At 59.5% G+C, this 57,671-nt stretch carries 45 protein-coding genes (2 of these 45 cut by a window edge); 26 read left to right on the plus strand and 19 right to left on the minus strand.

Annotated elements, in window-relative coordinates; genetic code table 11:
* A protein-coding gene (locus M9Q49_RS03295; RefSeq protein ID WP_254507224.1) for a 3'-5' exonuclease crosses the window boundary here: on the minus strand, nt 1-156 show its beginning. Its footprint begins 396 nt before the window's first position; the window shows 156 of its 552 coding nt (coding positions 1-156); the start codon lies at nt 154-156; its stop codon lies beyond the left edge, outside the window.
* A gap of 29 nt (nt 157-185) precedes the next feature.
* Complete coding sequence (locus M9Q49_RS03300; RefSeq protein ID WP_254507225.1) at nt 186-1,184, minus strand: NAD-dependent epimerase/dehydratase family protein; 999 nt, start codon at nt 1,182-1,184, stop codon at nt 186-188.
* A gap of 300 nt (nt 1,185-1,484) precedes the next feature.
* On the opposite strand from M9Q49_RS03300, the gene M9Q49_RS03305 reads away from it, so the two are divergent.
* From M9Q49_RS03305 to M9Q49_RS03340, 8 genes are all read left to right on the plus strand, one after another.
* Nucleotides 1,485-2,768, plus strand: coding sequence for a PQQ-binding-like beta-propeller repeat protein (locus M9Q49_RS03305; RefSeq protein WP_254507226.1), 1,284 nt, complete (start codon nt 1,485-1,487; stop codon nt 2,766-2,768).
* A 58-nt stretch (nt 2,769-2,826) separates the two neighbouring features.
* Nucleotides 2,827-3,834, plus strand: a complete 1,008-nt coding sequence (locus M9Q49_RS03310) for an aldo/keto reductase (protein ID WP_254507227.1) — start codon at nt 2,827-2,829, stop codon at nt 3,832-3,834.
* A gap of 139 nt (nt 3,835-3,973) precedes the next feature.
* Entirely contained in the window at nt 3,974-4,768 is a 795-nt protein-coding gene (locus tag M9Q49_RS03315; protein ID WP_254507228.1) for a thymidylate synthase, read from the plus strand.
* Nucleotides 4,769-4,938: 170 nt separating this feature from the next.
* Entirely contained in the window at nt 4,939-5,499 is a 561-nt protein-coding gene (locus M9Q49_RS03320; protein ID WP_254507229.1) for a hypothetical protein, read from the plus strand.
* Nucleotides 5,500-6,351: 852 nt separating this feature from the next.
* A complete protein-coding gene (locus tag M9Q49_RS03325) occupies nt 6,352-7,278 on the plus strand; it encodes an ABC transporter ATP-binding protein (RefSeq protein WP_254507230.1) in 927 nt (308 codons plus the stop codon).
* A gap of 264 nt (nt 7,279-7,542) precedes the next feature.
* Nucleotides 7,543-9,417: an ABC transporter permease gene (locus M9Q49_RS03330; RefSeq protein WP_254507231.1), complete on the plus strand. Its 1,875-nt coding sequence runs from the start codon at nt 7,543-7,545 to the stop codon at nt 9,415-9,417.
* Nucleotides 9,414-11,324 (plus strand): hypothetical protein, encoded by a 1,911-nt coding sequence (locus M9Q49_RS03335; RefSeq protein ID WP_254507232.1) that lies wholly within the window; start codon nt 9,414-9,416, stop codon nt 11,322-11,324. The genes M9Q49_RS03330 and M9Q49_RS03335 overlap by 4 nt, the downstream gene beginning before the upstream one ends.
* 12 nt (nt 11,325-11,336) lie before the next feature.
* Nucleotides 11,337-12,260 (plus strand): cobalamin-binding protein, encoded by a 924-nt coding sequence (locus M9Q49_RS03340; RefSeq protein WP_254507233.1) that lies wholly within the window; start codon nt 11,337-11,339, stop codon nt 12,258-12,260.
* 203 nt (nt 12,261-12,463) lie between these two features.
* Here the strand turns inward: M9Q49_RS03340 and M9Q49_RS03345 are convergent, their stop codons facing one another.
* Nucleotides 12,464-13,627, minus strand: a complete 1,164-nt coding sequence (locus tag M9Q49_RS03345) for a L,D-transpeptidase (protein WP_254507234.1) — start codon at nt 13,625-13,627, stop codon at nt 12,464-12,466.
* Nucleotides 13,628-13,846: 219 nt separating this feature from the next.
* On the opposite strand from M9Q49_RS03345, the gene M9Q49_RS03350 reads away from it, so the two are divergent.
* Both M9Q49_RS03350 and M9Q49_RS03355 read left to right on the plus strand, forming a co-directional pair.
* Complete coding sequence (locus M9Q49_RS03350; RefSeq protein ID WP_254507235.1) at nt 13,847-14,833, plus strand: hypothetical protein; 987 nt, start codon at nt 13,847-13,849, stop codon at nt 14,831-14,833.
* Nucleotides 14,834-14,844: 11 nt separating this feature from the next.
* Nucleotides 14,845-15,801 carry an aldose 1-epimerase gene (locus M9Q49_RS03355; protein WP_254507236.1) on the plus strand — a complete coding sequence of 319 codons (957 nt, stop codon included), beginning with the start codon at nt 14,845-14,847 and terminating at the stop codon, nt 15,799-15,801.
* A gap of 47 nt (nt 15,802-15,848) precedes the next feature.
* Here M9Q49_RS03355 and proB read toward each other — a convergent pair whose 3' ends face one another.
* The 5 genes from proB to M9Q49_RS03380 form a co-directional block, all read right to left on the minus strand.
* The gene (gene proB / locus M9Q49_RS03360) at nt 15,849-17,006 is read right to left on the minus strand and encodes a glutamate 5-kinase (protein ID WP_254507237.1); all 1,158 of its coding nucleotides are present in this window, start codon (nt 17,004-17,006) and stop codon (nt 15,849-15,851) included.
* An 88-nt stretch (nt 17,007-17,094) separates the two neighbouring features.
* On the minus strand, nt 17,095-17,997 hold the full coding sequence (locus M9Q49_RS03365) for a diguanylate cyclase (RefSeq protein ID WP_254507238.1): 903 nt from the start codon (nt 17,995-17,997) through the stop codon (nt 17,095-17,097).
* A gap of 23 nt (nt 17,998-18,020) precedes the next feature.
* Nucleotides 18,021-19,361 (minus strand): serine/threonine-protein kinase, encoded by a 1,341-nt coding sequence (locus M9Q49_RS03370; protein ID WP_254507239.1) that lies wholly within the window; start codon nt 19,359-19,361, stop codon nt 18,021-18,023.
* 30 nt (nt 19,362-19,391) lie between these two features.
* Complete coding sequence (locus M9Q49_RS03375) at nt 19,392-20,903, minus strand: GGDEF domain-containing protein (protein WP_254507240.1); 1,512 nt, start codon at nt 20,901-20,903, stop codon at nt 19,392-19,394.
* Nucleotides 20,904-21,099: 196 nt separating this feature from the next.
* Nucleotides 21,100-22,470, minus strand: a complete 1,371-nt coding sequence (locus M9Q49_RS03380; protein ID WP_254507241.1) for a c-type cytochrome domain-containing protein — start codon at nt 22,468-22,470, stop codon at nt 21,100-21,102.
* 154 nt (nt 22,471-22,624) lie between these two features.
* On the opposite strand from M9Q49_RS03380, the gene M9Q49_RS03385 reads away from it, so the two are divergent.
* The 8 genes from M9Q49_RS03385 to M9Q49_RS03420 all read left to right on the plus strand — a co-directional run bounded on the left by M9Q49_RS03385 (nt 22,625) and on the right by M9Q49_RS03420 (nt 33,440).
* A complete protein-coding gene (locus tag M9Q49_RS03385) occupies nt 22,625-24,073 on the plus strand; it encodes a DUF1501 domain-containing protein (RefSeq protein WP_254507242.1) in 1,449 nt (482 codons plus the stop codon).
* Nucleotides 24,074-24,304: 231 nt separating this feature from the next.
* Nucleotides 24,305-26,629 carry a TonB-dependent receptor gene (locus M9Q49_RS03390; RefSeq protein ID WP_254507243.1) on the plus strand — a complete coding sequence of 775 codons (2,325 nt, stop codon included), beginning with the start codon at nt 24,305-24,307 and terminating at the stop codon, nt 26,627-26,629.
* Nucleotides 26,630-26,803: 174 nt separating this feature from the next.
* Nucleotides 26,804-28,081: an MFS transporter gene (locus M9Q49_RS03395; RefSeq protein WP_254507244.1), complete on the plus strand. Its 1,278-nt coding sequence runs from the start codon at nt 26,804-26,806 to the stop codon at nt 28,079-28,081.
* On the plus strand, nt 28,081-29,121 hold the full coding sequence (locus M9Q49_RS03400; RefSeq protein WP_254507245.1) for a VOC family protein: 1,041 nt from the start codon (nt 28,081-28,083) through the stop codon (nt 29,119-29,121). The genes M9Q49_RS03395 and M9Q49_RS03400 overlap by 1 nt, the downstream gene beginning before the upstream one ends.
* Before the next feature lie 21 nt (nt 29,122-29,142).
* The gene (locus M9Q49_RS03405; RefSeq protein ID WP_254507246.1) at nt 29,143-30,180 is read left to right on the plus strand and encodes an ArsI/CadI family heavy metal resistance metalloenzyme; all 1,038 of its coding nucleotides are present in this window, start codon (nt 29,143-29,145) and stop codon (nt 30,178-30,180) included.
* A 156-nt stretch (nt 30,181-30,336) separates the two neighbouring features.
* Nucleotides 30,337-31,122, plus strand: a complete 786-nt coding sequence (locus M9Q49_RS03410; protein WP_254507247.1) for a phytanoyl-CoA dioxygenase family protein — start codon at nt 30,337-30,339, stop codon at nt 31,120-31,122.
* A gap of 93 nt (nt 31,123-31,215) precedes the next feature.
* Complete coding sequence (locus tag M9Q49_RS03415) at nt 31,216-32,553, plus strand: MFS transporter (protein WP_254507248.1); 1,338 nt, start codon at nt 31,216-31,218, stop codon at nt 32,551-32,553.
* Nucleotides 32,553-33,440 (plus strand): ArsI/CadI family heavy metal resistance metalloenzyme, encoded by an 888-nt coding sequence (locus M9Q49_RS03420; protein WP_254507249.1) that lies wholly within the window; start codon nt 32,553-32,555, stop codon nt 33,438-33,440. Before M9Q49_RS03415 ends, M9Q49_RS03420 begins: the two co-directional genes overlap by 1 nt.
* On the opposite strand, the gene bla is transcribed toward M9Q49_RS03420, so the two are convergent.
* Nucleotides 33,437-35,107, minus strand: coding sequence for a subclass B3 metallo-beta-lactamase (gene bla, locus M9Q49_RS03425; RefSeq protein WP_254507250.1), 1,671 nt, complete (start codon nt 35,105-35,107; stop codon nt 33,437-33,439). The two genes, M9Q49_RS03420 and bla, sit on opposite strands and share 4 nt — an antisense overlap.
* Nucleotides 35,108-35,223: 116 nt before the next feature.
* Entirely contained in the window at nt 35,224-36,228 is a 1,005-nt protein-coding gene (locus tag M9Q49_RS03430; protein WP_254507251.1) for an SMP-30/gluconolactonase/LRE family protein, read from the minus strand.
* 378 nt (nt 36,229-36,606) lie between these two features.
* On the opposite strand from M9Q49_RS03430, the gene M9Q49_RS03435 reads away from it, so the two are divergent.
* The 3 genes from M9Q49_RS03435 to M9Q49_RS03445 are packed head-to-tail and all read left to right on the plus strand — an operon-like array spanning nt 36,607 to nt 38,327.
* Nucleotides 36,607-37,122 (plus strand): hypothetical protein, encoded by a 516-nt coding sequence (locus M9Q49_RS03435; protein ID WP_254507252.1) that lies wholly within the window; start codon nt 36,607-36,609, stop codon nt 37,120-37,122.
* A gap of 48 nt (nt 37,123-37,170) precedes the next feature.
* Entirely contained in the window at nt 37,171-37,581 is a 411-nt protein-coding gene (locus M9Q49_RS03440) for a phage holin family protein (RefSeq protein ID WP_254507253.1), read from the plus strand.
* On the plus strand, nt 37,560-38,327 hold the full coding sequence (locus M9Q49_RS03445) for a hypothetical protein (protein ID WP_254507254.1): 768 nt from the start codon (nt 37,560-37,562) through the stop codon (nt 38,325-38,327). Before M9Q49_RS03440 ends, M9Q49_RS03445 begins: the two co-directional genes overlap by 22 nt.
* A gap of 70 nt (nt 38,328-38,397) precedes the next feature.
* Here M9Q49_RS03445 and M9Q49_RS03450 read toward each other — a convergent pair whose 3' ends face one another.
* The 7 genes from M9Q49_RS03450 to M9Q49_RS03480 form a co-directional block, all read right to left on the minus strand.
* Nucleotides 38,398-42,240: a DUF7133 domain-containing protein gene (locus tag M9Q49_RS03450; protein WP_254507255.1), complete on the minus strand. Its 3,843-nt coding sequence runs from the start codon at nt 42,238-42,240 to the stop codon at nt 38,398-38,400.
* 479 nt (nt 42,241-42,719) lie between these two features.
* Nucleotides 42,720-43,787, minus strand: a complete 1,068-nt coding sequence (locus M9Q49_RS03455) for a CPBP family intramembrane glutamic endopeptidase (protein WP_254507256.1) — start codon at nt 43,785-43,787, stop codon at nt 42,720-42,722.
* 5 nt (nt 43,788-43,792) lie between these two features.
* Complete coding sequence (gene pgsA, locus M9Q49_RS03460) at nt 43,793-44,419, minus strand: CDP-diacylglycerol--glycerol-3-phosphate 3-phosphatidyltransferase (protein ID WP_254507257.1); 627 nt, start codon at nt 44,417-44,419, stop codon at nt 43,793-43,795.
* Nucleotides 44,420-44,425: 6 nt separating this feature from the next.
* On the minus strand, nt 44,426-45,463 hold the full coding sequence (locus M9Q49_RS03465; RefSeq protein ID WP_254507258.1) for a Gfo/Idh/MocA family protein: 1,038 nt from the start codon (nt 45,461-45,463) through the stop codon (nt 44,426-44,428).
* Nucleotides 45,464-45,659: 196 nt separating this feature from the next.
* Nucleotides 45,660-46,853, minus strand: a complete 1,194-nt coding sequence (locus M9Q49_RS35700) for a ribonuclease D (RefSeq protein ID WP_254507259.1) — start codon at nt 46,851-46,853, stop codon at nt 45,660-45,662.
* A 115-nt stretch (nt 46,854-46,968) separates the two neighbouring features.
* Nucleotides 46,969-49,290 carry an outer membrane protein assembly factor BamB family protein gene (locus M9Q49_RS03475; protein ID WP_254507260.1) on the minus strand — a complete coding sequence of 774 codons (2,322 nt, stop codon included), beginning with the start codon at nt 49,288-49,290 and terminating at the stop codon, nt 46,969-46,971.
* 3 nt (nt 49,291-49,293) lie between these two features.
* Nucleotides 49,294-49,485: a hypothetical protein gene (locus M9Q49_RS03480; RefSeq protein WP_254507261.1), complete on the minus strand. Its 192-nt coding sequence runs from the start codon at nt 49,483-49,485 to the stop codon at nt 49,294-49,296.
* 106 nt (nt 49,486-49,591) lie between these two features.
* Here M9Q49_RS03480 and M9Q49_RS03485 point away from each other — a divergent pair, with 106 nt between their 5' ends.
* Nucleotides 49,592-49,951 carry a DUF983 domain-containing protein gene (locus M9Q49_RS03485; protein ID WP_254507262.1) on the plus strand — a complete coding sequence of 120 codons (360 nt, stop codon included), beginning with the start codon at nt 49,592-49,594 and terminating at the stop codon, nt 49,949-49,951.
* An 82-nt stretch (nt 49,952-50,033) separates the two neighbouring features.
* Here M9Q49_RS03485 and M9Q49_RS03490 read toward each other — a convergent pair whose 3' ends face one another.
* Complete coding sequence (locus M9Q49_RS03490; protein ID WP_254507263.1) at nt 50,034-53,441, minus strand: PSD1 and planctomycete cytochrome C domain-containing protein; 3,408 nt, start codon at nt 53,439-53,441, stop codon at nt 50,034-50,036.
* Nucleotides 53,442-53,613: 172 nt separating this feature from the next.
* On the opposite strand from M9Q49_RS03490, the gene M9Q49_RS03495 reads away from it, so the two are divergent.
* The 4 genes from M9Q49_RS03495 to M9Q49_RS03510 all read left to right on the plus strand — a co-directional run bounded on the left by M9Q49_RS03495 (nt 53,614) and on the right by M9Q49_RS03510 (nt 57,069).
* Entirely contained in the window at nt 53,614-54,087 is a 474-nt protein-coding gene (locus M9Q49_RS03495) for a hypothetical protein (RefSeq protein ID WP_254507264.1), read from the plus strand.
* Between the two features lie 169 nt (nt 54,088-54,256).
* Entirely contained in the window at nt 54,257-55,045 is a 789-nt protein-coding gene (locus M9Q49_RS03500) for a hypothetical protein (RefSeq protein WP_254507265.1), read from the plus strand.
* A 117-nt stretch (nt 55,046-55,162) separates the two neighbouring features.
* Entirely contained in the window at nt 55,163-56,383 is a 1,221-nt protein-coding gene (locus tag M9Q49_RS03505; protein ID WP_254507266.1) for an ABC transporter permease, read from the plus strand.
* Between the two features lie 2 nt (nt 56,384-56,385).
* Nucleotides 56,386-57,069, plus strand: coding sequence for an ABC transporter ATP-binding protein (locus M9Q49_RS03510; RefSeq protein ID WP_254507267.1), 684 nt, complete (start codon nt 56,386-56,388; stop codon nt 57,067-57,069).
* Nucleotides 57,070-57,320: 251 nt separating this feature from the next.
* Here M9Q49_RS03510 and M9Q49_RS03515 read toward each other — a convergent pair whose 3' ends face one another.
* On the minus strand, nt 57,321-57,671 hold the 3' portion of the coding sequence (locus M9Q49_RS03515) for a hypothetical protein (RefSeq protein WP_254507268.1). Its footprint extends 84 nt past the window's final position; the window shows 351 of its 435 coding nt (coding positions 85-435); its start codon lies off the right edge, out of view; the stop codon is at nt 57,321-57,323.

Consider the following 57,671-nt stretch of genomic DNA (forward strand, 5'->3'; position numbering starts at 1 on the left):
GATGAGCAGGCTCCGCTTCTCGACTCGCTCGAGCTTCTTGGCATCGACCGGGCAGAGCCCGACCTCGATGATCTCGCTGCTCTGACCCGGCGGCGGATAACCCTGCCAGCAGGTCGATTCGACATCGATCACGAGAATTTGGTCGAGCAGCTTCATTCCAGATTTGTCCATTCCCTCCGGCGTGCTTAGCCCGGATACCAGATCTTGCGTGGATCGCTCGCGGGGCGTTGATAATCGTAAGCCGCGTCGATCAGCCGGCGGTAATCATACTGCGGCCGCCAGCCGAGCAGGAACTTGGCCTTCGCATTGTCGAGCCAGGTCGAGTAATACGGCGTGCCGACATCGACCGAGGGAATGCCCCGCGTCTGCTGCAAATGCTCGGCAACTTTTCGATAATCAACCGGCTCGTCGCAGCAGATGTTGAACGTCTGCTTCTCTGCTTTCGGATGATCGAGCGCCGCGAGAATCGCGCTGACCAGATCACTGACATGGACAAAGTTCCGCTGCACAGGTTCACCGGCCGGATCGAGCATCACCGGCACGCGACCTTCTTTCACGTACTGATCGGCTTTTTCGGCGCCGACCAGATCCCGCCACCGCGGCCCGCCGAAGACATCGTCGCCAAAGCTCAGCTGATATTTGAAATCGTCCTTCTCCATGATCCACGGCGCGCGAAGGCAGCAGGAGTTCAGATCGTATTGAATTTGAAACTGCTCGAGCATTACTTCCTCGAGCACCTTCGACAGCGCGTAACAACCTTTGTACGCGCTGTGCGTTTGCTCTTCGGTGACCGGCAGCGGATGGGGATACACAAAATGCCCCATGGCAGCATCGCCGCCGATCAGTACGAACTGTTGGAAGTCCGCACTCTGCCGGGCCGCTTCGAGCAACCAAAACAGCCCCTTCACGGTGACGTCCATCACGTCCTCGGGCGTTTCTTTGCACGTGGCGAGGTGCAGCACGTGCGTCACGCCTTGCATCGCCTTGTCGACAACAGCTCGATCGGCGATGGAACCGCGCACCGATTCCACGCGTGCGTGCGCCGGCAATTGGCGGTTGTGAGTCAGCGCGCGAATCCGCCAGTTTTGATGGGCGGGAGATTGCAGCAGCGTTTCGCAGAATTGCTGGCCCACTTTGCCAGTAGCGCCGGTGACGAGCAGGAGGGGAGAGGTGTTTGAAGGCATCGTCGATTCGATGGAATGAGGCCGATTGAGTGAAAATAGTCAGGCTAGTTGTATCTGTGTTCGTGCCTCTTAGCCACCGGCTTCAGTCGGTGGTGAGATGCCAACAACGTCTTCGGCTTTAGCCATTCACTCTGCTCACGGCTGTGACGTATTGCGATGGCTAAAGCCGATTTCTCTCGATATTGGAACCCACCGACTGAAGCCAGTGGCCAATAGGTAACAATATGCGCCTGTGGTAATTTGTTGCTAGAATGCTTCCCACACCCGCCTGCCATCTTCCCGCCTGTTGGAGCCCGCCAGATGTTGCTAAATCTTGCTCGTTGCCTTGCCATGGTCCTGGCGATCTGCGCGGTGAACATTTTGCACGCCGAAGATTGGCCGCAGTTTCGCGGCGGCAATGGCGATGGCATTTCCACCGAGTGCGGCTTGCCCAGCGAATGGGGCGCAGAGGTCGACGGCAAACAGCAGAACGTGGCTTGGAAACTCGAGATCCCCGGCAAGGGTTGGTCGTCGCCGGTGCTGTGGCACGGCAAGTTGTATCTGACTTCTGCCGTGCCGCGCGAAGGAGCAGAGGAAGGCAGCGGCGATTTGTCACTGCGGGCCATGTGCGTCGATGCCAAGACCGGCCTGATGTTGTGGGACAACGAAATCTTTGTGCAGGACGGTAAGACGGCGCCGAAGATTCACGCCAAGAACAGCCATGCCAGTCCCACGCCGCTGGTCGATAGCAACCGAGTCTTCGTCCACTTCGGCCATCAAGGCACGGCGTGCCTCGATCTTGATGGCAAGATTCTGTGGTCGACGCGCGAGCTGAGTTACGCGCCGGTTCACGGCAACGGCTGCACGCCGGTGCTGGTCGATGGCGGGATTGTCTTTAGTTGCGACGGCGGTAAGGATCCGTTCGTCGTCGCCCTCGAAGCCGACACCGGCAAGATCAAGTGGAAGTTTGCTCGCCCCGGCGAACCGAAAAAGACGTTTGCCTTTTGCACGCCGACCGTCATCAGCGTCAACGGCAAGCAGCAAGTCATCAGCGTTGGCGCCGGAATCGTCAACGCGCTCGATCCGAATACCGGCGAAGACATCTGGCATGTGAAGCACGGCGGTTATTCGGTCATTCCCAAGCCCCTGTTCGCGCACGGCTTGGTCTACATCAGCACCAGTTATGACAGCCCTATGGTGATGGCCATTCGTCCGGATGGCCGCGGCGACGTGACCGAGTCGCACGTCGAATGGACACTCAAGAAGGGCGCGCCCCACACGCCGTCGCTTCTAATCCTCGGCAAGGAACTGTACATGGTTTCCGACAGCGGAGTCGCAACCTGCGTCGACGCTCTGACCGGTGAACAGCATTGGCAAGAACGCATCGGCGGCAACTACTCGTCGTCGCTCGTTTATGCCGATGACAAGATTTACCTGCAAAGCGAAGCCGGCAAAGCCTACGTCCTCAAACCCGGCACCACGTTCGAGAAACCAATCGAAACCGGATTCACGACGGAACGCAACTTATCGTCCTACGCCGTTGGCGATGGCGCCCTATTCATTCGCACCGAGAAGAACTTGTACCGCGTGCAACAACCCAAATAGCTCTCGCATTTTTCTCTCGACTCTCGACTCTCGCCTCCCGTCCCTCGCCACCACTCCCATGCCCATTACCTACAAACAACTAGGCCGTTCCGGCATTCGCGTTTCCAATCTCTGTCTCGGCACGATGATGTTCGGCGGGCCAACCAGCGAAGCTGATTCCATCCGGATCATGCACAAGGGCATCGATCTGGGAATCAACTTCATCGACACGGCCAACATGTATTCGGCCGGTGGTTCGGAGACGGTCGTCGGCAAGGCAATCGCCGGCAAGCGCGATCGCGTGGTGCTCGCGACCAAGGGGCGCAACAAGACCGGCGAAGGACCCAACGATCATGGCGCGAGTCGCGTGCATCTGATGCGCGAGCTCGATGCGAGTTTGAAACGCCTGGGCACCGATTTCGTCGACCTTTATTACGTCCATACGCCCGACTACAGCACGCCCATCGACGAAACGATGCGGGCGCTCGACGACATGGTGAAGAGCGGCAAGGTGCATTATCTGGCCTGTTCGAACTTCCGCGCTTGGCGAGTGTGCGAAGCTCTGTGGGCCAGCGACAAGCACAACCTGCATCGCTTCGCCTGCGTGCAGCCCCTTTACAACCTGGTGAATCGTGACATCGAAGTCGAACTGCTGCCGCTCTGCAAGGAGCACGGCTTGGGTGTGGTGAGCTACAGCCCGCTGGCCCGCGGCATTCTCAGCGGCAAGTACAAACTGGGCGAAGCGTTCCCCGAAGGAAGCCGGGCTGCTCGCAACGACGTGCGGATGCGTCAAGCCGAGCTGCGCGATGATAGTTTGGAAGTCGCCGCGCAAATGAACGACTATTGTGCGAAGAAAGGTTGCGCGTTGTCGCACTTCGCGCTGGCGTGGTGCCTGGCCAATCCGATTTTAACTTCGATCATCCTCGGTCCGCGCACGATGGAACAATTCGACGACAACCTCGGTTGCTTGAATGTTGAGATCACGGCAGAGGACGAAAAGTTCGTCGACAGCCTCGTGCCGCCCGGCGAACATACCGGCAAGGGACATCAGGATCCGCTGTATCCGATCACGGGGCGGGGGAAGTAAAGTCGTCGATCGCTCCTGCGATCGATGAAAGAAGGCGAAAGTTAGTTCACCGAACTTGGTGCAGACGGTGACGTTCACTCATCGATCACCGGAGCGATCGACGACTGTCGCGACAGAGCGAGTCCGCTAAAATACCGCGATGCAGAACTATCTCGAACTATTGCGGTTGATTCTCGATCACGGCACGCCGAAAACCGACCGGACCGGCACCGGCACGCGGAGCATTTTCGGCCATCAGATGCGGTTCGATTTGTCGGCTGGCTTTCCGCTGGTTACCACGAAAAAGCTGCACCTGCGGTCGATCATTCACGAGTTGCTGTGGTTCCTGCAGGGGAATACGAACATCGCGTACCTGAAAGAAAACAAGGTTCGCATTTGGGACGAATGGGCCGACGAAAACGGCGAGCTCGGGCCTGTGTATGGCCATCAGTGGCGCAGCTGGCCAAAGGCCGATGGCGGCCAGATCGATCAGATTTCGCAAGTCATCGAGATGATCCGCCGCAGCCCCGATTCGCGCCGGCTGATCGTGAGCGCGTGGAACGTGGCCCAGATCGAACAAATGGCGCTCCCGCCGTGTCACTTGTTGTTCCAGTTCTACGTGGCCGATGGAAAGTTGAGTTGCCAGCTCTATCAGCGCTCGGCTGATGTCTTCCTCGGTGTGCCGTTTAATATCGCGTCGTACGCGCTGCTCACAATGATGGTCGCCCAAGTCACCGATTTGCAGCCCGGCGATTTCGTTCACACCTTCGGCGATGCACATCTCTACAACAACCACGTCGAACAAGCTCAGCTGCAACTATCGCGTGAGGCACGGCCGTTGCCGACGATGAAGCTCAATCCCGCCGTGAAGTCGATCTTTGATTTCAAGTTCGAGGATTTCACGCTGGAGAACTATGAGCCGCATCCGCATATCTCGGCGCCGGTGGCGGTTTGAGGCGTATGCAGAAGTGAGAAGGCAGAATGCAGAAGTAAAGACGGGAGAATCGTTACAACCTGCCTGCTCCAGGGCTGTCATGATTCACTTTGGCTACAGGCGCTAGGTATTTTTTACATCGCAATTAGTGTGGAAGTTGGCTCATCAAGCTCTCTTCTGGATTGATTGTCATGCGTCCGCTTATCACTTTTCTCGTTCTGGCCTTGCTCGCCAATGTTGCTACTGCGGCCGATTGGCTGACGGCGCCTTCGTATTACACGCATGATCGGTCGACCGGCGAACGCGTGACGCAGTATGCCGAGGTCGGGCCGTACTACTATTACTATCGGCCTGATTTTCAGCGCAGCAGTTATCGGCAGTTCCGCAGCACCATCCAAGCCGGCAACAGTGCGGACAACATGCACATTGTCGAAGAGTACGGCAATCCAGTGCGGCCGTACGAGGAATGGCGGTTTCCGTACCGGCCTTACTCGGTGCCGTATGACCAATGGGGCCCACCCTTCGGCGGGCTCGGCGGCGCTGGTTACGGCGGCGGCGTGTATGGTGGCTTTCCCGGTGGCGGTTTCCCCGGCGGTGGCTTTCCGCCGAATGGACCGATCGGGCCGTTCCCGGGTGGCGGCTTTGGCGCGGGTTGGGGCCGGCAGCAGAATTTCGCCCAACCGTGGGTTGATGGTTACTACCCGACTTATGACCGCAACGATCGGTCGCAGTATTACAACCCGTATCCGTAAGTGTTGGATAGCACAGATTGCTTTAGCAACCTGTGTCGCGCCAGCGATCAGAGGCATCGCGTGGCGGCGCGGCGGCTTTTGGCCTGGCGAAATCGATTGGGAATCGAGCGCCCGAAGAACGGCCGTGGGCGACGGGATGCCTCTTTTCGCTGACGCGACATCGATTGCTCGCGCAATCGATGCTCTCCACACAAGAAACAAAAAAGGCCGCCGGGAGCGGGAATTCCCATGCGGCCTTCAGGCGGGGATCAATTGTCTGTGCGCGGTTTGCAAATCTACCCAGATGCTCGCCGCTGCCTCGTTCGCTCGAATCACTGACGGTCGTTCATCCGGCAGTGAGTTTGTTCCATGCAGTATCTCCTCCTGAGATGTTTGGCTGGCGTTAGTGCGTGTGTTCCGAAGCCCGTTCGTTCCCTCAATCACCCCTGCGCCGGGGTTGTCTTTCGATGGAAGGGTATATTGCAAGGTAAGTGCCAAACCGGGCACGCAACCGGAAAACGGTCGCGAAACTGGCAAGTCGCGAACATGACAATCGATCGCAACCATTTCACGAGAAATGACTTATGGTCTTTTTCAGGCGAGCATCCGCCCTCGCCAAGTTTTCATCCGCTTACCGTTTTGCAATTCTTACCACCCCAGCCTTTGCCAAAATTACAAGAGCGGTTTGAACTTTCTTCCGCTAGCGAGCGTAATGGCTCCCAGGTTCTAGCGCCACTCTCGCTGTCACTTTAAGTACTGCAACTTGCTGGAGATAGCTGCTAGACTACTGGGCTTGCGGCCGGCGTGATTGCAGCTGCCAGCACGCGATTTTTGCAAAATCTCGAACTTTTCCCTTTCGCCTCGCATTTCACCATGACTGCTGCCTCCCCCGCTCCGGTTGCTCCAGCACGCCGACCCACCGATACCGAGGTGGTGATCGAAACTCGCACGCTGACCAAGGTTTACAAAGATTTCTGGGGCCGCTCAAAAGTCCGGGCGTTGAACTCGCTCGACCTGGAAATCCGCCGTGGCGAGATCTTCGGCCTGCTCGGGCCGAACGGTTCGGGGAAGTCGACCACCATCAAGTTGGTCCTCGGCTTGCTCTTCCCCACGGCTGGCAAAGCTCTGGTCTTCGGCAACGACGCCACCGAAGTGACCAAGAATGAGCGGATCGGCTACCTGCCGGAGGAGTCGTATCTCTACAAATTCCTCAACGCCGAAGAAACGCTCGACTTCTATGGCCGGTTGTTCAACATGCCAACCGACGTCCGCAAGCAGCGGATCGAAGAGCTGATCAACATGGTCGGCCTCGGCTGGGCTCGCCGTCGGCAGCTGCGGGAATATTCGAAGGGTATGACCCGCCGCATCGGTCTCGCCCAAGCCCTGATCAACGACCCGGAACTGCTGCTGCTCGACGAACCGACCTCGGGTTTGGATCCGATCGGCACCCGCGAGATGAAGGACCTCATCCTCAAGCTTCGCGACCAGGGCAAGACGATCGTCATGAGCAGCCACTTGTTGCCCGACGTGCAAGACGTGTGCGACCGCATCGGCATTTTGCATCAAGGCGAACTGAAAGAGCTCGGCCGCGTGAGCGAGCTCCTCACGGTGCAAGACGTGACGCAGATCCGCGCTCGCAACGTTAGCCCCGAATGCGAAGCCGAACTCCGTGCGGTTCTGGCCAAGCACAACACTGAGTTGCTCGCTGTCGAGCGGCCCACGCTGTCGCTGGAAGAGCTCTTCCTCGACATCGTTCGCGTCAGCGAAGCTCGCCCCGGCAAACGCGTGGGGAATACGTAGTCCACAACCAACAAAGATAATCGCCGGCCACCACCGAGCTTGTCTCGGTGGAGCCATGATTTTGCACCAACACACCGTCATTTACATTCCTCGCCCCCGCCGGCCTCGTGCCGGTGGAGCGAATGATTGAATCACCCGCTCCACCGACACAAGGTCGGCGGGGGCGAAATTCAAGATGGATCGTGGCTGGTGCAGAATCAGTTCACCACCGAGCAAGCTCGGTGGGGTCCGAATACCAACCAAAACGCACCTGCGAATTGACTCATGCTCTCCTTCGAAAACAAACTGATCACCTTTTACGAATGGCTCTTCCCGAGCGAGTTCATTCTGGCGCGCCCCGATACCTGGGGCTTTGCCCTCGGCGCGCTAGTGATCATCTTTTTGCTCGCCGTGCTCGGGCCGTTCTTTTGGTTTGTCATCGCCTCGTTCACGCGCGGTCCCAGCGAAGCCTTTTACCTCGTTTCTCGCTCGATTCTCACGTCGCTGCAGGAAGATGCGCCGGGCTTTTCCTTCCGCCGCACTTGGGCCATTGCTCGGTTGTCGCTGCAGGAGGCCATTCGTAATCGCGTGCTGATTGCGTTCTTCTTGTTCATCCTCGTTTTGCTCTTTGCCGGTCTGTTTTTGGATGTGCGGAACAACAACCCGGCGCGGTTGTATCTCAGCTTTGTGATTTCGACGACGAACTACCTGCTGCTGTTGATGACGGTGTTTCTCAGCACGTTCAGCATTCCCAACGACATCAAGAACCGCACGATCTACACCGTGGTGACCAAGCCGGTTCGTTCGGGCGAAATGGTGCTCGGCCGGATCATCGGCTTTATGGGAATCGGCAGCGTGCTGCTGATCGCGATGGGCATTGTCAGCTACGCGTTCGTCTATCGCGGGCTGATGCATTCGCACGAAGTGATGGCCGATAGTTTTCAAGCGGCCGGCGAAGACGTCGCCAAGAAAGTCACGCTCGAAAAGGGAGAGACTTCCGAAACGTATCACCACAAGCACGAAATCATCATTCCCAGCGAAGGGAAGCCTTACACCAACCTGGTGATGGGGCACACGCACGAAGTGACCGTCACCGGCACAGGCAAAGATCGCAAGGTCACGCTCGGCCCCGCCATCGGCATGTTGCAAGCCAAGGCGCCGATCTATGGCAAACTGCAGATCTTCGATCGCGCGGGAAATCCTGTCGAGGTCGGCATCAATGTCGGCGACGAGTGGACTTATCGCAGCTACATCGAAGGTGGTTTTAATACCAAGTCGAAAGCGGTTTGGACCTTCAGCGGCATTACCAAGGACCGCTATCCCAAAGTGCTGCCGCTGGAACTCAATTTGCAAGTCTTCCGCACGTATAAGGGAAATATCGAGCGCGGCGTGCTCGGCGAAATCGTCATTCGCAATCCCGATCCGCAAGCCAAGGTGAAGCAGAGCGGCCCGATCGTCTTTCAATCGGTCGAGTTCGCCTCCGATCCTCATCCGATCAGCAGCACCAACCTCTTCCCCGCGGGGCAGGCCGGCGGCGCGAAGAATCTGGACCTGTTTGATCTGGTCAGTCCCGAGGGAGAGATTCAAGTCGAGATCAAGTGCGCCGAGCCGTCGCAATACTTCGGCGTGGCTCAAGCCGACGTTTATCTGCGGCCGCAAGATGGCATTTTTGAATTCAACTTCAGCAAGGCTTACTTCAGCATCTGGATGCAGATGCTGCTGGTCACTTGCTTTGGCGTGATGTTCAGCACGTTCCTCAGCGGGCCGATCGCGCTGCTGGCGACGATCTCGGGCGTGGTGATGGGGCTCTGCGGTCAGTTCATTCGCGCGGTGGCCACGGGCGCCGAGCAAGGTGGCGGTCCGGTCGAGTCGTTCGTTCGTCTGGTGACGCAGCAAAATCAGACGACCGACCTCGAAGGGGTCAACTGGCTCACGCTCTCGATCATGAAGGGCTTCGATAGCACGCTGATGTTCTTTATGTACGGCCTGACGTACCTGCTGCCCGATCTGACCATGTTCGACTCGTCGCAGTTCGTCGCCAACGGCATCGATATTTATCCTGCCATCATGTTTCAGCAAATGACCTTGGCTGCGGTGTATGCCACCTGCGCGACCATTGGCGCGTATTACTTCCTGAGGTCGCGGGAGATCGCTGGATGATCAAGAATCAATCGCTCGTTCGCAAAATTGCCTATATCACGGCCATCGCACTGCTCCTCATTCCGCTCTCGCGTTTGAGCGAGCCGGCCACGCTCACGCGCGTCAAAGGCGGCAGCAACAAGGTTGTTGGTTCGCCCGGCGGCACGCTCTCGCGCATGCGCGCCGAAAACGGTCTCGCGCCCGCCGAACTCGGCGAGATCGATCCCGCCTCGGCCACTATGAAGTTTGCCACGCTCGGCATGCGGCCGCTCGCCGTCAGCTGGCTGTGGCACAAAGCCAACGAATACAAAAAGTTCAAAGACTGGGACAAGCTCGAAGCCACCGTCGAACAGATCATTCGTCTGCAACCCAACGATCTCGAGGTCTGGGATTTTCAGGCTCACAATCTGTCGTACAACGTCTCGGTTGAGTTCGACGACTATCGTTATCGCTACGCCTGGGTGAAGAACGGCATCGGCTTTCTCGTGCAGGGAACCGAATACAACCGCGATGAACCGGGCCTGCTCAATCAGATTGGTTGGTTCACGGGACAGAAGATCGGCCGTTCGGACGAAGCAAAACAATTCCGCCGGCTGTTCAAAGACGACAAGGAATTCCACAAGGAGTTCTTCAACGCCGGCGTCGACGTCGATCAGTTCGCAGCCAAAGGCGCCGACAGCAAGCCCGACAACTGGCTTGTTGCTCGTCTGTGGTACGACAAAGCGGTCGATGCCGCGCGCAACTCCGGTCGGCCGATCCGCGGCAAGACGCCGTTGCTGTTTTACAGCGGCGGTCCGATGTCGCTCATCAACGGCGCCGCAGCCATCGAAAAAGACGGCTACTTCGGCGAACGCGCTCTCACCGCCTGGGAAATGGCTGCCGAAACCTGGTACGGTGGCAATCGCGAAGCGACCGAGCTCCGCGACATCGTCTACGGCAACCGTAGCGTGCCGACTTCGGCCGGCTTCGACATTCGCTTGAACGACGCCGAAGAAGTTGGCGCCCGAATCAAAGCCAGCCGCGAAGAGCTCGATAAACTGGCTGTTGGCGTGCGCGAAAAAATCATCGCCGACAGGAAGGCGGCCCTGCCGGAGAATGTGCGCGCCGCGCTCGATGCTGCCGACGACAAACTCACGCCAGAGCAACAAGGCCTGCGCTACACAGGCAACCAGCAGTTGGCCGTGAAGGACATCGAAGTCGCTCGCCAAGCGAAAGGCGCTGATCGCGTTCGTGCGTTTCAGCTGGCCGATTTGCTTGAAGCCGAAGAAAAGCACCTGCAGTACATCAACATCTATCGCGGCATCGTCAACTTCGATTACTGGCGGCAACGCTGCAAAGCCGAGCGTGAGCCCCGCATGCTCTCCGCCCGCAAAGCCGTCTTCGATGCCGACACCGCCGCCGTGGGCGAAGACCTCGAGACCAATAAGAAGCGATATGAATCGGCTTGGGAAAAGTTCGCCGCTATTTTTGCTGACTATCCCGATCTGATGGCCAATCCGGAAACCGAAGAACTCGTCGAATCGGTCGAAATCTATCACGGCTTGCTCGGGCAACTCGACAAGCCGTTCCCGCGCGACTTCGTGCTGAACAATATGCTGGAAAAGCATCCCCGCGGCCGTAAGCTGCTGGAAAATGCCCGCCGCGTGAACGACGCGACGACCACCGAAGACGCGAAGCCCGAAGATAAGAAGCCCGAGGATGTGAAACCGGAAGACAAGAAGCCCGCCGAGCCAAAGCCGGACGACAAAAAGCCGGAAGAGCCCAAGGTGGAAGATAAAAAGCCCGAGGACAAGAAGCCGGAAGCGGACAAGGGCGACGCGAAGAAACCGGAAGAACCGAAGGCTGAAGAACCGAAAGCCGAAGAGAAGAAGCCGGAAGAAAAGAAAGACGACGAGAAGAAGCCGGAGTCGCCGAAGGCAGCCGGCTAACGAGCTACTTTCATGCGGATCGTTTCTCTCATCTCCAGCGCCACCGAAATGCTCTTCGCGCTCGGCTTGGGAGCGCAGGTCCTGGCGGTCAGTCATGAGTGCGACTGGCCGCCATCAGCCAATCAACTGCCTCGCGCCACTCGGTCGCGGATCGATAGCGCCCAGTCCAGCCAAGCCATCGACGAGCAGGTCAAGCAACTCCTCGCGCGAGGCGAACCGCTGTATGAAATCGACGAGCCGCTGCTGCGGCAACTTGCGCCCCATCTGATCATCACGCAAGCCCAGTGCGATGTTTGCGCGATCCGCCTCGCCGATGTCTTGCGATTGCAAAGCGAGGCCCCCGAGCTGCAGCACACTCGCGTCCTGCCGCTGAATCCGACTTCGCTGGAAGGCGTTCTCGCCGATATCGCCCGCATCGGCGTTGCGACGAACACAGAGTCTGCGGAGCTCATCGCCGGCTATCGGCAACGGATCGCCACCATCGTCGATCGAACTGCGTCGCTCACCGTAGCTCAGCGGCCACGCGTTCTCTGCATCGAATGGATCGAACCCTTGATGCCCGCCGGCAATTGGACGCCGCAACTCATCGAAATGGCCGGCGGCGTGAGCGGCCTGGCCGTGGCGGGCGAACATAGTCGCTACAGCACCTGGGAAGAAGTCGCGGCCTTTGCTCCGGAGATCATCCTCGTCGCGCCCTGTGGTTTCGATCTGCCGCGAACACTCAGCGAAGCAGAGCGTCTGCCGCGTGTTCCCGGCTGGCAACAGCTTCCCGCCGTTCAGCATCGCCGAGTCTTCGCCATTGATGGCAACGCGCTACTCAACCGCAGCGGGCCTCGTTTGGTGGAATCGCTGGAGTTGCTCGCTCACTTAATCCAGCCGCAGTTCTTCCCGAATGGTCCGAACCTGCCGCCCGGCTATTGGCAGCCGATTGGCTGACAGGAAGCCCGCAGCGTGAGCGAGGGATTGGCGAGTGCAACCGTCGATATCAGCAACGTGCGATAGCACCATTCGCGGCGGTTTCACTCGCGACGCTGCGCCAAAACCAGCTCTCGTGGTGCTGTCGCACGATGGTGATCTGAAGTCTTCGCGCCCAAACCTCGCTCACGCTGCGGGCTACCTTTTCAATTGCTACCTGGGCGTTACTTGATTACTACTTCTGACGATACGCTCAGGATGTTGTAGAGGTCCTGGGCATCTTGCGGGCTGAAGCTGAGGCAGCCAAGCGTGGTGTTGCTTGGGGCGCCGCTGCCGTGGAGGCAGGCGTTTTTGCCAAGATCGATCCAGCAGTTGCCGTAGGGATTCGAGGGATCACCGGCGGGGATCTGGCGGCCGTCGCGGCTGATATAGGCGCGGGCGGGGTCTTTTTGCGCAACGTGGTAAGTGCCGGCCAATGGCTTTTCATCGCCGATGCTAAACGGAAAACGACCGGCGTAGAGTTGGCCGACAAAGAGCGTGAGTTCACCGGTGGCCAGATGGACTTCGGCGCGGAAGGGGCCTGGAATGACTTTCAGTTCGGTGCCACGGACGAGCACCGAAGGATCGCGAACGGCTTGCGAGTTGATGTTTTGCAGCAACTGCACCGGCAGCTTGTAACTGGCGGCGACGTCGTAGAGCGATTGGCCGTTTTGCGAGACGCGGTAAGGTTCGGCGAGGTAATGATCGGGGCCGTAGATGACTTTGGCGGCGAGCGCGTCGACCCAGTTAAGAACGGCGCGGCGATCTTCGGCAGTGATGTGTGCGTTGGTCGCGAAGGGAGACAGTTCGGCGAGCGCGTCGCGATACTTGCCGTCCTTCATCTGCACTTCGACGTTCTTCCAAGCCTGGTTGAGCTTGTAGGCTTCGAGCTTTAGCGAAGTGGCCGGTTCGTGCTTCGGCGCATTCGGCAGCGTATAGGCGGAGCTGGTCTCGGGCGGAGTGTAGGACGACGGTGGCGGGCTGGTTGGCGGCGGAGCGGCAGGCAATTCTGACGTCGGTTCGACGGCAGCGGTCGCAGGCGGATTGAACGCAGGCACGGAGTACGTAGCCGGAATGTTGGCTGTCGGCGGCGCTTCGGCAGGGCTGGCGATCGGCTGCGTCATGTTCGGCTCGATCACGAGCGGCGGCGGCGAGTTGTGCGCGCTGGCGCCGGGCGAGGGCAGGGCAGGGGCCTGGCTGGCGGGGCCGAAGTCGATCGTCGGCGGCTGGATTTGCACATCGTGCGCATGGTCATGCGCGGACGGCTGCGGCGTGTTGAGCGTGACATACACGCCATAAAGCACACCGGCCAGCACGAGTATGACGCAAGTTGATTTGAGCGAGTTCACAATCGTCCTCCCTGACGACGCCGGCATCGGCAACCGTCGCTCCTGCGACGGCCAACTCGGCTGAGCCCTCCTGGCGCAGCGCAAGCCCGGCAATTCCGACTCACATTGGGCACGATAGCGGGAGTGAAAAAAAGAGGAAAGAGCAAAAAATTGGCCCGCTGCGCTATAAGAGAGTGTTGCGCTATAATGCGTCGCTTCCTCCTTTGAGAATGGGTCGTGATGGTTGCTTTGGAAATCCTGCTGCTGGCCGTTCACTTGATGTGCATGAACGTGGCCTGCGGCGCGCCGTTGGTGTCGCTTTGGCTGGAATGGAAAGACCGCCGCGGCGACGCGATCGCCCCGCAAGCAGCCCGCTACCTGGCAGCTTCGTCGGTGATAGCGTTGCTGGTGGGCATGGGATTGGGGTTGGTGCTGGGTTGGCTGCGCTGGACGCCCGAGTATGCGGAAGTCTGGCGGGTGAACCTGGCCAGCAAACTGGAGATGGGAATTTATGAGCTGATCGCCTCGGGGAGTCTGCTGGTGGTCTATTGGATCTGGCGGAGTTGGGCCGTGCTCCCTACGCGCCGCGGCTATCTTGGCCGCAGCATGCTTCTGTTCCTCGCCGCGTCGAATCTGCTGTATCACTTTCCGCCGATTCTGATCATTGCAGGCAAGTTGGCCGAACGGAGCTTTCCTGCCGACGTCGTGATCGTGGGCGATCTGAAAGGTGGCGCGTTCCGCCGGCTGGTGGCTGTCGATGAAATTCCCGCGCTCACCGCTCACTTCGCCTTGGCGTCGGTCGCGATGGCGGGAGTGATGTTGCTCGGTCTGGCGCTGCGGCGGCAGAAATCGGACGAAGATCCGCGCGGCATGAAACGAATCGCGGCTTGGGGCAGTTGGAGTGCACTGCTGGCGACGGGTTTGCAACTCGTCGTGGGTTTGTGGCTGCTCGCCACCACGCCGCAGGATTCGCAAGCGCTGCTAACGGGCTCGGCCGTGCTGCCGACCGCTTGTCTGGTGACCTCGCTGATCCTTGTCGCCTGGCTGCTGCGCGAGTTATCGACGATCGCGCTCGATGAACCAACGCGCGGCAGCATGATTCGCGCGATGATTGCCATGACGTTTGTTATTTTGCTGATGACCGCGGCCCGCAAGTTGTCGCGACCAGCGGTCGAACGCAAAGTGGTCGCCACTTCAACTCTCCCTTTCCTGCTGCCCAACGAATAATTGCAAACACCATGGAAAACATCACCCTTCACGATCCGGCCAGCGGTGCGACGGCGGAAGTCCTGGTTAGCCTTGGTTTCAACTGCCATCGTTTCTCGGTACCGCACCGCGGCCGGCAGGTCGATGTGCTGTGGCGGTCGCAATCGTTTTTGTCCGGCAGCGATCGCCCATCGCGCAGCGGCATTCCGATTTTGTTTCCGTTTCCGGGGCGCATTCGCGGCACGACATACACCTGGGAAGGGAAGACGTACACCATTCCTGCCGGCGATGCGTTTGGCAACGCGATTCACGGTTTCGTGCATACGAGGCCATGGCGGGTGATCGAAAAAGATCGCCGCCGCGTGGTCGGGCAATTTCAGGCGAGCGTCGATGATCCGAATATCCTCACGCAATGGCCTGGCGATTTTCGCCTGACCGCCAGCTATGACCTGAGCGGCGGCATGTTGCAACTGAACTACCTGATCGAGAACGCCGGCGACACGCCGCTGCCGTGTGGACTCGGTTTGCATCCGTATTTTCACGTGCCGTTCACCGACGGCAGCGCGGACCACTGCCTGGCCCTGCTCCCCGGCAACGAGCGCTGGGTGCTCGACGGCATGTTGCCGACTGGTGAACGTGCGGCGCTCGAACACGCGCAGGAATATCACGCCGGCGCGGCCTTCGGCGGTTTGCAACTCGACGATGTTTTCACGGATCTGCAGTTCGACGACGGTTGGTGCCGCGGCCATGTCTACGATCCGGCTGCCAAGCTCGCCGTGACGATCAGCTTTTCGTCGGTCTTCCGCGAGTGCGTGGTTTTCACACCGCCGCACCGCGAAGCCATTTGCATCGAACCTTACAGCTGCGTGCCAAATGCTGCAGAACTGACCGCGCGCGGTGTGGATGCAGGTTTGCGAGTGCTGCAGCCCGGCGAGTCGTTCGCCGCGTCGGTAGAGATCACGTTGAGCGAGATTGATCTGGGGGCATAGTCAATCCCGCCGGAACTGCGCGAAGTACCGCTCGCTCCGGCCTGCGGCTATTTCTTCACGATCGCGAGGTTGTCGCGATGGATCACTTCCTCATACGGCCGTTGGCCGAGGACTTGTGCGATCTTGGCCGACTTCAGGCCCTTCACTCGTTCCACTTCGGCCGATGAGTAGTTCGACAAGCCACGGGCGACGATGACTCCGTCAGCATCGACGAGCGCGATAACATCTCCCTTTTTGAATTCGCCTTGCGTACCCGTGATGCCGGCCGCGAGCAGACTGCGGCCTTGTTCGACGATCGCGCGGCGGGCGCCGGCGTCGAGCGAAATGCGGCCACGACTCTGCGCGCTGAATCCCAGCCAACGCTTGAACGGCGTGATGCCTTTGCCTTGCGCTTGAAAATAAGTGCCGAGGGGCTCGCCGGCGGCAAGTTGAGAGAGGACATCCATCCGCCGGCCGCTGGCGATGATCATGTTCTCGCCCGCCGTGGTCACGATGCGAGCGGCTTCGAGCTTGCTTGCCATGCCGCCCTTGCTCAGGCCGGTTTTTTTGTCGCGCACGTACGACAGGATCGTTTCGTCGATCGCGGGGACGGTGTTTACCAGCTTCGAGCTGGCCTTCGACGGATCGCCGTCGTACAGCCCTTCGATGTCGGAGAGGATGATCAGCAGCGGTGCGCGAATGAGGTTCGTCACCATCGCGGCCAAGCGGTCGTTGTCGCCAAAGGTGGTTTGCAGTTCTTCGACGCTGACCGTGTCGTTCTCATTGATGACCGGCACTGCGCCGAACTCTAGAATCGAAAGAATCGTGTTGCGGACGTTGAGATAACGAACGCGATCATCGACGTCCTCAGCCGTCAGCAGCACCTGGGCCGCATGGCTGCCGTGCTTGCTGAAGGTCTTGTCATAGGCCTGAATCAGCGGCACCTGGCCGACGGCGGCGACGGCTTGCAGCTTGGCGAGATCGGTTGGCCGGCCCGGCAGCTTCAAACGGCTGATGCCGGCGCCGACAGCGCCGCTGCTGACCAGCACTACGCGCCGCGGCTTGCCGCCTACGGTTTGCTTGCCGAGCTCGAGGATTTCTTCGGCCAGGCGGTCGATGCGCTCGTGGTTCAGCGTGCCATCGGTGGAAGTAAGAACGCGCGTGCCGACCTTCACGACAATCGTCGAAGCGGCGGCGAACAGTTGCTCGCGAAGTGGATCCGGCATGACAGGCCCTAAAAGATTTTTCCCAAGTGCAGCGGCACTTTAGCAAAAACCGGCCCGCGCCGGGAGGCGAGAGTGACGGCAAACAGGCCTAAAAACCGACGCGATTGCGACCGGCGCGTTTGGCCGCGTAAAGACATTTATCGGCCGCGGCGATCAAATCGTGCGAGCTGGGCAGCTCATTCCCCTGCATGCTGGCCACGCCGATGCTCACGGTGATCGGCAGCGAACCGGCGGCGGTGGCAAACGGTGTATTGGCGATGATCTGGCGGAACGACTCCGCGGCGGTGCGCGCCTGATCGAGCGTGGTCTCGGCAAACACGGCGATGAACTCTTCGCCGCCGTAGCGCGCAAAGATATCGTCCTGCCGCGAGTGGGCGAGCAAACGGCGGCTGAATTCCTTCAACACTTCGTCACCAATCAGATGGCCGAAGGTGTCGTTGACGGCTTTGAAATGATCGATGTCGAGAATCGCGATCGACAGCGGGCGATTGTGGCGACGGGCGCGATTCACTTCGCGTTCGAGAGCGTCGACCAGGTAGCGCTTGTTGTACGCCCCGGTCAGACCGTCGCGAACCATGCGGGTGTAAACGGTTTCGAGAAACTGAGCTTCGATGTCGTTCGCGCCAAGGACTTTGAAGATGTGATTGCCGAAGCGGAGCTGATCGCCGGCCGAGATAATTGCCGTCGTCACGCGGTGATCGTTGACGTACGAGCCGTTGGTACTGACGTGGTCGGTCAACTGCACGCCCTTCTCGGTGCGCTCGAGCGAGGCCTGTTGGCGCGAGATCGAAGGATCGTCGAGCCACAGGTCCGAGTGGCTGTCGCGGCCGATGATGAAGCGCTTGGCCGGCAGTTGAATCAAGCCAACGTTCGTGTTCGGCGGATAGATGTTGACCAGCGAGGCGGCCATGGTGCTGCGCGTCTGCGCGACAACATTGGCCATGGCCGTGTTGATGGTCGGTTCAAAGGGCGCGGTGCAAGCAGGGGACATCGAGAGCTCCAACTCTGACCGCGCTAGTAAAAGTAAATCCGAAAACCGGTGCAGTACAGAAACGCAACGACGGCCGCGAGTACGAGTACGCTGGCCAACCCCTTCGGCGAGATCTCGTACAGCGTTTTGCCAGGCGCACCGGTGAGCGGAGACGGTTGCTGACGACGTTCGAGCAAGCCGACCATGCAGCAGATGGTGCGAAGCACTACCCACGCGCCGTCGAAGATCACATCGGCGAGCCAGTCGATGGTGGATATCACTTGCGAAGGAGCTTGCTGCGGCGCGTACGCTGTTTCGCGCACTTGCTGGCCACCGGCGAGTTCTGCGAGTCGCGCACCAGCAGCGAATGGTTGCAGCGCGGTCACGATTTCAGCGGGACGGCTGTAGCGCTGATTCTTGTCCTTCTCCATCATCTTCTGGAGACAGGCGAGTACCGGCGCCGGTGTTTTCTTGCGTCGCAAACTGACGGCCGGCGGTTCGGAGTCGCTGTGGGCCAGCATCTTACTGACCGGTGTATCGTAGGCCGGGCCGGAAAACGGCGGCACGCCGGTTAACAGGCAATAAAGCGTGCAGCCGAGGCTGTAGATATCGGCGCGGATGTCGACATGGCGACTATCGCCCGCTTGCTCGGGCGCCATGAAGTCGAGCGTGCCCATCACGTGACCCGTTTCGGTCAGCGTCGCGTGGCCTTGCGAGAAGCGAGCGAGACCGAGGTCAAGCAGTTTTACCTGGCCAGTCGCGGAGAGCATCATGTTCGATGGCTTGATGTCGCGATGGACCATGCCTTGTTCGTGAGCATGCTGCAGCGCGGCCGCTGCCTGGCAGATGATGGCGCAGACATCGGCGATGCTCAGTTGATCGCGATCCTGCAGCACTTTCGCCAGGCTTTCGCCGGGAACGAATTCGGTGACGAGGAAGAGCGTGTTTCCCTCGAGGCCGCCGTCGCAAGCGCGGACGATGTTCGGATGATTCAACCGAGCCGAGGCGATGGCTTCGCGGCGAAAACGGGCGACGCAGTTTTCGTCTTCGTACAGATCTTCCTTGAGCAGCTTGATGGCGACATTCATGTCGAGCCAACGATGGCGAGCGCGGTAGACGCGGCCCATGGCGCCAGCGCCAAGGAATTCCTCGAACTGATATTCACGTAACGTGCGGCCGATCCAAGGATCGTTCGAGCCAACTCGCGGGCGTGTCATCGTCGGCGGCAGCGGAACTCGCTGCTGCACTGGCGACGCGGCAAGCGCGGCTACCGCAACTTCTTCTTTCGCGGGCAAAATCAGACACCGGGTGCCATCGGCCGTTGAATCGGGCGCCAGGTTGAGGGTTCCCGCAGGTAATTCGCGCAGGAGTTGATTGTCAGACACAAGTTTGCCCCATCTGCGAATCCGGCACGTTTAGCAAAGGACCTCTTCGACGAGGCTGATGCGGTTGCCGTCGTGCATCGAGATTTGATTGCCACCCAGGTTGGCCGCGGTGTTCTGCGCCGATTGAGCTCGCAGAATGAGCTTGGCGGCGTCATCGCCCGAGACGGCTTCGCATACACCAATGCTGAGCGTGAGCGGAGTGGGTTGACCCGCGAGCTTCGGCCGGGCCGATTGCAGCGAGTTCTTCAGCCGCTGCGCGACTTCGACAGCCAGCGGCAGATTGGCGCCATTCAGTGCCACTGCGAAGGCATCGTGATCGAACCGAGCAGCGTGATCCATGTTGCGATGAATGCCACGCAGGGCGAGGCTCACCGTCCGCAGTGCGAGCGATTCGCCGTCGTCACCACCCTTAGCTTGCCAGTCTTTCATCCGATCGATTTGGATGACGAGCAGGCTGAGCGGCTGCACTTCACGTTGCAAACCAGCGAGCCGCCGCTGCAGATCTTCGCGGAGAGCATCGCGAGTGCTCAAGCCCGTGGCCGGGTCGATCAGCGAGCCTGGTTGGCTGGTCGTGGTTTTCATTTCCGGAGCGCTGGGCGCCGGCGGAGTGTTATTAACGAACGGCACAAATGCCTTGCCATCGTGCACGTGACCGTTGTTGCGGCCACCACGCTTGCTGGCGTAGAGGGCTTCATCAGCCCGTTCCAGTACGGTTTCCATCGTGTCGCGAGCAGCAAATTCGGCGAGGCCGGCGCTGGCGTGCACTTGCAGTTGTTGACCGTCGTAGTTGATCGATTGGGCGCCGATGGCAGCGCGGCAACGTTCGGCCAATTGCACGACCGTCGTCGCTTGTTGCTTCGGGAAGACCACGGCAAATTCCTCGCCGCCGTATCGGCAGACGATGCCCGTCGAACCCGCGGCTTGCTTGAGCGCTGCCGCGACGTGCCGCAGCACTTCATCACCCGCTTTGTGGCCGTGTGTGTCGTTGAATTTCTTGAAGTGATCGACGTCGATCATCATGACGCAGGCAGGGTCACGTTCGAGCCGCAGCGCTGTCAGGCAGCGTTGCATTTCTTCGTCGAAGGCCCGGCGATTGGCGATGCCAGTGAGTGCATCGGTGCGAGCTTCGTTGACGTGCGATTCAATCAGGCGAGCCTGGCTTTCGAGTTTGCAGTGGGCCGAATCGAGTTGTTGTTGCATCCAGGCATTGGCTTCGACGAGGCGGTTGATGGCTTCCGTTACCGCGCTCACCTCGACATTGTCGCCGCTGGTCAGTTGTTCGTTGATCGCCTGCACGCGGAGATTGTGTTCACCGACCTGCGACGCCACCTTGGTAGTCAGGCCATGCACCTGGCTCAGAAGGTCCTTCGCGGCCTGACGATTGTTTTGTGCTTCTTGCTCGAGGCCATCGCGGTTGTTGACGTTGCGCTCAGGCTGTTCATTAACGTCGCCCTCGCGAGCTTTGCGAAAGCACCAACCAGCAGCAGCGCCCGCCGAGGCAGCGGTCAGGGCGATGGCAGTTTCCAGAATCAAAGTGGTCATGGGAGACAATCTAGCGTGAAGCAAAACGGGGCAGAGTTTGTCACAACCCGCACGGGGAGCGGGATGAAGAAGCGTAGATTGCTACCGGGTGGTGTCAAAACCTCCATGGCAACGTTTATCGAGCGTGCGAATTTTTCGCATTCCGGCTGTATCGATCAGGCCGGTCGTGCCGGCGCAGCGATCGATCAATCAATGATTATTTTTCGATTTCGGGAATCGGACGGAAATCGAACCAGTGATCGGCTGGAATTTTTCCCTGCTCCGGCCAGATGAGCTGCGGGACGTTGTAGACCGAGGCCATCCAGATTTGCGACTCGCGCGAGATCAAGCCGTCGCTGGCCGAGAGTTCGTAGCCGATCAGATAAGACGGTTCGGCACTTTTGAATTCCGGATCATTCACGGTCCCTTTGTAGAGATAGACCGAACCTGTGCGCTTGCCCTCCGCAGGAATCGGTTCGAGCGGATAGAGCAGGCTCCAGCGTTCGCCCGGAAGATCGGCACGCAGATGTAGGAAGGGAATGTCTTTGGTCTTGGCCAGTTGCTCGGGCTGCACCGCAGACAGGCCCGAACTCTCCATGATTTCGGGCGTGAACAGCGTGGGGCTGGAGTGCGGCGAACGCTCGAGTACAAAGTGCAATTGCGGCTGATCGGGAACTGGATCGCCCCAAGCCAAGTTCCGACCCTCGGCATCGGCGAGATGAATTTCGAATGTGGCCGTGCGATAGAAGCCGCCGTTGTAAAGTTCAGCCGAGCGTTCGTCGTTGCCGCGGTAATACGCGCCGCCGAGTCGGGGCGGGTGTTGCGGCCTGAGGGGGGCGTGATGCTTGGCGATGCCCATTTCCAGGCTGGTCGTAATTTTTTTGTTTTGCCGCCGCAATTCATCGGCTTGCTCGCGGGAGAATTGCACGGCAACGAAAAGCACGACTCCCAACAACGCGACCAGATACCAGGCGCGCGAAAGGTGCCGCAGCCAAGTTTGCAAACGCCTGCGCAGCGTCCTTTCCGGTACCGAAACCTTGCTGCGCGGCTGCTTCGCCCGCTCGACAATGATGATGCTGATCAGGATCGTCATCACGATGATGTAGGCGGGCAGATACCGACTGGTCGTGGTGTAGGCGATGCGATCGAGCCAAATGTCGAAGAGCGATTTGTCGGACAATTGCCAATCGGGCGGGGGCGGGGCCACCTCGGGCCAGTTGGCGCCTTGCGCGATCCAGCGTTCAAGCATGTCGATCTGCGGCTGCGTGAGTGGCGGTCCTTCGCTGGGCATTCGCTCGCCTTCGACGGTCGATTCGACGCGGCGGAGCAACTCATTTTTGCTGGCGGCGAGTTCGAGCAGTTTTCGGCCCGAGCCGCCGCCCCGCTCGGCAAATTTGCGTTGATCGAGTCGCAAGCCGCCAGCCGCCCGCTTTTCGCCGTGGCATTTCCAGCAGTGCTCGGAAAGGATCGGTTTGATGTCGCGCTCGAAATCAACGGCTGGCTGGGCGCAGCATCGCGCGGCGCCCGCACCGGCCAACCAGGCGGGGAGAACGAGCAAGCAGACAACAATTGCTGGAAAATGCCGCATCAACCGGATTTGTCCTGTGAGTCTTTTTCAGCGCGAGGGCTACAATGGATATCGGCAGCTGTCGTCGGGAATGCTGCGTTAGCATAAACGACAAAACCAGACTCGCTGCTACAACCTGCATTCTCCAGCAGCGGCGAGCCGAGTGAAGGGCCTGATGTTTGAGCTTCCCAAATCCCGAGCACATTTGCTGGCCCGCCGCGATTGGCTGCTGCGCGGCGGTGTCGGTCTGGGATGCGCCGCGCTGGCAACGCTACTTCACGGTTCACAGGCCGTCAGCGCTGCCGAAAAGGATGCGACGAACTCGCTGCCGCACCATAAGCCTCGCGCGAAGCGGGTCATCTTTCTCTGTCAGTCGGGCGGACCGTCGCAGCTTGATCTGTTCGATCCCAAGCCGGTCGTCAGCGAGCGGCATGGCGAGGAATTGCCCGATACGATCCGCATGGGACAACGGCTGACGACGATGACATCGCAGCAATCGTCGCTGCCGATTCAGAAATCGCCGTTTGCATTTGCGAAGCACGGCAAGTGCGGGATGGAACTGAGCGAACTGCTGCCGCACACGGCCAAAGTGGTCGATGATATTTGCTTGATCCGCTCGCTCTATACGGAAGCGATCAACCACGATCCCGGACTCACGCTGCTGCAAACCGGCAGTCAGTTGCCAGGCCGGGCCAGCATGGGTTCGTGGCTCAGCTATGGCTTGGGAAGTGAGAACGAAAACTTGCCGGCCTTCGTCGTGCTGATCTCCGGCGGCGACGTTGGCGATCAGCCCTTGTATGGTCGATTGTGGGGGGCAGGTTTTTTGCCCTCGCAGCATCAGGGTGTGCGGTTGAGCCAGACGGGTGATCTCATTCCCTATCTGTCGAGTCCGCCGGGCGTTGATACCGCAACTCGTCGCCGCTCGCTTGATACGCTTGCCGCGCTCAATCGTCTCGGACACGAAAAAACTGGCGACGCCGAAACGCTCGCGCGGCTGAAGCAATACGAACTCTCGGCTGGTATGCAGCTCGCCGTGCCAGAGCTCGCTGATCTATCTCAGGAATCGGCAACAACCTTGGCCGAGTATGGGCCGAACGTGAGTAAGCCTGGCTCGTATGCGCGCAATTGTTTGCTCGCGCGGCGACTTGTCGAGCGCGGCGTGCGATTTGTGCAGCTCTATCATCGGGATTGGGATCATCACCTGCGCGTGGTCGATGGTTTGAAGAAGCAAACAGCCGCGACCGATCAACCGACGGCAGCGCTTCTCGCCGATTTGAAACAGCGGGGGTTGCTCGACGACACGCTGGTGATTTGGGGTGGTGAGTTCGGCCGCGCGGCTTATTGCCAGGGAACGCTCGATTCGCCCACGTATGGCCGCGATCATCACCCGCGTTGCTTTGCAATGTGGCTGGCCGGCGGCGGCATTCGGCCCGGCTATGTTCATGGTGAGACGGACGATTTTTCGTACAACATCGTGCGTCAACCGATGCACATCAACGATCTGCACGCCACGCTGTTGCATTTGCTCGGCATCGATCACCTGCGACTCTCTTTTCGTTCGCAGGGGCATGATTTCCGACTGACCGATGTCGCGGGCAATGTGGTCCGCGAGATTCTGGCCTGAGTCGCTGCGCGCGACATTCTTCACTGCCGTGCGCTCACTCGCGCCGCAGACTTTACTCTGCTTCTGTAGTTCACGTGCTAGCGACTCGGCAGACTTTAACATTCTGACATTTTGCAGAACGTGGTTGAACATGCGCCACTTGGCGCGACGATGCCGTGAACAGGCGCACGTTCATGCGAACCCATTGACCCACGTCGTACATCTTCCCAACGTTTCTCAGGCGGTCCTCCGATGGCGAAGCTCTTCGATTTCCAACGCATGCTTACCAGAAACTCATCTCGCAGCATGGCGCCTTGGTATTTGTCGCTGGCTGCGGCAGGTTTGTTGACTTGGCAAGCTGCACCGGCGTTTGGTCAAGAGTTCACGCCCCCCGAGCCCGAGCCGCTGTCGACTCAGTTTGTCATTCAAGACGCCACGCAGCCCCCCGCTGCCCAACCGCCGACATTGCCCGACACGACCGTGCAGGGGCAGCAACCTTCGACGGCAGTGAATCCAGAAGCCTTCGAAAATGGCGACCTAACCGGCACGATTCTCGATGGCACGATCTTCAGCAACTCGCCGACGATTGGCTATCGTGCCGACACTTCGACGGCTGGCTCGATCATTGCGATTCCGAATGCCGATTTGCCGATGACGGTTAACACCATCACCCGCGACGCGCTCGACGATCAAATCGCGATCCACACGAGCGACATCTTCCGCAATGCGGGCGGCATAGTCGCGCAAGGCGATAGTCAGTTCGCCGACCGCTTTTTGATTCGCGGTCAACAGATTCAATCGAGTAGCTTCCGCAAGGATGGCTTCCTCGACCGCACCGGCGTGCCGCGCGATTATCAAAACGTGGAACGAGTCGAAATTCTCAAGGGCCCAGCCTCGGTGCTCTACGGTGCCGGTGACTCGGCGGGCGTGATCAACCTCGTCACCAAGAAGCCGGTGTACGATCAATTTGCGATCGGTGGTTACACGTTTGGCTCGTGGGGTCAGGACCGCTTCACTCTCGATGCCAATAACTATACGGCTGGCGGCAACGTTCTCTTCCGCTTGAATGCCGTGCAGGAAAGTGTCAACAGCTTTGTCGATTTCGACTACATCAACCGCGTGCAAATCGCGCCGGTCGTGACGTTCCTGCTCAACGACCAAACGACCCTGACCTGGAATGGTGAATATCACAAAGATCACCGCATCGGTTACCAAGGTGTGCCCGCCGTCAACGGCGATCCACTCGCGCTGCCGCCTAGCCGTTACGTCGGTGAACCGGCCAACGACTTTTTCCGCGGCGAGGAGTTCCGCCAATCGCTGGTGCTGAATCACCAGATCAACGACGAATGGTACTTCCGCATCGGCGGTTACTCGCTGTTCACTAGCTTGCCGTCATCGACGACCTCGGCTACTTCGTTTGCCCCAGCGATTCCGGATCCACCAGCGCCATTCGTAAATCGCTTGCGGAGCGATTCGCCGATCAACAACGAACAGACGCAATCGATGATCGCCAACTTGGGTGGTGAATTCTGGACCGGCGATATGCTGCACAAGGCAGTTTTTGGTTTGGAATACAACTATCTCGATTCGAACTCGATCTTCAACGCCGGGTTGCCTATCGGCGCGTTCGATCCGTCGAATCCCGTCTACAACAATCCGCCGGCATTTCCTCTCTTCGGCCTGCAAACCAATGCCTTCCGCCAACAGCGCGTCGGTTATTACATGCAGGATCTGGTCGAACTCACCGCCAATTGGAAGGCGATGGGCGGCGTGCGATTCGACACGGCCGATTTTCAATTCGATCGTGTTGTGAGCGGCGTGCCCGGCGGTCCGTTTCCGCTGGAAACGAATCAGACTTTCAATCGTGTCACGCCGCGCGGTGGCCTTGTCTACCAACCGTGGGCTGACGAAAGCCTGTCGCTCTACTACACCTACGCCCAATCGTTCAGCCCTCCTGGAGGTGGTGCGTACCTCAGCTTCGGGCCGCTCAACCCCGTGCTCGGCGAAACGCACGAAGCGGGCATCAAGTCGCTCATCACCGACGGCGTCACCGTGACGGCGTGCGGCTTTCATACGGTCCGCCAGAACGACACGTTTGTGCTCACGCCCAGCGTGGTCACGCAGGTCGGCGACGTGACTTCACAAGGTGCTGAGCTCAACATCATTGGCAACATCACCGATGACTGGAGCCTGATCGCCAACTACACCTACTGCGACGCCCGGGTGAATGACGTCACGCTCGGCTTGAACAATGTGGAAGCTCGCAACAACCCGTTGAACTCGGCCAACATCTGGTCGCGTTATAACTTCTACAACGACGGCTACCAGACGTATGGCGCCGCGTTGGGGTGGGTGTTCGTCGGCGAACGCCCCTCGGACTTGTTCCCCAACCCGATCGATCTGCCTAGCTACAGCCGCTGGGACATGGGTCTCTACTATCGCCGCGGCCAGCTGAACGCCACGGTGTACTTGGAGAACATTGGCGACATTCAGTACGCGACTGGATCGTCGAACACGTTCCAAATCTATCAAGGTGCACCGTTCAACGGCCGTGCAAACATCACCTACATGTTCTAATGGCTGCTGAATGAATCGTAGCCGATAACAACCTGCCTTCGACGCAGTCCGAGCTCACCTCGGACTGAGGCGACGCTGAGGGCCAAGCCCGATCCACCCAAGACTCCCGGGTAGATCGGGCTTTTTTGTTGCCATTCCGCTTCCTCGCTGTCTGCTGATTATGATTAGCGCACCGTGCTGCCCAAGACATTGAATCCACCTGCGACGTTCTACCGCCGCCTGCCGTTTTATTACGGCTGGGTGATTCTGCCGATCGCTGCGCTGGCGATGACGGCTACGTTGCCAGGCCGCACGCACGGCATTGGCTTGATCACCGCGCCGTTGATGAAAGATCTCGAGTTGACCGAGGTCGAGTTCGGCTGGATCAATCTTTGGTCGATTCTGCTTGGCGCTGCTTTCTGTTGGCCGATCGGTCGCGTGCTCGATCGCTTCGGCACACGCATCGTACTGGTGATCGTCGTCGCCGCGCTTGGGGACACGGTGGTCGCTACGGGACACGTCGACGGCAGTTGGACTTTGTTTATCGCGCTGCTCCTTACGCGCGGTTTGGGGCAAGGGGCGCTGTCGGTCGTCAGCACCGCGCTCGTTGGCAAATGGTTTGTCCGGCGCCTGACGCTCGCCATGGGAGTGTTTGCCATTCTGCTGGGCATCGGTTTTCTCGGCAGCATCATTGGGATGGGCGTGGCGATTAAGCATGCCGGTTGGCGCGCAGCTTGGGAGGGAATGGGTTGGACGCTGCTTGTCGGGCTCGCTCCGCTTTGCGCCTTGCTGGTTCGCTCGACTCCTGAGAGTTGCGGCCTGGATTCGGAGAGTCAGCTCGATGTGAAGTCAACGGAGAGCGATCGCGCCGACCTGCCGCTATCGGCTGCGCTCCTCAGCCCGGCGTTTTGGGTTTTTACGAGCGCCTCCTGCTTGTTCAATTTCACCTGGTCCGCCGTTACGCTCTTCAACCAGGCCATTTTGGAAAGTCGCGGCTTTAGCGAGAGCGACTTTTATCTCGTGATGGCGATCATCACGTTCGTGGGCCTCATTGCTAATCTGCTTGGCGGTTGGCTGGCCACGCGCTGGCCGCTCGGCCGCTTGCTGATGCTCGGCATGATTCTGCTTGCCGTCGCACTGCAGGTCTTTACCTGGATCGATACGGACTGGCAGCTCATTGCGTACGCGGTCATGTTCGGCATTTCCTCGGGCCTGGTGACAGTGGTCCATTTTGCCTTTCATCCGCAGGCTTTCGGGCGAACTCACCTCGGACAAATCCAGGGACTGTTTCAGATTTTTTCGGTGATTTCGTCGGCGCTGGGGCCGTTGATTCTGGCCTGGGTTAAAGCCAAGTGGGGCTACTATGAGACGCTCTTCTTGGCAATCGTGCCGCTGGCCTTGATACTGGGACTGGCTGCTGCGCTCGTGCCGCAGCCCGTTCGTCCGCTTGTCCTCACTGAAAAACGCTCGTGATGCAATCTGCCGCCGCCAAGTTTCATATTTCGCTCAGCGTGGCCAACTTGCCGCGGGCGGTCGCTTTTTATCGCGCGCTGTTCGATTTGGAGCCAGCGAAGCAATATCCCGACTACGCGAAGTTCGAGCTCGAGGATCCGCCGGTCATCTTTTCGATTACGCCGCACACGCCCGGCCCGCCCGGCGGAGTGCTGAGTCATGCGGGTTTGAAGGTTGCTTCGCCAGCAGAAATTGAAAGGATCAAGCTGCGACTCGAAGCAGCCGGCTATGCGACGGAATGTCAGCAGGGTGCTGTCTGCGGTTATCGCCGGCTCGACAAGATCCACATCGACGATCCAGACGGCACGCACTGGGAGGTGTATGTCGTCGAGGAAGAAGTCGCGCCGGAAACAATTCAGCGAAGCCTGGAAGGAGAAGCGGCGCGTGCGCCGATTGAGATTTCTGCTGCGGAAGAAAAGTTGTGGGAGCACTTCGTCACCAATCCTTTTCCCGATCGCATTCCGCATGCTGATGGCGAGCTCGATGAAGTCCGGCTCGTCGGCACGTTCAACGCGTCGCTGACCGATGAGCAGCAGCGATTCCTGTTGAAAGAAGCACGCCGCGTGCTCAAGCCGGGCGGCAAAGTGCTGGTGCATGGTTTGATGGCCGACAAAAAGTTTCCCGGCGCGATGCCGCTTCTGCCGGGACTCGCCGCGATGGTCTCGCGCGTGCCGGTGCAAACGACACCGATGAGCGAACTGCAACAAGCCGGTTTCGTCGGACTGCAAATCACCAAGTACAGTGGCAAGGCTTGGTTCGTACACGATGGTGTGGAATTGCGCGAGGTGAAAATCCTCGCCTGGCAGCCCGCCGAATCTGCAAAGCAACGGCGAGTTCTTTACAAAGGTCCTTTCGCTGAAGCCATCGATGATGCTGGTGTCGTCTATCGCCGCGGCCAACGTGTCGCGGTGGATCAAACCACTTGGGATCTCCTCCGCCGCGGCGCCGCTGCCGAGAATTTTCTGTTTTTGGATCTGCAAGACTCCGCCAGCTGCAGCTAATCGCTCCAAATGGAAACAACCATGTCGATCACTCTCGAAACGATCTCCACCGCCGCAACCACGCAGGCCTCGACGACCGCGTTCCACGTCACGCTCTGCGTCGCCGATCTCGGCCGCTCGGTTCGCTTTTACGAAATCCTGCTCGGCAAACGGCCTAGTTTGTATCACGGCAACTATGCCCGCTTCGAGCTCGATAAACCCGCGCTCGTTATCGTGCTCTATGCTGCGTCGCGTCCGCCGGGCGGCACGCTCAGTCACGTTGGCCTGCGCGTGAGGAGTTCCGAAGAACTTGTCGAGATTCAGCAGCGGCTCGAAGCCTCTGGCATCGCCACACAGCGTGAAGAAGGTGTCGAATGTTGTTACGCCCGGCAAACCAAGTTTTGGGTGACCGATCCCGATCGTGTGCTGTGGGAACTTTATATTCTGCACGACGATCTCGATCACAGCGGTTTCGACGATCATCCGAACAACAAGCAACCCGCCGCTCCGTCTGCCGTGTGGATGCATCGCTTGATGGAGCCGCTGCCGGAACGCATTCCTGCAGGCGACGGGAGTCAGGATGAAGTGCGGCTGGAAGGGACGTTCAACATTCCGATCGAGCCCGCGCGACGAACGGACTTCCTCACCGAAATCCAACGCGTGCTGCGGCCCGGTGGCCGGCTGGTGATTCACGGCCTGCTCTGCGATCGCCCGTTCCCCGGCGAACCCAAATTGCCGGGGCTCGCGTCGCTCGTGAAATATATTCCGACGGAACAAGAAATCGAACATCTGCTGCACGCCGCGGGCTTTGAATCGCTGTTCTATGAAACCCTGAGCGATGTGAACTGCATTGATGCGCCAGGCGTGGAACTGCGGCACGGTTTGCTCGTTGGTCTACGCGGCGCTGCAACCAAACAGAATAAAGATCAGGCCGTTGTCTATCGTGGGCCGTTTGCGCAGGTGTGCGACGAGCACGGTACGGTGTATCCTCGTGGCGAACGTATCGCCGTGACGGCCGTGGTTGCCGCGCAATTGAAGCAGGGCCCCGCCGCCGATCAGTTCGCGTTTCTCGTGAAGTAGGCCGGCAACAAGCTGTACTCAGCGCAGTTCCGGCATGAATTGCAGCGTGCCGTCACGCAACCATGTACCGCTCGTTCCGGCCTACTACAGAGGCCGATCGCCGATTAGGATTCTAAAGGTTGTGCGATTGTCAGACCTTTCGAATCTGAGGCTTGCATGTCCTTAGCCACCACTGGCCGGGCGCTTTCTGCGGAACAGTTGCAGAGTTATCACGAGAACGGCTTTCTCATCGTGCGCGGTTTGTTCGACGCCGACGAAGTGGCCTCGCTCGGCAGCGAAGCGACCACTCTCTTCGGCCGCAGCGAACTGATCGATACGCAGAATATCCGCTGCCGTTGGCAGAACCATGCCGATACGGACGAGTGCCGGTTTGATTGCTTTGATCCCGTGATCGACATCGGCCCGGTCTGCCGTTACTTCGCCTACGACCGCCGTCTGCTCGATGTGCTGCGGGCGATTTACGACGACGAAGCTCATCTCTTTAAAGACAAATTGATCTTCAAGCCGCCGTTGGCGACCGGTTACGCGCTCCATCAAGACTTCATCGGCTGGAAGGAATTCCCCGAGTCGTTCATCACCGTCATCGTGCCGCTTGATGAAACGACGGCCGCCAACGGCGCGACGGAAGTCTTTCCCGGCTATCACAAGCAAGGTTATCTCTCGCCGCGCGACGGCGAATATCATCAGCTGGCCGATGACAAAATCGACTTCTCGACCGGCGTGCTGCTCGAGATGCAGCCTGGCGACGTCGCTCTCTTCGGCGGCTTCACCCCGCACCGTTCGGGCGCGAATCGCACCGATCAATGGCGTCGGCAACTCTATTTGAGTTACAACGCCGGCCGCGACGGCGGCGAGCAACGCGACGCTCATTATCGCCAGTTTCACGACTGGTTGACGAAGAAGTACGCCGAGTATGGGAAGACGGGAGTTTGGTTTAAGTGAGGCGATTGCAGATTGCGGATGTCAGCTTGCAGATTGAAAGACAAATGCAACTTGCCTCCCCAATCTGCTATCTGCCATCTGAGATCTGCAATCATGAAGCTCAACCCTTACGAACCTCCGCAGCAAATCGACGAGCCGCGCCCGTCGTCGACTCCCGGCGGTTATCTCGCCGCGTTCATGGTGGTGCTGGCCGCCGCGCTCGCCATGGCAGCGACCATTCCGGGCCGCACGCAGGGCTTGGCTCTGATCACGCAGCGGCTGATCGAAGATATTCCCGGCGTGACCAAGGAAAGCTTCGCTTGGATCAATTGCTGGGGCACGCTGATCGGCGGGTTGTTTTGCTTGCCTTGCGGATGGTTGCTCGATCGCATCGCACCGAAGTATTTCGCTCTCTTGACCATCGCCGCGCTGGGCGCGGTGACGCTCGGCATGAGCCAGGCCCACGATACCACGTCGCTGATGATCTACATCACCCTCACGCGCGGGCTGGGGCAAAGCATGCTCTCGGTCATCAGTCTCACGCTGATGGCCAAGTGGTTTCGGCGCGACTCCGCGGCGCCGATGGCCGGTTATGCGATCGCGATGACCATGCTGATGGTTGTCGGCTTTGGCATGTTGCAAGCGGGCCTTTCTCCCGCGGCAAAAGATCAACCGCTCCCCGATTGGCGGCCGGTATGGGGCGGCTTGGGTTGGGCACTGCTGATCATCTCGCCACTTTGCGCGTTGCTCGCCTGGCCTGTTACGCCTGGTCGAAAACCCGGCGATGCAGCCGCGGTTCCCTTTCGCAGCGCGACCGTCTGGGCCGCGTTGTCGACGGGCAGCTTCTGGATCTTTGCTCTCAGCATTTCGCTATTTGGGCTGGTGAGTTCCGGCGTGTCGCTCTTTCAGGAGGAGATTTTCAAGTCGCTGGGTCTCGATGTGAAAGTCTTTTTCACGTGCCAGCTCATCGGGCTCGGCATCGGCCTGCTATCGAATTTCTTCACGGGCTGGCTGGCGCGGAAGGTTTCGCTGTCGCTGTTGCTGGGAATATCGATGGCCGTGTTTGCCGCGTCGCTGGTCACGCTGCCGTTGTTGCGCACGCCCGGCCAGGCCTACCTGCAAGCCGTGGTGCATGCCTTTGCCGGCGGCGCGATTGTCGTGTTATTTTATTTGATTTGGGTGCATTCCTTCGGACCGAAGTACGTCGGTGAGATTCAGGGTGCGGTGCAGCTGATGACCGTGATCGCCTCTGCCATCGGTCCGCCGGTGGTGATTCTCGGTAGCACGCTCTTCGGTGGTTATGCGGGAATTATCTGGCTCTTGGCGGTGCTCGCCGCGCTGCTGGCGGCCGGAGCGTTTGTGATTCGCGTGCCGGTTGCCGCCCGCGGCGACTGGTCGCACTTGCCCGCAGCTGAAAATGAGAACCTGAAGCTTTCGCAGGAGACAGCTTGATGACCGCCGTGATTCCAATTGGCAGCTGCGCTCGCGAAGCAGTTTCAGAGACCAAGCAACCGACTCGATTTCATCTCTCGTTGAACGTTGGCGACTTGAATCGCGCAATCGAATTTTTTCGCGCGTTCTTCGGTATTGAACCAGCGAAGTGCCGTGCTGATTATGCAAAATTCGAGCTGAATGATCCGCCGCTTGTGCTCTCGCTCGAACCTTTCAAAGCGACTCCCGGCGGCAACTTGAATCATCTGGGCTTTCGCATGCCGGACTCGGCGGCGCTCGTCGAGGTACAACGGCGATTGGAACTCGCTGGCATAAGCACACGGCGGGAAGAAGGAGTTGAATGTTGCTACGCGCGGCAAACCAAGTTCTGGGTGCACGACCCCGATGGCAACCTGTGGGAAGTTTATACGCTCGAGGAAGATCTCGAACATCGTGGCGATGGCCACATACCGACGGAGGCGCCGAAGACCAGTTCAAGTGTGCCGGCGCTCGCCATCTGGGGGCATCGTTTGGGAGAACCCTTCGCGAAACGACTGCCGATTCTCGATGGTTCGGTCGATCAAGTCGCGCTGCAAGGAACTTTCAACGAGCGACTATTATTGGAAGAACGGCAGCGCCGCTGGCGTGAGATCCGCCGCATTTTGAAATCAGGCGGCGAAGTGCAGATGCATCTGCTCACGGCAAATCAATCGACGGACGATCAGGTGCTAAGACTTCCCGGCCCGGCCGCAGCCGTTCAGTATGTGCCCGCCGAAGGCGAACTTTTGGCGGAACTTACCGCTGCGGGGTTTGTCGATGTGGGCGTTACGTTTCGCGGCCAATCGGCCTGTTTCACGGCTGGTGATTGTCAGCTGCGCGAAACGCGGATCGCGGCGAAAGCACCCTAAGGCGCTAGCAACCGATCCAGCTTTGTGCGACTTTCTTCCGTCACCGGCCTCCAGGCGATATCGACCCCGCTGAGAAGTTTGCGGACCTTTTCGATTTCCTCGGTAGAAACATCCACGTCGCTTAGCTCTAGCTTCTTGAGCTTTGGCAGTGCGCTCAGTTTGCCGAGTGCCGCGGCAGAAAACTTCTGCTCGCCGAGCGTCAGCGTATCGAGCGATTTCAGTTCAGCGACGATGTCAAGCGTTTTGTCGGTCAAGCTGTGAGCGTTCGATTCACCGCCGTACTGCCGTAGCCGTTGGCCGAGGTGCAGGCTCTTTAGATTGACGAGCGATTTCAAGTGCTCGTTGCCGGCTTCGGTTTGATAGGTGTGCCAGGTGCGGAAGTTTTCGAGCTGCGTCAGCGTACCGACCGCGGCCATCCCTTCGTCGTTGAAGGGACAACCGGCCACGGTCAACCGGCGAAGATTTTTCAGCGCGGTGAATTGAGCAAAGCCACGGCCGGTGAAATCTTTCCGCTTGAGCGAGGTGTGAAAGAATTTGATCTGCTTGAGATTGCTTAGCAGCGTGAGTTGCCACAAACCGTCGTCGCTGAACTGGGCGAGATTGGTCGAGAGATCTTCCAGGGCAACGAGGCCGGTCAGATACGAGATCGTTTTGTCGTTGAGCGCTTCGCCCGAGGTCGACAGCGTCTTCACATGCACCAGCCGGCCGAGGATTTCAAAATCGGCGTCGGTGAATTTGGCCAGATCCTTGATGTTCACACCGGTGACGACACCTTTGGCGAGCGTCACTTCGGCGCCGGCCTCGCGCAGCTGCTCGGCCGCTGCCTCTTCATCTTGCGGCCCGGCTTGCTGATCGGCGAGCTTCTTTTGATAGGCCGCTTCCTTCAGTGCGACATAGGCCTTGTAACCCTGCGGATCGATGAACGGATTTTCGGCGGGCTTTTTCGCCAGCTTCTCGTGCTTGGCGGCCATGTCGTAGTAGTTGCCATGCGCGCCGAGGAAAATATCGCATGGCAGTGACTTCAGCGTTTTGAAGGTCTGCGCGTAGTCGTCGGCCATCGTGGGATATTCTTTGTTGCCGACCAGGCGAAAGCCGGGGTTCACGTTGGGGCTGCCGATGACCACGACATCGAGCTGTTTGCCGTCGACCATTTCCTGCCAGGTCCAACTGGTGCAGCCGCGGGTATGGCCTGGAGTGTGGCGGGCCGTAAGCTTCACGCCGCCGAGCGTCACCTCGTCGCCGTCCTTCAGCACGCGATCGACCGGGCACTCCGGCCAACGACTGTCGACATACAAATACTGTCCCTTGCCGCCATTCTTGATCACGTCTTCGTCACCCGTCATCACCACGACCTTCGCGCCGGTCAGCTCGCGCATCTTGGCGTGGCCGGCAACGTGATCGGAGTGCGCGTGGCTGGCGAGCAGGTACTTCACATCCTTCATCTTGAAACCCAGCGATTCGACCGCGCCGCGAATCAACGGCACCGTTTCCTCGAAGCTGCTGTTGATCAAGATGTGCCCATCAGGCGTCGTGATCAAAAAGCTGGCGAGTTCCTGCGAGCCAACGTAATACGTGTTGCCAGCGACGCGATGCGCCGGGAAAGGAGCATCGGCGCGCGCGATGGAGGCCAGGAGGCAGAGAATCAGGAGAGTGGTGTATCGAATCATTGCTGCACCGTAAAAGTAGCTGAATTCGCCAGTTGTAGGGTGGGTCGAATGTACCCATGAGGCCCACCAAGATCGCGGTGGGCCTCGCGGAGTACCGCTCGACCCACCCTACGAAATTAACCACCACTTACGCCTTGAGTATTTACATACAGCGAATAAATCGAAGTGCTGCTGCACATGAACAGGCGGTTCCGGTGGCGGCCCCCGAAGCAGAGGTTGGCACACCGCTCCGGCAGGTCGATGCGGCCGATGAGTTTGCCCTGCGGATTGAAGATGGCCACGCCGTCGAGGCCTTCCTTGCCCATCCCCCAACCGCACCAGAGGTTGCCGTCGACGTCGACTCGGAAGCCGTCGGGGGTACCATCGGTTTCGGCAGTGATGAAGGGCGCTCCGTCGGTGAGTTGCGCTCCGTCGACGCGATAGACGCGAATCACGCGCGGCGTGACGCCCGATTCGACAACGTAGAGCTTCGATTCGTCGGGCGAAAACGCCAAGCCATTCGGACGGGCGATGTCGCCGGCGACGACGCTGAGTTTTTTTGTCGTCGGATCCCAGCGATAAAGATTCGTCGGCAATTCGACCGGCGCGACTTCTCCTTCGTAGAAACCCAGGATGCCGAACTGTGGATCGCTGAACCAGATCGAGCCGTCGGATTTGCAGACGACATCGTTGGGGGAGTTGAGCCGCTTGCCCTCAAAGCTGTCCGCGATCACTGTCAGCGAGCCGTCGTACTCCGTGCGCGTTACGCGCCGGCCGAGATGCTCGCAGGTGATCAGCCGGCCTTGGCGGTCGCGGGTGTTGCCGTTGGCGTTGTTCGATGGTTTGCGAAAGACGCTCACCGCGCCGGTCTCTTCGTCCCACTTCATCATGCAGTTGTTGGGAATGTCGCTCCACAGCAAGTAGCGGCCATCGCCGAACCAAACCGGCCCTTCGGCCCAGCGGAGCCCTTCGGCAAGCTTCTCTACTTTCGCGGAATTAATCCGGTACTTCGCGAAGCTCGGATCAATGATCTTGATGGCAGGATCGGGATAACGCTGGCTCGGTTGCCATGAACTTTGCCCCGCGGCGCTGCTGCTTAGCATGATGACACTCACTAGCACGAGAATGGTTCGGCCGCTCATAAAGCTACTCAAAATGGGAGAGGCGGACGGCTGTGGAAGACGCAGTATAGTGCCGCCCGATTTTGATTGCCGCAGGTCAGGGCCGTGATTCATCGGCAGCGGTTGGCGCGGTTGGCGGACAACCAAGCTGATTCAGCTACTGGCAAAGAGTTCGCCGTGGGCACGGCTCCGTCGAGAATCGGGGCGGGGGTTTGTATCGAAAAACAGGCCTGTTTTGCCAGCTATCAACTTTGCCTTCGGCGGTCGCCATTTCTTGGCACGCTGGTTGCTTTATACACATTTCGACAACGCAGTCGTTGTCAGCACGGAGCGGCGAACCCTTTCAGTTTGATAGCGGGGTGAGTTCCTCCCTCTCACATTCCAGCAGGAGATTTGATCATGTCGAACGTCGCCAATCCCTCGAAGTCAGAAAACAGCAAAGACACCAACCTCGCCAGCACGATTTCGGAATCGGCCAACCAAGCTGGCACCTATCTCGCCGACAAGGCCAGCGAAGCAGGTAAGTTTGTGCAAGATAAAGCCGGCGAAGCCAGCAAGTACATGAGCGAAAACGCCAAGAGCTTGGCCTCGTCGGCGATGGACTCGGCCAACGACGCCGCCTGCTACGCCAGCAAGCGGGCCGAAGATGCTCGCTGTGCGGTCGGCAGTTCCTTTAAGTCGGTTGGTGACAGCATTCGCTCGGCTGCCCCTGAAGGAAGCGGCATGCACGACGCCGCTGATTCCTTCGCTACTGGCCTGGAAAACGCCGGCAAGTATCTCGAAGAACAAGACTTCAGCCACATGGCCGAAGATGTGACGAACATGATTCGCCGCAACCCGATTCCGGCCATCTGCATCGCCGCGGGCCTCGGCTTCTTGCTGGCTCGCGCCTGCACTCCGTCGTCGCGCAGCTAATGCTGAGCTTCCTGCCACGTGTTCCCTATCTGCAGCGGAGTTGTCGTCATGGCGACCGATATATACCAGCCACAAACGTCTGAGCCTAGTTTGACGCAACTCCTGAGCGGCATCATCACCGATGCCCAGGAACTATTGCGGCAGCAGTTGGCGATGCTCCGCACCGAAATGAAGGAAGACGTTCGCCGCACCAAGCAAGCTCTGGTCGCACTCGTGTGCGGCCTCGCCTTGGCCTCGGTGGGCGTCACGCTTCTCTGCTTCATGGCTGTGTATGGCTTGCAGGCGGCGTTCGCTTTGCCGCTGTGGGCCTGCTTCGGCATCGTCGGCGGCTTGCTGGCTGCGGCGGGTGGCGGAGCTTTCTACGCCGCCGTCATTCAATTCAACGCGTTCAACCCCCTGCCCGATGAATCGGCGCAAGCTCTGAAGGAGAATCTGCAATGGATCAGTCATCCGAAATAAGCGCCAGCGAAATGTCGCTCATCCGCAGCCAAATGGATGAAACTCGTAGTGCCCTTACCGAGAAGCTCGAACTGCTCGAACAAAAAGTCACCGACACCGTGCAGGGAACTGTGCAAACCGTGCAAGGAACTGTGCAACAGGTCGGCGACACCGTCGAAAACGTGAAAGCTGCCTTCGAAGATACCGTGAACACGGTGAAGAGCACAGTTCAAGACTCGGTCGATACGGTGAAGACATCCGTTCGCGACACCATGAGTGCAGTCGGCGAGGCGTTAAGCATTTCGCATCATGTCGAGCAACACCCGTGGGCCATGGTCGCGGGAGCCACTGCTGTTGGTTTCATTGGTGGCTACATGCTGATGCGGCCGAGTGAAAATGCTCGGGCTGATGAGAAGTTCCGGCACTTGGCTGCCTCGCAGGGGCGAATGCCGCAGAGTGGCTACACACCGCAGGAAGCCTTCACACCTGAGCCAGTGCAACGCAATGTGAGCCGCGAACCAGCACGCGAGATTCGCACCACCACTCACCGTGGCCCAAGCGTTCCTGAATGGCTTCAGCCGGCTGCAACCCAAGTCCAATCGCTGGCCGTGGGGGCCGCTTTGGGTCTATTGAAAGATATGCTCGTACGGGCTGTGCCGAAGCCGATGGCCGGGCAAGTGACGGAAATCGTTGACGGGCTGACCACATCACTCGGCGGACAGGTCTACCGCGGTTCACTGCTCGACCAATCGGCGTCGAAGCAGTAAATACATTCCGAGGTCGCTAGTTCCGGGACGGAGCAGTGCTCCGTCCTTTTTTTTGACTAGTTTTTTTTGACTAACGATCAAGCTTTTCCAGCGGCCGGCGGGCGATGCCCGTTTTGTTGTGCCGCTGCAGATACGCCATCAGGTCGGCGATCTCTTCCGGCGTGAGCGTTTCGAGCAAGCCACTCGGCATGGCCGAAACTTTGCTTGGCTTGATCTCTTCTACCGTCGCTGCCGGGAACGTGATCCGAGCACCCGTGTTGGTGAGGACAACCGTTTCGCCACCAGCACCTGGAGCGACAATGCCGCTGAAGGTCTTGCCGTCGGTCGTAAGGATTGTCTTCGCCTGATACTGCGACGAGATGTGAAGCGATGGGTAATAGATCGACTCTAGAATCTCCCGCTTCGTGAAGCGGCTCGACAGCGTCGTCAGATCCGGCCCCATCGACTCGCCTTTGTCGCCAAAGCGGTGGCACTTGGCACACTGAGCTTTGACGAAAATATCGGCGCCACGAGTGGCGACGGCTTTCTCGGCTTCATCACCATTCAGATAGGTGTAGAGAGCATCGAAGGTGTACTTCGCATCGGGCTGCGCGGGGATGACCGCTTCGGGCTGATCGGGATATTTTTCGGTGAACCACTTCTGCCAGGCCGCCAGTTTCACCGGCGTTTCTTCATCCTTGCCCAGTTCTTCGCCCGTCCAGAACTCCAGCAGTTCGATGGCAGGGTCGGAACCTTTTTCCCGCATCTTCAGGCCGAGCAGAATGACGTGGCGATAGGGATCGACCTCTTCGGGAGCTTGCGCGACCGTTGCCAGTTTGCCGAGAACTTCGCGAGCGGCGTTCACTTCAAGCGTCGGCAAGCTGCGGACGAGGTACGGCCAGTTGTCGCCCTCAGGCTTTTGCGACAGACCAACCGCAATGGCCTGGCGGCGATCGGGATCGCGCTCCCAAACTTTGCGGAGATAGGCGTACGAAGCGTCGTCCGCACTGCGCGACATCACGGCCACGATGCCGACCTTCAAGCGTTGGAAGGCATCACCCTGACGATCGGCGAGCTTGGTATCGAGCTCGATCAGCGATTGCAACGTGGTTTCGTCGAGTTGCTCTGGCAACGTATAAAGCGCACCGAGCGCCGAGTTCGGCATGTCCGAACCTTGCGCGAGAACCACGCGGGCTTCGGATTCGGTCATCGTCTTCGCAAAATCACGCGTCGCGTTGATGATGTAGCGGGCATAGCTGCCGCCACCCTTCTTCGCATTGGCTTGTTCGTAGAACTTCAGCAGTTCCAGGCGTTGCTCCGGCGTCCAACCGGTTTCGATAAACCGTAGGTGCATCGCCACGTGCAACTTGTCGGCGTCGGTGACGCCTGATTTCAGATATTCGAGATACCGCGGCGTGACGCTCGTGTCTTGCAGGCCGACGAGCAACCGAACCAGTTCGCGGTTCATCGTCGGTTCGCCAGAAGGAAACTCCTCGGAGAGAAGACGACGGAAGCCGACGATTTCGTCACTCGGCACTTCGCCGCGGCTAATGGCGACTTGCGACAAACGGAGCAGATCGATGAAGTCGCCGTCGCTAACGAAGGTCTGCATGTGCTTCTGCACCTGCTGGACAACTTCGATGGCGTGCTCCTTCGTGGGATGCGCGATCATCAGCGCCAGGCCGCCTTGCACGAGCAAGCGATGCCCTGGGGCTTCGAGGACTTTCTTTTTCCAAGTCGCGACCGGCATCCGCTCGAGCAGCCGCCGGGCCGACCATGATTCGTAGCGATCATCCGAGGCGAGCATCTTCAGCAGCTTGTCGACCGGAGGAGCTTGGTCGCCGCGCGAGAGAGCTTCGCATGCACTGCGGCGTACAAACCGATCGTTGTCATCCAGCATCTCGATCAGGCGGACATGGCCATCCTCGCTCGGATGCAGGCCCATCAGTTGGGCCGCCTTGGCGCGGACGACTTCGTTTTGTTCGTTCGAAAGCTGCAGTAGCAATTCCGGAGTCGGCTCGGGACCATAGAGTTGCATCAAATCGAGGGCCTGCAAGCGATAGTTCGCAGGGTTGGCCGCCGATTGCGCGACGCCGATAATGCTGGGATTCCATTCCGGACCGAGTTGCTTCTTCAGCGCGGCGACATTCTGCCGAGCCCAAGCACTGCCGATTTGCGGCTGACGAATGACAGCCGAAAGGCCGGTGCCAACATTGGAAATTTGCTCGGGAACCTGGCCCCGCCACTTCACGCAATACACGCCGCCCGAGGTACCGCGGCCGCCGGTCACGAAGTACAACGCACCGTCGGGGCCGACATCGAGGTCGGTAACGTTGAGTGGATTGCCTTGTAGAAAGATTTCCGGCGTGGCTTGATAAGAAGCACCGTTGTGCTTCATCTTCAGCGCGGTGATTTTTCCCTGCGACCAGTCAGCCGTGAAAATGGCGCCGTGGTATCGCAGCGGAAACATGTGGTGGTTGTAAGCGACGATGCCGGTCGGCGAACCCTTGCCCGTATCGAGCGTGGCCGGCAGCGAATCGATGTAATACTCAGGCCATTTCGACCAACCGCTCCGCCAGCCATATTCGCCGCCGGGCAGCACGTGCGTGAGCCGCGTCGGGCGATACCAGGGCAAGCCTTCGTCCGATTCCATGTCGGCATCGTGCACGAAGATTTCGCCTTCGCGATTGAAGCACAGGTCGTACGGGTTGCGGAAACCGCCAGCGACAATCTGAATGCCGCTGCCCACCGGATCGGTGCGAATCACCACCGCGCCCGGAGCCTTAATGCCCGTGGCATGGCCCGTCGGATCTTCGTACTTCGGCCCGACGAGATCACCTTCGTAAAAGTCACGATGCGGGCTGCCCGTGTCGGTTCCCTGCGGCAACTGCACGTGATTGCCGAGCATCACATAGATCAAGCCATCGGGCCCGAGCACAATGCCGTGGCCGCCGTGCTCCGGATTTTCCGTCGGCAACTTCATGATCGTCTTGACGTCTTCGAGCAGGCCGTCGCGATCGCGATCGCCGCAGCGATACAAGCCTGGACCATCAGGGCCATCGCCAGTCACAAAGACTTCGCCGTTGAGAGCGAGAATGCCTTGGCAACTTTTCACCTTGTCGCAGTAGGTGCGAACCTTGTCGAACTGCTTGTCGCCGTTGCTGTCGAAGACCATCAGCAGCGGGCCACCTTCGCGCGAAACCAGCAGGTTGCCGAATTCGTTGAACGTGCAGGCAATCAGCGAGCCCACCTGATCACCAGTCATCAACTGTTGAACTTCAAACTCCGGCGAGATGTCGAAACGCTCATTGCGATGCACTTCGGCAGCGACGGGCGCTTCTTCACGACGATCCCAAGGAGCCGTCGCGCCAAGCAGTCCAAACGAAGTAGCCGATTCCCAAGCGCGGTCGGAATAGAGCGCGGTGTTCCACAGCGGGAACGGCCGCAGCTGCGTCTTCCAGGTTTCGTCGGTCGAAAACGATTTCCAGCCAGCTCCCTTTTCCTTCACCGTCAAGCGAACGACGAGGGCAGCCGAGCCGGATGTTTTATTCGTCACGCGAACGGCGACCACATTGGGGCCGCGAACCAACGACTTGGTAATTTCGTATTCATCGAGCTTGCGCGTCGATTCGCCGTTGCCGATCCGCTTGCCGTTGACGAACAGTTCGTACTGATCATCGGCGGCGATCGCGAGAGTCGCGGCTTCAGGATCTTTCAAGGTGAAGGATTTGCGGAAGTGGCAATCGGTCCGCTCGGGGACCGAGTCCTTCTTATGGGCCGGCGTCCAGATCCATTGCGCTTCGCCTGCCATCTCTTGAGCGCGCGCGTGATTCGGGATCAGGCTCAACGCCAGAAATTGCGTGGCCAAAGCACAGATCGCTAGCGCGCGAAAACTGCGTTGCCCAGCGACCGCTGCACGGTTCCATCCGTTCATGGCAAACTCGCCGTCGATTTCGACGACGCCCTGATCATGGTCCACCTGGCGGGGCAGACCGACATCCCTGTCTTAAAATGTCACCCCAGCAATCGGGGCACACGCGGCCACCATAGCAAAACTGGCGAGAATCGGACAATGGCGAAATATGAAGCAGACGCCGTTCGCGCCTCGTGCCACTGGGGCTCAACGGCCAGCACTTATACAACACTCTCGTGCGAAAATCGAATGGTCTGTAACTGCCGCAGCTGTCAACAGTTACGTTGAAAACGTCGGCCGAATTGCCGTTTTTTCACAACACGTTCAAAGCAACGGCTGGCCAGCACTTAGGCGCTTCGAGAAAGCCCGAACTTATTTTCCGGCAACAGCTTCGGTGAATCACTTCGGTGCTAACCATTGAAATCTTAGCGCGCCGGTCCACAACAGTCTCACAGCAACTCTAGGGCAGCCTTTGGTGAAAGTGTTGTAGACCTCCCCAATCACTCTGGCAATTTTGGGCCAAACACTTGGATCCACAGGCCAAACATGGTGGTGGTGTTGAGCAGGAAGTGGGCGACGATGCCGGGGACGATCCGATGCGTCCGCTGATAAACGAAGCCAGTCGCGGCGCCAAAAATCAGCAGCGGAATCCAGGCCGGGCCGTGCGAATAATGCAGCAACGAAAAGACGATCGTGCTGGCAACAATCGCCAGCCAATCGCGGCGGGTGGGCGGCACTTGGTCACGAGGCTCGACGGCTGCTTCCGTTTCTTCCGTGGGTACAGGCGGTGCGTTGGGATTTTCCGCGAGCGGCTCTTTTTCAGGCCGTCGCTGAGCAGCCAGCTCTTGGGCGCTGAAGTTTTGCTCGCCGGTAACAAGTTCCGCGTACGTCGAGCGGCCTGAGCAACATTTCTCCAGCCAACCTTGCAGCAAGCCGCGGAATGCAAATTCCTCGATCAGCGGCGCGCTCACCGACGTGGCAATGATGGCGAGCGCAAAGAGCATCACGTCCTTCGACTCGGTCACGCTCTCGATCAGCGGATGGTCGTACTTCCACTCCAGGCCATACACCAGCGCAGCCTGCAAGGCGATCATCGGTAGATACATTCCCAGGAACGTAATCACGCCGATGCGCACGTCGTTGGCCAGATGTTGAACCGATAGGCCGAAATCGGCGAGGCTGGCTCCGTAACGTAGCACGATGAAGGCCAGCATCAGTCCGGCAACAAGCGCTTTCACACCCGTATCGAGTGCGATCATCGTCTTCCACATCGGCAGCGAGCGCTCAGTCTCGTCAGTTGGCAAATTGGGTTCGAATTCTTCCACGGCTTCGTTGTCGACCGACGCAAATTGCTCCGAAACCGGTTTCACGATCGAGACCGCAGCGATCGAAACCACGATGTAGAGGACAAAGGTCAAACACAGGTCGACGAGCGACCACGGCACCGGCCGTCGCGATTCGCGCGGCAAGATGGGTTCCCCCTTCACGAGCCGCCAGATGAGCCAGCCCCAAACGACGAAGCCACCGAAAAAAAGGGTCAGCAGCAGCGAAGAATAGGCCTGCAACATGGCACTTAGATTTTTCGCGCCGCGATCATGACGTATTCGAGGCCGGAGTAAATCGTGATCGCAATCGCGCCCCAGGCCGACGCGATGAGCGTGTACTTCAGCCAATCTTCGACCGGCAGCGTGTCTTTGTAGATTGCCAAATGTCGCAGCACGAGCAGGCTCGCCACAACGGCGATGCATTGCACAACCATCTTGATCTTCCCGGCCCACTTCGCCGAAAAATCGCCGCCGCTCCCTTCGATGACGCTACGCAGCGCGGTGACGAGCATCTCGCGCCCCATCACGACCGTGGCCATCCACGCAGTGATGCCGGAGTTCTGCTCCGCCGCTAGAAAGATAAACGTGCCGCAGATAATGATCTTGTCGACGAATGGATCGAGCACGCGGCCAAGCTTGGTCACTTCACCGTACTTGCGGGCCCAATACCCATCGGCCCAATCGGTGCCGGCAGCGATCAGAAAAACCACGAGGGCCGCCGTAAACTGTTGCAGCGGAATCAAGGCGAAGACCGCAATCGACAGCACCAGCCGCGCCATCGTAATGACGTTCGGCACGTTCCAAATGACGTTTTCCTTCGCCGTGGCAGAGACGGCGACCTTGTGCGCGGGAGAGGATTTTTTCTTGCTTGTCATCGCGCGTTACTTGGCTTCTTCGACGAAATTGGGCAGCACCATTCGTTTGCCCAAATAATAACTCTCCCGCGCAGCGATCACGACCGACAGCGCGCGGTAGGCGTCTTCCAGATCATTCACCTTCCGCAGCAAACTCGTCACACTGCGATAAAACTGCATCAGCAGGTGTTCGCCAACCGGACGTTCGCTATCGAGCGATTCCAGGTGCCGGCCGGCTTCGTCGAACCAGGTCAGACTCGATGGCAAATCGATAAACGCCATGCCTCGCTCACAGCACACCTGCAAGGCGGCCGGCGTGCGGAACGAAACGGCTTCGGGCCAGGAAGAGGGAAAGTAACGGCCACAACTGATTTGCGCGACTGGCCCGGCGCCCACTTGGCCGTGCGGCGAGAAGTCGAGGCTCATCATCTGATAGTCATCGCCATCCGGCTGACCGGTCAGGCTGTGACGAATGCCGACGACCGAGGTTGGCTCGAGGCCGGCGACATAACGGCACCAGTCGACTTGTTCGATCATCTCGCGCCCCATCGTTGGGCAATGCCGCATCGGCTTGCGATTGGCGCCGGCGGGTTCGACCGACGACCGACGATGACAGAAGATGAGTCTCGGTTTGCCGAGCCGCGTGGCGATGAGTTCTTTGAGTCGCAGCGTGGCCGGTGCCAGCCGCCGCGGAAACTCGGCCATGAAGGCGATGCCGGCTTCTTCGACCCGCTTCTTGAGCATCGACGCTTCTTCGGGCGAATCGATATCGAGGGCCGCGCCGCAGTAGACGCTTTTGCCATGATCGCAAGCCGCGAGAATCGGCAGCGTGCCATACCAGGCCGGCGACAGAATCATCACCACATCGATGTCGCTGCGAGCGCACAGAGCCCGAAAGCCGTCCATTTCCTCGGCGCGAAAGTCCTTCGCGGCCTGCTCGGCGAGATGGGCCACTTCGCAGCAGATGGCACGGATTTCGAAGCGATCGGAGAGAGCCCGCAGGGCATGCCGATGCCGGCTTTCCCACGCGTCACCCAGCCCGACAATCCCGACTCGAAGTTTCATGCTCGCTCAACTGTTCCAGTTCGATTTTGATCGCCGCCCACGTAGCTGTCAGTATAAGTGCACTAACAGCGCTTGTCTGCTTGCTTGGCGGGAAAGGGTCCCTTGGAGAGGGCGCGAGGGTGGGAGTGCGGGAGGGAGCGTTGGACAATCGTGAAATCGTCTTTAATCGCGCACTCTCTCCCTCGCACTCTCTCGGCTACTCCGCCGGTTCGCACTTCTCAAAGACCAGCGGTTCATGATCGAGCGGGTCGGCGATGCGGATGGCGAGGTTGCCGCGGAGCAGGTCATCGATGACGCTGCCGACGACTTGGGCCCGCCAGCCAGTGGCGAGCAGGGGGATTTCGCCGGGCTCGAAACCGCCGAGTTCCAGGCGATAAGCGATTAGATCGCGGACGTCTTGCGCGGTGCCGGCCAGGTTCGGCGCGACTTGGGCCGAACGGCAGATGCTGCCCAGCGCGGTGCTGAGAAACTGACCGAGCAAGTTGAGCTGCGGCCGGCTGCTGCGACGTTCGGTTTTCGGCAGTTCCTCGTCAGGCAGAGCCATCGCACGATCGACACAGGCGCCGATCTTCGGCAGATGTCGGAGGACTTCGCCTCGTTCCATGCCGCGAACGGCCCGCATGCGTTTGGGATCGGACGTTTGGCGCTTGGCGAGTTCCAGCAGCAGGTCGTCGCGAAGGATGCGCCGCGTTGGAATGTTGCGGCGTTCCCCTTCATCGTCGCGCCAGGTCCAAAGCTCGCGAACAATGGCCAGGGCCCGCGGGTTCATGCCGGACAAACCGCCGATCCGTCGCCACTTTTCGCCCGACTCCGACCGCTCCATGTCGTCTTGCCAGTCGTTGAGTTCGGTCGTGACCCAGTCGAGCCGGCCCAGTTCGTTCAGCCGCGAGTGGAGCACGCTGCGAATCGACTGCAGATCGACGACATCCTGCAAACCATATTCGATTTGACGCGGCGACAGCGGGCGGCGTCGCCAATCGGTGCGGGTTTCGTCTTTCGACAGGCTTTTGCCGAGCAGTTTTTGCACCAGCGTGCCGTACGAAGCCGGATATTCCAGCCCCATCATGCCAGCCGCGAGTTGCACGTCGAACCAGTTCGTGGGGCGTCGTCCCAGGGCTCGCAGGCAAAAGCGAAACTCTTCCCGTCCTGCATGGACGAGCGTTTCTTTGCCGGGCCGCGTGAGGAGCTCCCAAAACGGGCTCAGATCGCTGAATTCCAGCGGATCGATGATCCCCAGATGGCCATCGGCGGCGACTTGCACCAGGCACAATTCGGGTAGATACGTATCTTCGGAGACGAACTCCGTATCGAAAGCGATGATCTCTGCATCGGCAATCACCTGGCAGAAATCGCGCAGGTGTTGCTGCGAAGTAATGTATTCGTACCGCACGCGAACTCGCTGCTTACCTATTGCCGCCTGCCACGAAGATTCCTAACCGCCTAGGGGTAATGTAGCTCACAAAGGGTTGTGAGGCGAGGGGAAGTGCCGCAGATGTGGCGGTTCGTCAGCGAAGCTCGGGAAGGGGCGGCGGCGAAACCGGAGGTTGCGGCCCAAACACGGCGAGCTTCACGCCTGTTGTGATCAACAATTTGTCTCCCGCGACGAGCAGATTTCCACCAGTCAGGCCGCGCGGTACGAGCGGAATTTCCTTGAGCAGCGGCGGAGCGATTTCATTGCCGCGGCGCGCGGGCTGAGTGCCGAAGATGAGAATGTTCTCCCGCGTCGGCCACCAGACCTGATCGCCGACGATCACTCCTTGGCCTAATCCGCGCGGCGAAGTGGCCGCGGACGAAGCATCGGGCCGGCCGGCCGTGTATTGCGTGAGAAGGGCACCGCTACGGGCATCGATCCAATAAACGCGATCGCCGGCCGCGATCAGTGTATTGTCGCGCACGCCGAGCAAGGTCGTAGCATCGGCGGCTACTCCGGCTGCCGTTTGCCAGCGGATTTGGCCGCTCAGAGCATCGAGCGAAATGATTCGGTCGCAGTCCTGCGGCGCGACGATGATCTGATCGCCGGCGGCGAGACACGGATTGAGATCGCGAAAGAAAACGCTGTCGCCACTGTCATCGCTGCGGAAGAGAGAGCGCGGATAAGTGACGACCCACCTCACTTTGCCCGATGCCGCTTCGACACAGCCGATGGCGCCGGCGTTGGTGTTGCAATAGATGTGGCCGTGTGCGCTCGTCAGCAGCAAGCCGCTGATTTCGTCGAGATTGCCGCCGCCAACGGCAGCTGCCGAAGCGATGCGCGTGCGAAACCGCAGCCTGCCAGTCGGCCGGGCATCGTCATCGTCGTCATTCAGCGGCGCGAAGGTCGTGGATAATTCGTAACAGGCAACATAAATCTGCGAGCGCGAGCCTTCGGCGTGACGCATGGCGACATAGAGCGCGCCGTCGTGAATCAGCGGCGCGCCTTCGAACGACCACTCGGCAGATTCAGGCCGAATGGGAAAACCGCTGAGGGGTTTCCCTTCGGCGGCCAGATCGACACCGAGAAGCCAGCCTTGATCTTTCGCCAGCAACCGCTCGACCCGCCGGGAACGCGGCAACGTGACGGGCGAACCCATCCGCGTAAAGGCCTTGTCGCCGCTCACCGTGAGCGTGTACCGGGCGACACCGACGTGGCGGGACATATCGGAGTGAACGTCGTTGATTTCGCCTAGCGTGCCGTCGTCCATCGGCGGATCGGTCATCCGCGATGCGCCACGCGGATTGCCGACGCGCCAACGCAGCGCGCCTGTCGTCAGATCGAAGGCCGCGAGATAAGAATCGCCACGACTGTCGACGCGGACGAGGACATCGTTTTTCCACACGAGCGGAAAATAGGCGGCCAGCGACTTCATATCGTCGGCGACGCGCAACCGGCCCGCGCCGATCACGTCGCGATCGGAAGTGAGGCGGGGCAGGGGAGTGGTCCAGAGTGGCTTGCCGGCCGGATCGGGCGCGGGCTGCGCACTGAAGATGCCGTTGCGCTCGGCCGTACCGCCCCAAGTGAAGGGCAGGGGAGGGGAGGGCCGCGCCGGCCAGGCCTTGGCTTGTTCGGCGAAGGCTGTGAGGAGTTCGGCATACTTACCGCGCCGACCGCCGATGACTCCCTCGTCGTCGGTGTGTACCGCGCGAAACCGTTTCAGTTCTGCTTCGGCTCGTTCCGTTTCGCTGTTTAAGATCGAAACCAGAACCAGCCGTGCTTGAACGTCGGCAGAGGGCAGATCGCTGTCGGGATAATAAGGACTCATCTCGCCTTTGACAGGCGTGCGAAAGCCGAGACCCGTGCGCTCCCACCAATAGCGGGCCGCGGTCAGATCGCCACGCGACAGAGCTTCGTCGCCGAGTGAGAAAGCGGCGTCGTCTCCCCAGCGACTGGCCCAGGCTTCGTCGATCACGCGGCGAAGGAGCGCCGGCTGATGCTGCTGCCGGCCGTCGTTCAGCCAGCGCTCGGCAAGAGGATCGACCAGTCGCCGATACGCAGCGAGCGCTTCCGGCGCTTCGCTGGCAAGCGCCGCCAATCGCCAATGGCAATACTCGCGCACTGGTACATGCCAGATGGGTTGATTCGCTGGTTGTCCAGCACGAGGATCGCGCTGCACTTTGATAAGCCGCCCACCGTCATTCTCGAGCACACGGCGAATGGCTTCGACGGCTTCGTCGTATTGTTTCTGAGCGAGGAGTTGCCGGGCATTTTCCAGATGAGCGCTGCCGGCCGCATCGATGAGTTGCAGTTCCGCCGTAGCAAGATCGGTAGGGCCGGGAAAAATCTGGCCGCGAGCCATTTCGCCGGTGCAAACCAAGATGCCAACGGCGAACAGAAGTAAGCGAGCGCGCATGGTTCATCCCACCCGCGGACTGCCATAGCCTTCCACCACGCGACCCACGCCGAAGAGAGCGATGCCGAAGAGCATCATGAGCAGCATGACGCTCAGGCTATTGGCCCGCATCGCCGACGTGATTTGCATCAGCATTGACGCGGGGAGGAGCATCAGAGCCAACACTTGCATCGATTTGCCGAGGTTTCGCAACATGCTTCAATCGTAGTGGGAGCGAGGGCCGTTCACAATCGCCGCACAAATGGCGAGCGAAAACAACTATAATCGCATTTTACTCGCACCTCTCACCACCCTCCCTCGAATGTCCCGCTACTGGAAACTGGTCGGCCGCGCCCTTCGCCTCAAATGCCCGCTCTGCGGTCAGGGTTCGCTCTTCAAGGGCTGGTTCTCGATGAACCAGAACTGCCCCAACTGCGGCGTGAAGTTCGAACGCGAGCCAGGCTTTTTCCTTGGCTCGATCTACATCAACTATGGCATCACGGCGGTCGTCACTACGGTTCTATACCTGGTGATGATGTTCACCAACTGGCGCTCAACGATCGAGCAAATGGTGATCGCCGTGGCGGTCGCCATCATTCTGCCGATGCTGCTGCATCGCCACGCCCGCGCGCTGTGGGCGGGCTTTGATCAGTGGCATGATCCGCGCGATGGCGAAGTTTAGGAAACGCCGCAGCGTCATCAATCGAGGAGTTGTCTCAGCTGCTCTTCGGCGGAAATCGCAAATTCCAAAGTGACGCAAACGCCTATCTCAAAAACACAAACTCTTTGCTGTTAATCAGCACGTGACATAGATCGGTCCAGACTTGCTCGTTGCTGGCGACTTTGTCTTCGGCAATTCCATACTCTTTGCCTTGGGAAACAAGGAAATCGCTTGCCGCAAGAATCTCTTCTGCAGTCGCCGGCCGGCCGAAGGCTTGCTCGTAAAGCCCGGCGATTTTATCGGCGGTGCTCTTGGGCGAACCGAGATTTCGCCGCGCCCAGAGTCTGGCTTGATCGACGACGAATTTGTCGTTCATGAGAATCAGCGCTTGGGCCGGCACGTTGCTGACATTGCGCCGGCCGACTGTGCTGGCCGGGATCGGCGTGTCGAACGCGAGCATCATCGGAGAGAGGAAGTTACGGCGGATGCCGAGGTAAATGCTCCGCCGGCCGTCGCCATCTTCCGGGCCGCTGCCGGGTTTGCCGCGGCCTTGCATGAAGGGAGTGAGATGCACGGCGACGCTCGGGCCGAACTGCTTGGCGTTCAATCGGCCTGAGAGACTGAGGAGCGAGTCGCGAATGACTTCTCCTTCGAGACGGCGGATCGGCGCCTGGTGAAACAATTCGTTAAGCGGATCGCGGTCGTTCATTTTGCCGCTGCTCGCCATTTGATAAGTGTTGCTGAGCATGATCCGGCGAATCGCCCGCTTGACGGACCAGCCGTCGGCGATGAATTCAAGGGCCAGATGATCGAGCAACTCGGGATGCGTCGGCTGCGCGCCGAGCACGCCGAAGTTATCAACGCTCGGGGCCAAACCGCGGCCGAGCAGATGATGCCAGAGGCGGTTGACCATGACTCGCGAAGGAAACGGGTTCTTGGGATTCGTCAACTTCTCGGCGAGTTGCAAACGGCCGCTGCCGACGATCGGCGTGGGAGCGACAGCTGGCGGGGCAGGGGCGGCAGTGCTGGTGGGAACAGTCACGGGCGGCGCGAGATCGACTTCAATCGCCTCGAGCAATCGCCGCGGCACGACAGCGCCGGTGGTCTTCAAGCTGCTGTTGCCGCGAATGAGCAAGTGCTCGTCCACGCCGGTTCCTTCCCACATGGCTTGGGCGAGTTGGGATTTCGTCGGCATCTTTTCGAGGCGTCGTTGGCGGGCGACTTGATATTCGCTGAGGAGCGCGGTCGTCGGCGGGGGAGTTTCGCCGTTTACAAACAGCGCTCGTTGATTGACAAGCAGATTCGCAAACTGGGCGACGAGCACGCGATCCTTGGGGTCGGCCGCTGACGTTTGCAGCGCGAGCACGCCTTCGCGGACGCGCCGTTGATAATGATCGGCCAATTCCTGTAGCGTCTTCGGCGGAGCGTCGCCTAACTGCCGCACGAGCTCGGCCGATTTATCGAGAGGGTAGGGCAGGGGAGGGGGCTTGTCTCCTTGCGCGACCGCGAGGATCTGCAGGTCGGCATCGGCCTTCGGCGTGAATTCCAAATGGACGCCATGGCCGACGTACGGCTTCAGGTCGTGCGTGATCCAGCGCGGCGGCGTGTTGCTATCGCCACCCGTTTCGCGAACGAGGCCGCCGTGCAGCGGGCCGTTGATCATGGTGTGCGAATCGACGGCAGCGTAAACCTGGCCGACGCCTTTCACTAGGTAGTGAACGCGGCCGTCCTTGATCGTGAATGTCTTCGTCCGAATCGAACGACCCGCCCGTGGAAAGCCTAGTCGGCCTGCTTCGTTTTCCCCTTCAATGGCCAGGCCGTTCCAGGTTGGATCGCGGCGCGCAGCAGCATAGAGAGGCACTTCGAGACTGACATTGCCGCCTTCGTTCACAAACCGCAACTGACCCGGCAGGGCAGGGAACAGGCCAAAACTCACGCCGTCCGGCAGCCATTCGCTTCGCGGCAGATCGGCGTAGTTGGCAATCCACTCGCCGTCGTAAGTCGTCGGCTGGGGCGTGAGCGAAGCAATGATCGCGGCCAACTGCTGCGGCTCGACTGATTTCGAGTCACAGACAATCGCCCACAAGTGAAGTGGATCAGTGGGATTCTTCTTCGCCTCGGCGATGATTTTTAACCACGCGACCAGCCTTGCTTGTCCCAGCTTGCTCCCCTCAGCGACCTCGGCCAGCGGTTTGCCCTGAATCACCTCCCGGGCCGCGAGTAAGTAGCGGGCTGTCTCTTTTGCGCCCGCCGATGCTTCGTCACCGAGCGCGTCGCCGATCTTCACGCGATACACACTGTCGAGATCGGCGAGTTCGCGGGCGATGCGAGCCTCTTCCAGTTGCGTTTCGAACCGCACCAGGCGATGGCCGCTGCTTTGCAGATAGCCGAAGAGAGCGTAGTAATCCTTTTGCGAGATCGCATCGAATTTGTGGTCGTGGCAGCGAGCGCACGTCACTGTCAGCCCGAGGAAGCTCTTGCTGAAGACATCGACCATGTTGTCGAAGCGGTCGGTTTCGTCTTTGCGAATGTCGACGGGCGAGTGAATCCATTCGCCGAGAAACCAAAAGCCCGTGCCGAGGATCGACTCGTTGAATTTTTTGTCGGGATTCAAGCGTGGCTGCGGCAGCAAGTCGCCGGCGACGTGCTCGGTCATGAATTTGTCGTACGGCACATCGGCATTGATCGCGCGAATCACATAATCGCGATACTGCCAGGCTCCGGGAATCGTGTAGTCAAACTCATGGCCGCGCGATTCGGCATAACGCATCAGATCGAGCCAATGCCGACCCCAGCGCTCGCCGAAGTGGGGCGACTCGAGCAATCGATCGACGACCTTTTCCAAGGCCTGCGGCGATTCATCTTTCAAAAACGCATCCACTTCGGCCGGCGTCGGTGGCAGACCCACCAGATCGAAATAGACGCGGCGAACGAGCGACCGCTTGTCAGCCGGCAGGGCAGGGGAGAGGCCCGCGCTTTCGAGCTTCGCCAAAATAAACCGATCGAGCGGTTGTTTAATCCAGCTCTCGTTTTTCACCGCCGGCAACTCAGATTGCTTCAGCGGCTGCCAGCACCAATGTTCCGACTTCCGCCGCGCCAGATCAAAGGCCTTCGTCAACGCGGCTGGGCCAGCTTCCTTCGGCCAGGGTGCGCCCATCTCGACCCACTTGGTGAGTGTGGCGATTTCCGTCGCCGGCAACTTGGTCTTCGGCGGCATCTGATACGTGTCGCCGTGGTTAATCGCATCAATGAACAAACCTTCCTTGGGTTTGCCGGGGACGATCGCCGGGCCGGTCTCGCCGCCGTCGAGCAGTGACTGCCGCGAATCGACCCGTAGGCCACCCTTAGGTTCCTTCTGCTTGCTGTCGTGACATTCGTAGCAGCGGGCCGCGAGGATCGGCCTGACTTGTTTCTCGAAAAACTCGAGCGAAGCGGCGTCGAATTCCTGAGCACTTGCCAGCGGCGACAGCAGGGCCAGGAAGAGGCAGATATATAAGGAGAGGGATTTCATGCGGCAGAGTCCGAAAAGGCGGGAACGTTCGCCCAAGTGGGATTTCCACTGGCAGACGCCAGCCACAATTCTAATCCAAACAAACCGTGGGCCGCCACATTCAAGCCGCTGGCGAACTTTGCCGATATTAGCGGATGTGTCTCGGAAGACTTTCGTTCCGCTGAGTGAATCTGTGCGCCGACGCTCTCGCCATTCACGCCTGGCCGCCGCCTTCGTCTGGCTGACAGCAGTGCTACTGCTCGTTCAACCAGGCGCTGCCGTGCATTGCCATTGCCGTGTGCAGGTCGAAGAGGGTTGCGCGTCGGTTTGCCACGATCGCTGTTGCCAACACGATCACGGCAAGCCAGAGCTGCGCGTGGTTTGTGCGATTGCCCGGTCGACGCCGGTCGCAGCGCCACTCATCACCAGCCCAATCGGTTGTCCTTGCCCCGAAAATTGTCCCTGCCGCGTGCAGCATGCCCAGCAACAACTGGGGCTGATTCGCTCGTCGGGATCCGAACGAGTTTTGAAAACACTGCTTCTCTCCTCCGCCGCGATCATCACGCCGCGCGAGTTCCCCCTCCTGCATGATTCCAAGCTGGTGACCGTCGCACCACACACGCCGCAACTGAAAAGCTGCGCGATGCTCTGTCGGTTTACGATCTAGTCCCCTGCGATTTCATTCCTTCCGTTGAATCAATTGGCAACGGTCTGACTCGTCGCGCGAGCGCGAAGTTATGCTCCCCTTGCCAAACCCCTCGCTTACGCGTCGGGCTACCTGGCAGTTGACGCTGCTTGTTCTCATCAACACATAATCAATTCCAAGGATGGAAATCATGTTCGTTTGTCTTCGTACCGCCGTTTTGTTTTTGATCGCTGCCGTCGCCTGCGTGGGACAAGTTAGCGCCGCTGAAAAGATCTTGTCATCGACTGTGCTCGCCGACAACGCTCAGCAGGGCAAATACACGTTCGTCCTCTTCTACAAAGCCAACGATGCCGCCACCACGGCGATGAACACCGAGTTGCATCAGGCCTTGGCCAAGCACCCCGGCAAGGGAACTGTCGCGTTCGTGCATGTCGCCGATCCGGCCGAACGAGCCTTGATCACCAAGTACGACGTGGCTCGCGCGCCGATGCCGATGACCTTGGCCATCGCCCCCAATGGCGCGATGACCGGCATCTTTGGTCAGAAGCTGGAAGCGGCCAACGTCGACAGCTCGTTCGTCACGCCGACGATGATGCAGGTCATGAAAGGCCTGCAGGAAAACAAACTCGTGTTCGTCACCGTCAACGGCTCGGCGAACAACAGCGTGCCGACGTCGCTGCGTGAATTTCAAGCCGATCCGCACTTCGGCCAGCGGATGATTGTGCTGACGATGAATGCCGCCGATCCCGCCGAAGCCCGCTTTGTGGCCGAAATGGAAGTCGATCCCCGCGCCGCCGGCACGCAGTTGTCGCTGCTCGCTCCGCCGGGAGTTCTCGTCGGTCGCTTCCCCGCCAACACGCCGAAGAACAACATCGCGGCTGCTCTCGCCGAAGCCGGCAAGTGCTGCGACGATCCGAACTGCAAACACCATCAGGGAACGAATGGCGCTGCTGCTCCGTCAGCCGCGACGAAGCGCTAGTTGATGACGCGACCGTCGGACGAACCAGTGGTTCGTCCCGGAGCGACGTCAATCGTGGACGGACCAATGGTCCGTCCTACGGCTGCTTTTCTCGAACCAATTCCTGATGGAGTTCCCATGAACCTACGTACGTTGGTCTGGCGCGAGCTGCGCGAACGGCCTGGCGCGATGCTCACCAGCACGATCGCCATCCTGCTCGGCGTGACTGCGCTCGTGGCGATTCGCCACGTCACTGTTTTTTCCGAAGCAGCCATCGGCAAGAAGCTGGAATCGCTCGGCGCGAACTTGCTCGTGTTGCCGAAAGATGCTTCGCTGCAAGATTATTACGCTGCCGATCTCAGCGGCAAAACACTGCCCGAGTCGCACGTGGCGAGCATCCTGCTCGCGAACCTGGCGGGCGTCGAACGTCTCTCGCCGCGGCTGTGCACGGTGACGAAGGTTGCCGGCCGTGAGGTGACGTTCACCGGCATTCTGCCGCAGAAAGAATTCGCCCAAAAAGCGATTTGGAAATCGGTTGGCTTGTTCAGCAACAAGCATCAAGGTTGCAAGAAGGCCGATCACGGTCCGAAAAACTACGACTCAGCGCCGGAGACCTTGGCCAGCAGCCGCTCGATCGATCAGCTGCAAGGCAACGAAGCCGTCATCGGTGCCGACATCGCGGAATTTGCGAAGTTGAAAGTCGGCAGCAAGATCACGCTGCTCGACGATCAGTTCGAGGTCCTCGCTGTGCTGCCGCGAACCGGCACGATCGACGACACGCGAGTCTTTGCGCACTTGCACACCGTGCAACGCTTGACGAAGGCCGGCGAAGTCGTAAACGCCATCGAAGTGATGGGCTGCTGCCAGGATGCGGCCGGCGGTCTCGTGCCGTCGCTCGCCAAATTGCTGCCCGATGCGAAAGTGGTGACCATTTCGCAAGTCGTGCAGACGCAGGTCGGCGTGAACAAGTTGATGAGCCAGATGAGCTGGTTCGTCTTTGGCATGCTGATTGTGATCGGCGGCGCGAGTGTGGCGAGCACGATCAGCGCGAATGTGCGGGAACGCCGCCGCGAAGTCGGCACGTTGCTCGCGCTGGGCGCCACGCCGCGATTGATCTCGCGGATCTTCCTGCTGAAAGCGCTGATCCTGGGCGTGACTGGCGCGGTGGGTGGTTGCTTGCTGGGAGTCATCATCGCGATGGTTCTCGGCGCCTTCTGGGCGGGCGTCTCTGTTACGCCGCTGCCGGGTTTGCTCGCGCTGGCCGCTACGGCAGCGCTGGCGATTACGTTGCTCGCCGCGCTTTGGCCAGCACGTTCGGCGGCGCGTCTCGATCCCTGCCTTTGCTTTCAGGAGGTGTAACCATGTATCAACTCACCGAAGTAACCAAGCGTTATCACCGCCGCAAGGAAGAAGTCGTTGCCTTTCGCACGCCTGCTCTCACCATTGGCAGCGGCGAGTACGTGGCCATCGTCGGTCCGAGCGGCAGCGGCAAGACAACGCTCTTGTCGCTCCTCGGCGGCATGCTCTCGCCCGACAGCGGCCAGGTATCGCTCGACGGCCAATCCCTCTATGACCTGCCGATTGCCGAGCGGACCGAACTGCGGCGAACAAAAATCGGCTTTGTGTTTCAGACGTTCAATCTGATTCCGTATCTCACCGCTCAAGAGAACGTGCAAGTGCCGCTGTACCTCAACGGCCTGAAGCCCGAGGAACAAGTTGCTCGCGCCCAGCAGCTCCTCGAGCAAGTCGGCTTGGCCAATCGCTTGCACCACAAGCCATGTGAGATGAGCACCGGCCAGCAGCAACGCGTCGCGCTTGCGCGAACGCTCGCCAACTCGCCGCGACTCATCCTCGCCGACGAACCGACGGGCAATCTCGATCCCGACAGCAAAGCTGCCGTGATGAGCATCTTTACGAAGTTCGTTGCGAATGGCGGCACCATTGTCATGGTTACCCATGATCCAGCGTCGGCGGCGCAAGCGACTCGGCGGCTACGGATTGTGGATGGTGAAATCAGCGAAGAGAAGAAACGTTGGGCTGCGTGAACGGACTCCCCTCGCCACGGTAGTGGCGCTAAGATGCACAGCCCACAGCGTCAGCTGTGGGTTGCAGGCATGTGAGAGTTATCAAGCTGCGGCAGCAGCGACAGTTAGCCGCACTGTGAGTTGCGAAGGGGCTTCAATCTCTTTCGCTCCTGCCGGGGCTTCGCATCTCTTTTGATTACTTTACCCACAGCTTTTCGCTGTGGGGTGGGCATCTGGTCGCCGCTACCGCGGCTGCGGCGAATGACCGCGAGTTAGTAACGCTGCTTCTCAATTCCCAACGAGTGACGCAATTGCTCCACATCTCGATGGTGAGTCAACCAAGGAAACGCGAGCTTCATCAGCTGAAATACATCGACGCTCGCGTCGCGCACCCCGGCGCTTAAGACTTTCCACTCGAGCTCGATCGGCTGCGAATTCTTGGCGTACAGATCCTGCAATTGACAACGGCCTCGAACGCTTTTGAGTTGCAGATTGTAGAGCTGATTCTCACACGTCAGCTGCGACTCGCCATCCTTTTTCGCCTCGGTAATGTGCACCGGCAACCTCGAAAAGAATCCAAACGGCGAGACCTGCGACAGCAGCAAATACTGGCGTTCCGCTGC

It is taken from the genome of Anatilimnocola floriformis, assembly GCF_024256385.1.
Taxonomy (GTDB): domain Bacteria; phylum Planctomycetota; class Planctomycetia; order Pirellulales; family Pirellulaceae; genus Anatilimnocola; species Anatilimnocola floriformis.

Excerpts from the sequence above, each read along its gene's own strand:
- M9Q49_RS03300 (WP_254507225.1), bottom strand. The coding sequence starts at position 1,184 with ATGCCTTCAAACACCTCTCCCCTCCTGCTCGTCACCGGCGCTACTGGC.
- M9Q49_RS03305 (WP_254507226.1), top strand. The coding sequence starts at position 1,485 with ATGTTGCTAAATCTTGCTCGTTGCCTTGCCATGGTCCTGGCGATCTGC.
- M9Q49_RS03310 (WP_254507227.1), top strand. The coding sequence starts at position 2,827 with ATGCCCATTACCTACAAACAACTAGGCCGTTCCGGCATTCGCGTTTCC.
- M9Q49_RS03315 (WP_254507228.1), top strand. The coding sequence starts at position 3,974 with ATGCAGAACTATCTCGAACTATTGCGGTTGATTCTCGATCACGGCACG.
- M9Q49_RS03320 (WP_254507229.1), top strand. The coding sequence starts at position 4,939 with ATGCGTCCGCTTATCACTTTTCTCGTTCTGGCCTTGCTCGCCAATGTT.
- M9Q49_RS03325 (WP_254507230.1), top strand. The coding sequence starts at position 6,352 with ATGACTGCTGCCTCCCCCGCTCCGGTTGCTCCAGCACGCCGACCCACC.
- M9Q49_RS03330 (WP_254507231.1), top strand. The coding sequence starts at position 7,543 with ATGCTCTCCTTCGAAAACAAACTGATCACCTTTTACGAATGGCTCTTC.
- M9Q49_RS03335 (WP_254507232.1), top strand. The coding sequence starts at position 9,414 with ATGATCAAGAATCAATCGCTCGTTCGCAAAATTGCCTATATCACGGCC.
- M9Q49_RS03340 (WP_254507233.1), top strand. The coding sequence starts at position 11,337 with ATGCGGATCGTTTCTCTCATCTCCAGCGCCACCGAAATGCTCTTCGCG.
- M9Q49_RS03350 (WP_254507235.1), top strand. The coding sequence starts at position 13,847 with ATGGTTGCTTTGGAAATCCTGCTGCTGGCCGTTCACTTGATGTGCATG.
- M9Q49_RS03355 (WP_254507236.1), top strand. The coding sequence starts at position 14,845 with ATGGAAAACATCACCCTTCACGATCCGGCCAGCGGTGCGACGGCGGAA.
- proB (WP_254507237.1), bottom strand. The coding sequence starts at position 17,006 with ATGCCGGATCCACTTCGCGAGCAACTGTTCGCCGCCGCTTCGACGATT.
- M9Q49_RS03365 (WP_254507238.1), bottom strand. The coding sequence starts at position 17,997 with ATGTCCCCTGCTTGCACCGCGCCCTTTGAACCGACCATCAACACGGCC.
- M9Q49_RS03375 (WP_254507240.1), bottom strand. The coding sequence starts at position 20,903 with ATGACCACTTTGATTCTGGAAACTGCCATCGCCCTGACCGCTGCCTCG.
- M9Q49_RS03380 (WP_254507241.1), bottom strand. The coding sequence starts at position 22,470 with ATGCGGCATTTTCCAGCAATTGTTGTCTGCTTGCTCGTTCTCCCCGCC.
- M9Q49_RS03385 (WP_254507242.1), top strand. The coding sequence starts at position 22,625 with ATGTTTGAGCTTCCCAAATCCCGAGCACATTTGCTGGCCCGCCGCGAT.
- M9Q49_RS03390 (WP_254507243.1), top strand. The coding sequence starts at position 24,305 with ATGGCGAAGCTCTTCGATTTCCAACGCATGCTTACCAGAAACTCATCT.
- M9Q49_RS03400 (WP_254507245.1), top strand. The coding sequence starts at position 28,081 with ATGCAATCTGCCGCCGCCAAGTTTCATATTTCGCTCAGCGTGGCCAAC.
- M9Q49_RS03405 (WP_254507246.1), top strand. The coding sequence starts at position 29,143 with ATGTCGATCACTCTCGAAACGATCTCCACCGCCGCAACCACGCAGGCC.
- M9Q49_RS03410 (WP_254507247.1), top strand. The coding sequence starts at position 30,337 with ATGTCCTTAGCCACCACTGGCCGGGCGCTTTCTGCGGAACAGTTGCAG.
- M9Q49_RS03415 (WP_254507248.1), top strand. The coding sequence starts at position 31,216 with ATGAAGCTCAACCCTTACGAACCTCCGCAGCAAATCGACGAGCCGCGC.
- M9Q49_RS03420 (WP_254507249.1), top strand. The coding sequence starts at position 32,553 with ATGACCGCCGTGATTCCAATTGGCAGCTGCGCTCGCGAAGCAGTTTCA.
- bla (WP_254507250.1), bottom strand. The coding sequence starts at position 35,107 with ATGATTCGATACACCACTCTCCTGATTCTCTGCCTCCTGGCCTCCATC.
- M9Q49_RS03430 (WP_254507251.1), bottom strand. The coding sequence starts at position 36,228 with ATGAGCGGCCGAACCATTCTCGTGCTAGTGAGTGTCATCATGCTAAGC.
- M9Q49_RS03435 (WP_254507252.1), top strand. The coding sequence starts at position 36,607 with ATGTCGAACGTCGCCAATCCCTCGAAGTCAGAAAACAGCAAAGACACC.
- M9Q49_RS03440 (WP_254507253.1), top strand. The coding sequence starts at position 37,171 with ATGGCGACCGATATATACCAGCCACAAACGTCTGAGCCTAGTTTGACG.
- M9Q49_RS03445 (WP_254507254.1), top strand. The coding sequence starts at position 37,560 with ATGGATCAGTCATCCGAAATAAGCGCCAGCGAAATGTCGCTCATCCGC.
- M9Q49_RS03450 (WP_254507255.1), bottom strand. The coding sequence starts at position 42,240 with ATGAACGGATGGAACCGTGCAGCGGTCGCTGGGCAACGCAGTTTTCGC.
- M9Q49_RS03455 (WP_254507256.1), bottom strand. The coding sequence starts at position 43,787 with ATGTTGCAGGCCTATTCTTCGCTGCTGCTGACCCTTTTTTTCGGTGGC.
- pgsA (WP_254507257.1), bottom strand. The coding sequence starts at position 44,419 with ATGACAAGCAAGAAAAAATCCTCTCCCGCGCACAAGGTCGCCGTCTCT.
- M9Q49_RS03465 (WP_254507258.1), bottom strand. The coding sequence starts at position 45,463 with ATGAAACTTCGAGTCGGGATTGTCGGGCTGGGTGACGCGTGGGAAAGC.
- M9Q49_RS03475 (WP_254507260.1), bottom strand. The coding sequence starts at position 49,290 with ATGCGCGCTCGCTTACTTCTGTTCGCCGTTGGCATCTTGGTTTGCACC.
- M9Q49_RS03480 (WP_254507261.1), bottom strand. The coding sequence starts at position 49,485 with ATGTTGCGAAACCTCGGCAAATCGATGCAAGTGTTGGCTCTGATGCTC.
- M9Q49_RS03485 (WP_254507262.1), top strand. The coding sequence starts at position 49,592 with ATGTCCCGCTACTGGAAACTGGTCGGCCGCGCCCTTCGCCTCAAATGC.
- M9Q49_RS03490 (WP_254507263.1), bottom strand. The coding sequence starts at position 53,441 with ATGAAATCCCTCTCCTTATATATCTGCCTCTTCCTGGCCCTGCTGTCG.
- M9Q49_RS03500 (WP_254507265.1), top strand. The coding sequence starts at position 54,257 with ATGTTCGTTTGTCTTCGTACCGCCGTTTTGTTTTTGATCGCTGCCGTC.
- M9Q49_RS03505 (WP_254507266.1), top strand. The coding sequence starts at position 55,163 with ATGAACCTACGTACGTTGGTCTGGCGCGAGCTGCGCGAACGGCCTGGC.
- M9Q49_RS03510 (WP_254507267.1), top strand. The coding sequence starts at position 56,386 with ATGTATCAACTCACCGAAGTAACCAAGCGTTATCACCGCCGCAAGGAA.